Raw genomic sequence first — 54,781 nt, 5'->3', positions numbered from 1 at the left:
CGTCGATATCATGTATGCCCTCCCCTACATCCTGTTCGTCATCCTGCTGATGGTGATCTTCGGCCGTAACGTCTATCTGCTCTTCGCCGCGATCGGCGCGCTGGAGTGGCTGACCATGGCCCGCATCGTCCGCGGCCAGACGCTATCGATCAAGCAGCGCGAATTCATCGAGGCTGCACGCGCCTCGGGGCAGAGGCCTTTCAAGATCATCCTCAAGCACGTCATTCCGAACCTGATCGGCCCGGTGGTCATCTTTGCGGCACTCACCGTTCCCGAAATCATCGCCACGGAGAGTTTCCTTTCCTATCTCGGCTTCGGCGTTCAGGAGCCGCTAACCTCGCTCGGCGCGCTGATTGCCGAAGGCACCGATGCAATGGAGAGCATGCCCTGGTTGCTGGTCTTCCCGGCAGGCTTCCTCGTTGCCCTGCTGCTCAGCCTGCTCTTCATCGGCGACGGCCTGCGCGACGCGTTCGACCCGAAGGATCAGCTAACGATGACCGACAACCTTCTCGAACTCAAAGACTACTCGATCACCTTCGAAACGCCGGACGGCCAGGTGAAGGCCGTCTCCCACATGAACCTCACGATCAAGCGCGGGCGAGCGCATCGCGATCGTCGGCGAGTCCGGCTCCGGCAAAAGCCAGACCTTTCTTGGCATCATGGGATTGCTCGCCAAGAACGGTAAGACCAGCGGCCAGGCGCTGCTCGAAGGCAGGGATGTGCTGTCGCTGAAGCCACGTGAACTCGATCAGGTGCGCGGCAAGGACATGGCGATGGTCTTCCAGGATCCCATGACCGCCTTAGAATCGCGACTCTTCGAGTCTCCCGCCAACTGACGGAACAGCTTGAGGTTCATCGCGGTTTCACGGCGCGCGCTGCCTGCCGAAGCGCTCGATATGCTGAAGCGGGTCGGCATCCCCGACCCCACGCGCCGCTTCAACCTCTATCCGCACGAGCTCTCGGGCGGCATGCGCCAGCGTATCGTGATTGCCATGGCACTGCTCACCAAGCCGAAGCTGCTGATTGCCGACGAGCCCACCACCGCGCTCGATGTCACCATCCAGGCGCAGATCCTCGATCTCTTCAACGATCTGACGGCCGAGATGAATACGGCGCTCGCGATGATCACCCACGATCTTGGCGTCGTTGCCGGCCTCGCCGATCGCGTCGCGGTCATGTATGCCGGCCGCATCGTCGAGGAAGCGCCGGTCGATGAGCTCTTTGAAAATCCGGCACATCCCTATACGGCGGCGCTGCACGCAGCGATCCCGCGCCCGGACCAGGACGTCGACCAGCTCGTCGTCATTCCCGGGCGGCCGCCGAACCTGCAGCACCTGCCGAAAGGCTGCAACTTCTCGCCGCGCTGTCCCAAGGTAGAAGACGATTGCATCGATCGTCCGCCGCCGCTCGAAACGCTTTCACCACGCCATTGCGCAGCCTGCTTCCACCCCTTCCCGCGTATCGAGGAGCTTCTCAATCATGGCTGAACGATCGCTATTGAGGGTCGAGAACCTGACGACCCAGTTCGAACTGCCCTCCAAAGGCTTCTTCAAGCCGCCGGTGATGCTGACGGCCGTCAACAATGTCAGCTTCGACTTGAAGGAGGGCCGCACGCTCGGCATCGTCGGCGAATCCGGCTGCGGAAAGTCAACGCTCGGCCGCTCCATCCTGCGGCTGCTACGCTCGACAGGAGGGCCGCATCCTCTGGCAGGGCCGCAACCTGCTAAACCTGTCGGACGAAGAGATGCGCAGCCGCGCGCCGCGACATGCAGATCATCTTCCAGGATCCGATCGCATCGCTCGACCCGCGCATGACGGTCGGCGACATCATCGCCGAGCCGCTGACCGTCTTCGAGCCGAAACTTTCCAAAGCGCAGCGCCTCGAACGTGTGCGCGAGATCATGAGTGCTGTCGGCCTCGTGCCGGAAATGATCAACCGCTACCCGCATGAGTTTTCCGGCGGTCAGGCACAGCGCATCGGCATTGCCCGCGCGGTCGTGACGAGGCCGAAGCTCATCATCTGCGACGAGCCGGTATCGGCCCTCGACGTTTCGATCCAAGGGCAGGTCATCACGCTCCTGCGCAAGCTCCGGAAAGAGTTCGGCCTGACGCTGATCTTCATCAGCCACGACCTTTCCGTCGTGCGGCTGATCTCGGACGACGTGCTGGTGCTCTATCTCGGCAAGGTGGTGGAAGCCGGCGATTGCCAGACGGTCTTCGAACATCCTGCGCATCCTTATACGCAGGCACTGTTTTCGGCCGCACCCATCCCCGATCCGAAACTTGCCCGCCAGCGCACACGCATCCGCCTTCAGGGCGATCCGCCCTCGCCGCTGAACCCGCCGAAGGGCTGCGTCTTCTCGCCCCGCTGCTGGAAGGCGACGGATATCTGCCGGACGGAAATGCCGCCGACCGAGCATGTGCGCCCGGGTCAAACGGCAGCCTGTTACCATATGGACCGGTAAATCGCGTCCGCTCTGGGTCAGCTCGCGCGCAACACGCGCGTTGCCCAGCGCCTGCCCCGGAGCGGAACAATCGCGCTCCGGGGCAGTTCCCCCCTTTAGACAAGCATGCGGGTCAAAGCAGGGTTCCGAAGGAGGAGAAATTGCTCAAGCTGATATCCAATGCCGGCCTTGTGCTGGCGCTCACACTCGCAGGCGCTGTCGCGCCCGCGTCCTTTGCTCAGGCTCAGGACGTCCAGTTCCGTATCGGCCCGGACGGCGTGCGTATCTACGATCGCGATCGCGATGATCGTTATCGCGACGACTACCGCCGGGGCTGCAGCCCGCGCGAGGCACAAATCGCCGCTCGCGATTCCGGCCTCCGCCGGCCTGAGGTGGTCCGTGTGACGAGACGCAGCGTCACGGTGCAAGGCTGGACCCGTTATGGCCCGGACCGCATCGTCTTCGCCAACCGCCGCGGCTGCCCGGAGATCGGATAGGCAAACAAACGATCTGCGACATGAGCCCGCCGTCACGCCGGCGGGCTTCTTCACCTCTATTTCTGGGTCGGCACGCCCCGTTTCCAGCTCGGCAGCTATACGATCCACGAAGCAATCCGCCGTTGGTCTTCAAACCTGTTTCGTAAACAGAGCGGGGCTGGCTTTTCCGCGGGCTGGCGTCCAAACTGGTAATGCCTGCGCTTGCCTCCAAACGCCTCTGCGCGTAATCAGCAGACGCGGAGAATTTTCGGGAGGCAGTTTTGAACGGACGGTTCTTATCGATCGGTGAGTGCATGGTGGAGCTTTCGCAGGCAGGCGGCGGCCTGCTGAGAAAGGGTTTCGCCGGCGATACGTTGAACACCGCCTGGTACGCTCGCGCCTGCATGCAGCCCGCCTGGAGCGTCGATTATTTCACCGCGCTTGGCGATGACGCGATGTCGGACGAGATGATCGCCTTCTTCGAAGAAGCAGGCATCGGCACGAAGCTCATCAGGCGCATCAAGGGCAAAGCGCCCGGCCTTTACATGATCAACCTCAGGAACGGCGAACGTTCCTTCAGTTACTGGCGCGACAACTCCGCCGCCAGGCAGCTTGCCGCCGATCCTGACCGCTTGCGCGAAGCGATCGAAGGCTCGGACGTCGTCTATTTTTCGGGCATCACGCTCGCCATTCTGCCGCGCGAAGACGCCGACACGCTGCTTGCCGAAACCCGCCGCGCCAAGGCCGCGGGTAAATTCGTCGTCTTCGATCCGAACATCCGCCCGCGCCTGTGGGCGAGCTATGACGTCATGCACACGACGATCAGCGAAGGCGCCCGCTCCTCTTCCCTCGTCATGCCGAGCTTCGACGACGAGGCCCTGCATTTCGGCGACGACTCCATCGAAGCCACCATCCATCGCTACCGTGCCCTCGGCGCACCGAACGTGCTGATCAAGAACGGCGCCGACGGCGCGACGCTGAACTTCGCCGGCCAGCAGAACTTCGTGCCGGCCGAAACGGTCAACGAGGTCGTCGATACCACCAGCGCCGGCGACAGCTTCAACGGCGCGTTCCTCGCGAAATATCTCGAGACGAAGGATGCGGTCGCCAGCGCCTGTTTCGCAGTGAAGGTTGCCGCGCGTGTCGTCAGCGAGCACGGTGCACTCGTGGCAAAGGATAAGCTCGGGCTCTGAGCCTCGAAAGGCAGCCTGTAATAAATCCATCACAGAGAAGCCCCAAAATATGCGCGCGGGAATCACGTTCCTTACGCCCGCTTGGGGTTGTGCCGCTGCCGTCCGATACGGCGTGGCGTGGATGGAAAACGGGACATGCTGCAACATCCGTCGAATAACGATCGCGGCGAGAGCTGGGCCAATACCGCGCCTGGAAGCTTGCCGGAGAGGCTGGTGATCGTCACCGACGCCTGGCATCCGCAGGTCAACGGCGTTGTCCGCTCGATCGAGAATACCAACCGCGAACTCGCGAAACTGGGGGTCGAAGTGTCCATGGTGACGCCCGAGCGCTTCAGTAGCTTCCCCTGCCCGACCTATCCGGAAATTCGCCTTTCGATCGCCAATTACCGCCGGGTCGCCCGCGAAATCGAAAAGCACAAGCCGTCCTATGTGCATATCGCCACCGAAGGTCCGCTCGGGCTGACGGCGCGGCGCTGGTGCCTGAGGAACCGCATGCCGTTTTCCACCAGCTACCACACGCGCTTCCCGGAATATGTCTCGGCCCGTCTGCCCATACCGAAGCGCTGGCTCTACGCCTTCGTGAAGTGGTTCCACAATTCCGGCGCCGGCTGCATGGTGGCAACGCCGAGCCTTGCCCGCGAGCTGTCGGAAAAAGGCATCCGCAACCTGATGCCCTGGAGCCGCGGCATCGACGCCGCGCAGTTCCGCCCGATGGAACTGGAAGAAAAGCCTTTCGGCCTGCAGCGCCCCATCTACATGACGGTTGGACGGGTAGCGTTGGAAAAGAACCTGCCCGCCTTCCTCGATCTCGACCTGCCCGGCTCCAAAGTCGTGGTCGGCGACGGCCCTGCCCGCGCCGAGCTGGAAAAGCGCTATCCGGACGTGCTCTTCACCGGCCCGAAATTCGGCGAGGAGCTTGCCAGGATCTATGCACAGGCCGATGTCTTCGTCTTCCCGTCGCTGACCGATACCTTCGGCAACACGATCCTGGAAGCGCTCGCCTGCGGCGTTCCCGTTGCCGCTTTTCCCGTCACCGGCCCGCTCGACATCATCGGCGAGGATGGCGAGGTCGGCGCACTGGACGCAGACCTGCAGGCGGCCTGCCTCGGCGCATTGTCCGCCTCACGCGAGAAGGCACGGGATCTTGCCCTGCAATATTCCTGGGAAGCGGCAACGCAGCAGTTCATCAACAATATCCGCGCCGCCAACGGCGTCATTACGCCGAAATGGAAGAAGGCCTGGCAATATGCCAAGACCTTGCCCAAAAGCAGAAAGGCCGGCGATGCCGCCGGCCCGATGAAATCCGGAACCTGATTTTTTACTTGTGCAGGGCGCTGCGCAGCGTGTCGTTGGCAAGCGTGATGGCGCTGCGGACGGCCGGGGTTTCGCTGATGGCGTTCAAGAGCACGAAGTCGTGGATCGTGCCGTTGTAGCGGACCGAGGTGACCTTCACACCGGCCTGCGACAGCTTGCGGCCATAGGCCTCGCCTTCGTCGCGCAGCACGTCGTTCTCATCGGTGACGACGAGTGCCGGCGGCAGGCCGTTCAGCTGTTCCAGCGAAGCGTTGAGCGGCGTTGCCGTCGGCTCCTTGCGCTTGGCTTCGTCCGGCAGATAAGCGTTCCAGAACCACTTCATCGCTTCCTTCGTGAGCCACGGGCCGTTGGCGAATTGATTGTATGAGCGGGTCTCAAAGTTGGCGTCGGTGACCGGGTAGAACAGTACCTGTTGCTTGATGGCCGGGCCGCCGCGCGCCTTGGCAAGCAGGGTGACGGCCGCTGTCATGTTGCCGCCGACGCTGTCACCGGCAACCGCGAGGCGGCTCGCATCGACCTTGAACTCCTTGGCGTGCTCGACGACATACTTCGTTGCGGCATAGGCCTGCTCGATGGCGATCGGATATCGCGCCTCGGGTGAACGCTCGTAGTCGACGAAAACGACTGCAGCATTGGCGCCATTGGCAATCTCACGGACGAGGCGGTCGTGCGTATCGGCATCGCCCAGCACCCAGCCGCCGCCGTGGAAATACACGACGACCGGCAGCGCGCCCTTGGTATTTTCAGGGCGGACGATCCGGAGCTTGATGCTGCCCGTCGGGCCGGCCTTGATCGTCTTGTTTTCTTCATGGACTGCGGGCTTCTTCACCTCACCCTTCTGCGCGCCGGCGAGAATATTGCGGGCCTCAGCCGGAGAGAAGGTATAGATCGGCTTGCTGCCGGCAAGTGCATCGATGAATTTCTGCGTGGCCGGTTCCAGCACGGGATCGGCAGCAGCGCCAAGGGCGGAGGCGGCCAGGATCGTTGCTGCGGAAAGTGCGGTCTTGATGGTCGACATTGTCTTGTCCTCTCAGTTTGCTGTTCGATGCGAACGGTTTTATATCGCGCACGATTGTTTATTGCGCAATTCAAAAAGACACATAGCTGCCATGCGCTAAAATCGCTTGCTATTATTTATCGCGCGATTTAAATTGATGTGTTTCCGGAGAAATGCCATGCAGGCGCAACCTAAACTCGACAATTTCATCTGCTTCGCCATGTATACGGCAAGCCACGCGATGAACCGCGTCTACAAGCCGTTGCTCGACGCGCTCGGCCTCACCTATCCGCAATATCTGGTGATGGTCTCGCTCTGGCAGGAAGACGGCCAGACCGTCGGCGGCCTTGGCGAAAAGCTCTTTCTGGAATCGAGCACGCTTACCCCTTTGCTGAAGCGCCTAGAAGCCGCCGGCTATATCCGCCGCGAGCGCAGTAAGGAAGACGAACGCGTCGTCGTCATCCGCCTGAGCGGCGAAGGCATCGGACTGCAAGAAAAGGCCGCCGCGATACCCGACTGCATCGCCGGCGCTACCGGCCGGGACGCCGCTGGCCTCGCGCGCCTGCAGGCCGAGATCGTGGCGCTACGCGAGGCGTTGAACAGGAGTGTGGCGGCCTGAGAAGGGCGAATGTTGGCTTGAGTGACAGCCATCGACTTCGCCTTCCGGCTTAAACGGCATACCAAAACCGTCGACGGTTCTCTCAGGACCGGACATCAGCGACCATGCGCAACGCCATAGCAGCGGCAGAGGGTGCAATCGCAAATCGCGTGGCACCGGCATTTGTGCTCGAAACTCCGAGAGCGCAGCGCCCAATGACAGGAGCCATGTGTTACCTGAGGTGCCCTGTGTGTCGGTAGTGCCATGGTTAAACTTTCGCCTTTCTTCGTCCCAGCATGTTTTGCAGAGCAAAAGACGATGACTTTGCCGGTCGGTGGATCATCATCGCCTGCCCAGCAAATCAGGCCTGCCCGAAAACGCTGCCTATGACGCAAAAAGCCGCCTCGATGAGCATCGTGATTGGACTTCCGGGCCCGCTGGAGTCAATCTTATTTCAGGGCAAAAGTGTAAGGGGGCGGAGCAGCCATCGTCTGAATCGGAGGCTAAAATGAAACATCAAGCACTTGACCAACTGCGGACCGTCGCAAACGTCAACCTGGATCAGCCGCGCCGGCCGATGTCGCGCAGCGAGCGCCTGCAGCGCTGGGCAGAGATCCTCGAGCAGTTCCCGAACCGGCATCTCTCGACACTGCACCAGACAGAATATCAGCCGGAAGCAGGGCGCGACATCATGCGCGCCGACAATTCGCCGATCTCCGTCGCGTTCAAGGATCCTGTGCTGCGTGCAGCCGGGATGGAAAACGACACCTATGGCGAAGCAAAGCGGTTTTTCGAGTTGACCGACAGGGAGTTGCATAAGGTCATCTGCTACTGCCACTTCGGCGCTACGGTAAACGCTGCAACCGCTGCCCGGCAAATCCGCTCTTTCTACGCTGAAGGAAAGCGCGGCATGCTCCATCGGCTGCGCGCGGCGTTCCTCGACTAGGAGCGCCAAGGTTTCGCAGGGTCATTGCTGGAGCGGCCCGGTCGGCAGCTCCAGCTTTTCCGCGCGCCGTGCGGCGGCGCATTTCCCGAACAGGAGTGAAAGGCGATTATCGCTTCTTCTTCGACTCGTACGGATTGTCGGGCGAGCGGTAATGGATGCGGATCGGCACGCTCGGCATGTCAAAATCCTCGCGCAAACCATTGATGAGATAGCGCGTATAGGATTCCGGCAGCGCGTCGGAACGCGTGCACGAAATCATGAAGGCCGGCGGGCGGGCCTTTACCTGCGTCATGTATTTCAGCTTGATGCGGCGGCCGGAAACGGCGGGCGGCGGGTGCTGCACCTGCTGCTGCTCCAGCCAACGGTTGAGCCGCGCCGTCGAAATGCGCTTGTTCCACACCTTGTCGGTATCGATGATCGACTGCATGAGCTTGTCGAGCCCGCGGCCGGTCTGGCCGGAAATCGGAACGGCGCGGATGCCGCGCGCCTGCGGCAGCAGGCGATCGGTCTTTTCGCGCAGGTCGGCGAGGACGGCTTGCGGATCCTCGATCATGTCCCACTTGTTGAAGGCGAGAACGGCCGCACGACCTTCGCGCAGTACCAGGTCGACGATGTGCAGATCCTGTTTCTCGAAGGGGATCGTCGCGTCGAAGACGACGACGACGAGTTCGGCAAAACGGATCGCGCGCAGCGCATCGGCAACCGAAAGCTTCTCCAGCTTTTCGATCACCCTCGCCTTGCGGCGCATGCCGGCGGTGTCGAACATCTTGATCGTGCGGCCGCGCCAATCCCACTCGACGGAGATGGAATCGCGCGTGATGCCAGCTTCCGGCCCGGTCAGCAGCCGGTCTTCGCCGAGGAAGCGATTGATGAGCGTCGACTTGCCGGCATTCGGCCGCCCGACGATTGCAACGCGTAGCGGCTTGGTATCGTCGTAGGCGGGCTCTTCGTCCTCTTCCCCCTCCACTTCGGACCGCGCAACGTCCACGTCGGTAACGGCGACGTCTTCCTTAGGCGGATAGGCGCGCTCCTTGCCGAGCGCGGCGACGATCGCGTCGCGCAGGTCGAGCATGCCCTGCCCGTGTTCGGCCGAGATCGGCGTCGGTTCGCCGAGACCGAGCGTGTAGGCGTCGTAGAAACCGCTGTCGGAGCCCTTCGCTTCGGCCTTGTTGGCAACAAGCACCACCGGCTTGCCGCGGCGGCGCAGCATTTCGGCCAGGGCGGTATCGACCGGCGTCAGACCGGTCTTGGCATCGACGACGAACAGCGATAGATCGGCCTCGTCGATTGCCGCTTCCGTCTGGGCGCGCATGCGGCCGAGCAGGCTTTCGGCATCAGCCTCTTCGAGCCCGGCGGTATCGACGATCGTGAACTTAAGGTCGATCAGCCGCGCATCGCCCGGCCGGCGGTCGCGGGTAACGCCCGGCGTATCGTCGACGAGCGCCAGTTTCTTCCCAACCAGGCGGTTGAAAAGCGTCGACTTGCCGACATTCGGGCGACCGACGATCGCGACCGTAAAGCTCATTAGAGATCCTTAGATTCAGCCCTGCGCGGCGGGCGCCTTGCCGGATGCGGTGATATTATCAAGCATGATCTGGGCGCGGTTTGCAATGTTGCGCGGGCTTGCGGCATCGTCGGCGATCGCCTGATACCACTGGCGGGCCTGCGCCATGTTGCCGGCCTTGTATGCGGCAAGGCCCAGCGCTTCGCGGGCCGAGTGACGGAAGGCGTTCGCCGGAATGGCCATTTCCTCGACGGCGGCGGAAACCTGCTCGTAAGTGCCGCTTTCGATCAGCAGCCAGCCGGCGCGCATCCTGGCGGCATCGCGGACGGCTTCCGGAACGGACTGGTCCTTGCCGATCGCTTCGAAGGCGGCGATGGCCGCGGCATTGTCGCCCTTCTGCGCCTGAACCGAGGCTGCACGCATGCGGGCGAGAACCGGATAGGCGCCGTGGCCTTCCTTTTCGAGCGTGGCGAGCGCGGCAAGCGCCTCGTTGCTCTTGTTTTCGTCGGCAAGCTTCATCGCCGCCAGGAACTGGTCGCCGGTGCCGGACGAGCGGTTGTCGTCCCAGTAGTCAAAGGCAACTTTGCCAGCCGTACCGACCACGATCAGAACGGCGATGGCGATGACATAGCGGCCGAAACGGCGCCAGGCGCCCTTCATCTGGTCGGAACGAAGTTCCTCGTTGACTTCACGGATGAAGCTGTCGTCGTTGAATGCCATTCTCGTCTCCGGCACGGATAAGCCCATTGCATGCGTTGCCGCATATCGTGGGGCCTTCTACTCCATTTTGCGGCACTTGTAAGGGGGATCGCAAAGATTCGTCACACGGCAAGCGGCGAAACGCCGATCAGCCATTCGTGCACTCTCCAGATCAGCAGCCCCCAGGCAACAACGCCGATGACGGCGGCATAAAGATCATACTTGGCTGAAACGAAGGGCCGCAGCGTCAACTCGCCCGCCCGCTCGCGCCGCTTCAGGGAGATGCGGAGAATGACCCCCCAGGCGAGGAAGGCGGCAAACAGCAGAACGGACGAGGTCTCGCCATTGGCAAGCAGATGCGAAAGCGCCCAGATCTTCACCGAGAGCACCATCGGATGCTTGGTCCGAACCGCGATGTGCCCCGCCGGCAGCAGCGAGGCGGCAAGACAGATCGAGCGCAATCAGCATCAGCGTCACGGCGATATGCGCCATCCACACCGGCGGCATGTACAGCATGCCGGTCACCTGCCGCGCCTGGCCAAAACCGTAGATGAGCAGGATCAGCGAAAGAAGGCTTGCGATCGAATAGGCGATCTTCCAGCCGTTCTCGCCGAGGCTTGCGATCATCGATTGGCGGAAACCGGGCGCGACCACCCGCACCAGATGGATACCGAGGAAAAGTATGATGCCGACGATAAGCAAGGCCATGGCGCGCGTCTCCTATCCGTTTCCCGAGGCTTAGCCGCAGCCGCAGGAAAATGCCAGCGGCACCGCAGCTTTGCCGCAATTCTGTAACAGGAAAGCCGCAAACAAATTGTCGCGGTGCCCATGTTTCGTTTCATTTTCCCTGCCTGCCTTGCCTTTTCCTTTGTCACCTCCCTTCCCGCCCAGGCAGCCGACCAGCCGCCGAAGCAGCTGGTGATCGTGTCCTTCGATGGCGCCCATGACAACGCGCTGTGGCAGAAGAGCCGCGAGATGGCAGCAAGGAATGGCGCACACTTCACCTATTTTCTCTCCTGCACGTTCCTGATGAATCAGGCTGCGAAGAAAGCCTACCAAGCCCCTCATCAGAAACGCGGAAAGTCCAATGTCGGCTTTGCCCAAAGCGACGACGAAATCCGCGAGCGGCTCGGCAACATCTGGCATGCGCATCTCGAAGGCCACGATATTTCGAGCCACGCCTGCGGCCATTTCGACGGCCGCAATTGGAGCGAGGCCGATTGGTCCGCCGAATACGCCGACCTTCAAGGCGACGCTGAAGAACGCCTGGAAGAGCGTCGACCTCAAAGAGCCGCAAGGCTGGCGGGATCTGGTCGAGCACGGCATCAAGGGTTTTCGCGCACCTTATCTTTCCGCGACGGCGGGCGGCGACATGATCGCTGCGGAGAAGAAGGCGGGCTTTTCCTATGACGCCAGCCTCGTCACCAAGGGTCCGGCCACGCCCGTCGTCGAAGACGGCATCATCCGCTTCGGCCTGCCGCTGATCCCCGAAGGTCCGAAGGAAAAGCCGGTTATCGGCATGGACTACAACCTCTTCATCCGCCACTCCAAGGGCGAAGAAGACAAGACCGACAGCAAGGTCTTCGAAGAGCGCGCCTACGCGGCTTTCAAAGAAGCATTCGACAAGCAATATGCCGGAGACCGCATTCCCCTCCAGCTCGGGTTCCACTTCGTGGAAATGAACGGCGGCGCCTATTGGCGCGCGCTCGACCGCCTGGTGAGCGCCGTCTGCCGCCGAACGGATGTCGCTTGCGTCAGCTACGCGGAAGCGATCCCGATGATCGAGGCGCGCGGGAAATTGCGGGAACAGGAAACTTCGGGGCTTTGAGCATCGCCTCTTTGCGCCCTTTGAAACTCCTGCCGGGCCGCGCCCTCGTCCGCCCTTCGGGCACCTTCTCCCCGCTGGGGAGAAGAGCAAAGCGGCGCGCCACTCTTATTTGCTGCGCCCAGCATTCATCACCGACACCGCCGCCCTCCATCTTTCGAGTGACGCACGCGTCACCACGAGTACCGGCAGTCGGATGAGGGGGTTGCCGCAAACGGCACGCTCCAGCTTAGCGCAACCCAGGTCTTAGCCGTCCGGTTGGACGACGCCCTCACGCTCCAGATAGCGCTGCATCGATCTCCGGCAACGGCTCGTCGTCGATCGCTGCCTCGAAGGCCTTGAGACGCTTGTGGATCGACAGAAGCTCGATGATCGTCGTCCAGGAATTGACGAGATACTGGAAGGAGTTGCTGACCTGGCCGAAGGCCGTCAGGATCTGCTGATAGATACCATAGGTGATCTTTCCCGCCACGATCGTCGGCACCAGCATGAAGGTCACGAACAGCGCGTCGGCCTGCAGATAGAAGTACCGGGCAACGTTGAAATAGAGATAGTGGAAATACATCCGGAAATAGTTGCGGCGGACGTTTGCAAACAGCTCGTTGACCGTCGGCGGCTGGGCCCGGTCGGCATAGTCTTCGCCGTAAACCAGTTCCTTGCGGTAAGCAGCTTCCACGCGCTGGTTGCGGAAGTTCAATCCCGGCAGCTTGATACCGGCGACGGCGAGAAGCACCGTTCCGAACGCGGACCAGAAGAGCGCCAGCCAGAACAGCGTATGCCCAATTTCACCGACGATCGGCAGTTCGGAGACGTAACTTGAAAGGGCAAACAGGATCGGCAGGAATACGATGAGCGTCATCACCGAATTGATCAGGTTGATGCCAAGGCCTTCAAGAATGCTCGAGAAACGCATCGTATCTTCCTGAACACGCTGCGCAGCACCCTCGATATGGCGAAGCTTCTCCCACTTGGACATGTAGAAATCATTCATGGCCGTTCGCCAGCGAAACACATAATGACTGGTGAAGAAGTCGGTGATGATTGAAACGAACATGCTGAGAAACGCGATCTGCGCAAAGATCAGCATAAGGCTATAGAAGTCCCAGACGGTGACCGGGGCCGTTTTCGCCAGCGCATTCTGCAACGTATCACCAAACGGACGGCGCCAGTTGTTGATGGCAACGGAAATCTGAACCCCGAAATATGTCGCCATGATAATGAGCGCAGAACCCCATACGGACCAGACCCTCCAAGGATGGTCTTTCGCTCGCAGGTGCCAAAAACCGCAGAAGAGACCAACGCATATCAGGAAGAAAGCATAAAAAAACAGATTGTCGGGCAAGAGGAAAAAGTCGAGTCCGATTGGGGGCTCCTGCCCCTCGGGAAGCGGCCCGAAACCAAGAGAAAGTCCCGTCAATTCTCCGACGCCATACCAGACGGCGATACAGATAAGTGCCCAGATGGCTACTGACGGGAAGAAGAGTTTCGGCTGCGGGAAGAAGGAATGGAACACGAGCAGTCGCTTTCCTGAACTGGAATCTTGGGAGTATCAGCTAACTGATTGTGCCGGAAACTATGGCAGTTCGAAGAAGGCAGCAATGGGTTCGGCCCATTGTTACGCATTTGTAACGGCTTATCCCAATCTCTTGATGACGGGAAGCACGAGGGCGGCGCACAGGACGAGGGCGGCGGCAGCGATAAAGGTCGGCATGGTGAAGCTGCCTGTCTGCTCGGCAATCCAGCCGGCAACGATGGGGCCGATGATCTGGCCAAGACCGAATGCGGCGGTCATTGTCGCGAAGATTCGGCGCGCGCTTTCCGGAGCCAGCTTGCGACCAATCTGCAGCCCGTAGGCGGTGATGGCGAGGAAGGTGGCGCCGAAGAGAGCGCCGCCGATCAGCGGCGCCATCGAATGCGGCAAAAGCACGGTCGCGAGAACCCCGACCGCCTCCATCAGCAGGGCGGCGACATAGACCCAGCCGAGGCCAAGCCGATATACCAGCGGCCGCCACGCAAAAAGCGCAACGGCTGCCGTGAGTCCAGCGATGAACCAGCAGAGGAATTCGACCGTCTGCCCCGCCGCGTCCATGCGCGCGATTGTGACGAGGAAGGTCGCGGTGATCACGTAGCCGAAACCGAAGATGCCATAGGAAAGCGTGAGCAGAGCCACCGGCGGCTTCCAGACGATCGGCGGCTCCATGCCTGCATTGCCTGAGCGTACCGGCGCCGATGGCAGCAAAAGCCAGACGGCGGCGAAACTGATTGCCGAAAAGATCGCACCGCCGATCCAGTCGGCTCGCCAACCGGAGGCGCCGGCAAAGGTGAGACCGATCAGCATCACCATGACCGAAGAGAGCGCAATGCCAGCACCTGGGCCGCCGAAATGCGCTGCCTGAACGTGATCGTTGCCCGCCGCAGCGCCATGGCTCAAGACGATCGACGAGGTGAAGATCATCGCAAATGCGCTTGCCAATCCGGCCAGAAAACGGATGCTCGCGAAAACCGGAACGGAATTCGTCGCGGCCATGGCGGCAAGCAGCAGCGCGTTCGCCAGAAGTGCTGAGAGTGCGACCTTGCGTTCACGGCCGGCGGCCCAGCTGTAAGTAGCAAGCACGGCGCCCGCGAGATAGCCTGCGAAATTGGCCGAAGCGATGAAGCCTGCATCGGCCGCCGAAAGCGGCACGCCGCTCATCATGCCGGGCAGGATCGGCGTATAGGAAAACCGCCCGAAACCCATGGCCGCCGACATCGCAATCATGCCGGCAAGCGCCGTCCGGAAGAGGTTCACTGGTTCGGTATCGCTACGTACCAACATGCTTGGCTTTATCGCGCTGCACAATGGCAGGGACAAACGAGAAAATCTGATCGATCGATCAATTCCACAAATCCTCGGCGCCTCTTGAAATGACATATCTTACGATATATGTTTTACGATATAGTGAACGATACATCGAATGACATTGGAGCGAACCATGAGAGGTTTCAGAGGTAGCGGCATGTTCGGTGAAGCGATGCGGATGGGAATGGGCCGCAAGTTTTCGGCTGGTGATCTTCAACTGGTGCTGCTGGCGCTGCTCGACGAGCGGCCACGTCACGGCTACGAGCTGATCAAAACCCTGGAGGAGCGCTCGGGCGGCTTCTATGTTCCAAGCCCGGGCGTCATCTATCCGGCACTGACCTATCTCGAAGAGACGGAACTGGCGGAAATCCAGATCGAAGGCACCAAGAAGCTCTACAAGATCACCGAACGCGGCAAGCAAAAGGTCGAGGAGAATCGCGCCATGATCCAGCACACGCTGAACAAGCTCGAGCGCATCGGCGAGAAGATGGCTTTCGTCAACCGCATGTTCGATCCGGACCACCACGGCCGCCACCGCGACGCCGAGGACGAGGAGGATTTGATGCGCGACAATGGCGACATTCGCGCCGCCCGCACATTGCTGCGCGCCGCACTGAGGATGCGTTACCCCTGGTCGAAAGCCGAAGCCGCCCGCATCGCCGGCATCCTGGAACGCGCCGCCACGGAAATTCTGCAGGGTGGCAAGCCGGAGACGAAGGGGTAAGGCAGGCTTCCTCTCCACAGGCGAGAGGACACGAAATCTTGTGCTTGGCCACTGGCCAAGGTTTAGAATTCGTTGGTGAAGGTGACACTACCTCGCGAGAAATCGCCGCTAAACCCCGCCATCCGGCAGCGTCAAAATCAGCGGTCCGTTCCGGGTCGCCACCACCGTGTGCTCGAACTGCACGGTTGGGGCCTGCGGGTCGGCGTAGAGCGTCCAGGCATCGTCGCCGCCTTCGGCCCATGTCGCGCCGAGCGACAGGAAAGGCTCGACGGTAAAAACGAGGCCTTCGGTCATCATCCGCTTTTCGGAAGGATCGGGCCAGGTGGAAAGCTCGGCCGGCTCCTCGTGCAACGAGCGCCCGACACCGTGGCTTGCGAGGTTGGCGACCAGTGTATAGCGGTTCTTTGCCGCAAAGGCGCCGACGGCCTTGCCGATCTTCGCCAGCGGCTCGCCGGCCTTTACCTGGTTGAGGCCGACCCAGAGCGCCCGCTTGCCGTCGCGGCAGAGCCTCTCGATCTTCGGCTTGACCGGCGGCACGGTGAAGGAGGCGCCGGTATCGGCGAAGAAACCGTCCTTTTCGGCCGAGACGTCGATATTGATGAGATCGCCCGGGCGGACCATGCGCGGTCCCGGAATGCCGTGGGCGATTTCCTCGTTGACGCTGATGCAGGTCGCACCTGGAAACTGATAGCAGAACTCCGGCGCCGAACGCGCGCCCGCATCTTCCAGCACCTTGCGGCCGATCTGGTCGAGTTCCAGCGTCGTCATGCCGGGCTCGACTGCTGCTGCCATCACCTGAATGGCATTGGCGCAGATGCGGCCGATCTCCTTGAGCTTTACCAGTTCGTCGTCGTTTTCGATTACCATCGCTTTTCCCGGCCTGCCGCAAGGCGCAGGCCATTGCGGGTTCAGGCCGTGGCTTTCGCCCCTTCGCCCGTGTCAGTCAATGCCTTTCTGACAAGCGGGGCCACTTTCGTCCCGTAGAGCTCGATGCCCCGCATCACCTGATCATGCGGCATGAGGCCGATCGCCATCTGCAGCAGGAAGCGGTCGTTCCTAAAGAGTTTGTGATGTGCGACGATCTTTTCGGCCACGACCTCCGGGTCTCCGACGAAGAGCGCGCCGGAAGGGCCGCGCGACATATCGAAATGCGCCCGGCTCGTCGGTCCCCAGCCCCGCTCGCGGCCGATGCGGTTCATGACCTCCGCTTGCGGTCCGTAGAATTGATCGGCGGCCGCATCCGTCGTGTCGGCGATGAAACCGTGGACGTTGATACTGGTCTTCAGCTTCGCCTGGTCCTGCCCCGCCCGGCGCGCAGCCTCGCGATAGAGATCGAAGAGCGGCGCAAAGCGGCGCGGCTCGCCGCCGATGATCGCAAGCGCCACCGGCAAGCCGAGCGCACCGGCGCGCGCCACCGATTGCGGCGTGCCGCCGACAGCGATCCAAAGTGGCAACGGGTCCTGCAGCGGGCGCGGATAGACACCGCGGCCGTTGACCGGCGCCCGCAGCTCGCCCTGCCATTGGACGGTCTCGCGTTCGCGAAGCGTCATCAGCAGATCAAGCTTCTCTTCAAAAAGCTGGTCGTAGTCTTCGAGGTTGTAGCCGAAGAGCGGAAAGGATTCGATGAACGAGCCGCGCCCTGCCATGATCTCGGCACGACCGTTGGAAATCAGATCAAGCGTCGCAAACTGCTGGAACACGCGAACCGGATCGTCCGAGGAGAGCACGGTCACGGCGCTGGTCAGCCGGATATTCTTCGTCTTGACCGCAGCCGCGGCAAGCGCAACGGCGGGCGCGGAGACGGCATAGTCGGGCCGATGATGTTCGCCGAGCCCGAAGACGTCGAGCCCCACCTGATCGGCAAGCTCGATCTCCTCGATCAGATGCTTGAGCCGATCGGCTCCCTCCGCACCCTTGCTGCGCTCAGGGTTCGGATTGACGTCGGCAAAGGTATAAAGGCCCAATTCCATAATCGGCATCCCGTTGAATGTGCCCATGGAGATAAGAAGACAAGCAGCTAAGGGCAACCGGAAATTCTGGAACGGACCGTTCGATGAAGTTGATGGGGCATTGCCCTGTTCTTGAATGGGAAGCTGCAAGTCCGCTGGCAGGCTGCATAGTTTTTCGGCTTGCGGACGCAAGCTGGCTGGATTCCTGTGCTCGTCACAGGAACAGCCGCAGCACGTCGGCGGCCGAAAAACTCGCATTTCTACTGGAAAATAAACCACTTCGCAGCTTCATCGGAATCACTTTCCGAACAGCTTCACAATGATAATGGCCGGTCCAGGGAGAGCGGCGTTCAGCACCGATCTCCTGCTCCATTGCGGAAAGTCAGATGCGGGCCAGAAGCTCGGCGAGCTGATCGGCAGCCTTGCCCCAGCCTTCGTGGAAGCCCATCTTTTCGTGCTCTTCCTTGTCTTCGGCCCGCCAATGCAGTGCCTTGGCGGTGTACTTGGTCCGGCCGTTACCGAGGTCTTCGAGAAGCACCACGGCGGTCATGAAGGGTTTTTCGGATGGAACCCAGGCGCTGGTATAGGCGTCAGTCAGGACGATCTTCTCGTTTTCGACGACTTCCAGATAGACGCCGTGGTTTGGAAATTCCTGGCCTTCCGGGCTGCGCATGACGACAAGGCTCGAACCGCCCGGGCGAACGTCGCTTTCGACCTTGGACACGGTCCAGGGGCGCGGGACGAACCATTCCTTCATAAGTTCCGGATCGGTCCAGGCCTTGTATATCTTTTCGCGCGGGGCATCGAATTCGCGAACGAGAACGAGTTCGTGTTTTGCATCGGCAATCATTTCAGCATTCCTCCTGTTGAGCGAAACCTGTTTTCCATCAGGTTGTTACAAAGACGTGTCGCCATTTGCCGTTCCGACATCGCCCACGATTATTTCTTGAAGTTTATCTCGCAACCGGGTGTGCCGGCTCGCTCTGCAGCTTGTCGATCTGCAGGCGGATGTGAGCCGCTTCGGCAGCGGAATTTGCAAGCGCGATCGCGCGGTCGAAGGCTTCGCGCGCCTCCCTCGCCCGGCCCATCTGCTTCAGAAGGCCGCCGCGCAGGCCATGATAGTAGAAATAGCCGTCGAGCTTTTCACCGAGCGTTTCGACAAGCCGCAAGGCCGCCTCCGGTCCCTTGAGTTTCGAAATCGCAACCGCCCGGTTGAGCGTGACGACCGGGGACGGCTGAAGGCGCTCGAGCACGCGGTAGAGCAGATCGATCTCTTCCCAGTCCGTGTCTTCGGCTCGCTTCGCCCGAGAATGGATAGCCGCAATTGCCGCCTGCAACTGATAGGGTCCGGGCCGGCGGTGGCGGATCGCCTTGTCGAGCAGATTCAGGGCTTCGTCGATCAAAGCACGATTCCAGCGCGAGCGGTCCTGATCTTCGAGCAGTACCAGTTCGCCATTTGCGTCGAAGCGCGCGTCGCGCCGCGAGATCTGCAGCAGCATCAGCGCCAAGAGTTCCATGATCTCCGGCTCGCCCGGAAAGATGCGAAGCAGGAGACGGCCGAGCCGGGTCGCCTCGTCGCTGAAGGCGGCGGCCTCGCGTTTCGGATCGCCCTGCGAATAGCCCTCGTTGAAGATCAGGTAGATCATCGTCGAGACGATCGACAGACGCTCCGCCCGCTCCTCGGGACCCGGCGTCTCGAACGGCACGCCGGCTTTCGCGACGCGTGCCTTGGCGCGGGTAATGCGCTGCTCCATGGCACTTTCGCCGACGAGAAAGGCGCGCGCGATCTGCTGCACGGAGAGCCCGGAAACGATGCGCAATGCCAGCGCGATCTGCTGGGTGGCCGGCAGGTCCGGATGACAGCAGATGAAGAGCAGCCGCAGGATATCGTCGCGATAGTTGAATTCGTCCAGCCGGTCGGCGATATCGCTTTCGGCATCCTCCTTGTCGGAAATCAGGTCTTCGTCCGGCAGCGCCTGGGTCTTTGCCTGCTTGCGCACGGCGTCGATACCGCTGTTGCGGCCGACGAAGATCAGCCAGGCCGTCGGATCGCGCGGCGGGCCTTTGTCCGGCCAAGTGCGGATCGCCCGCAGACACGCTTCCTGAAACGCTTCTTCCGCAATGTCGAGATTGCGGAAGTAACGCAGCAGCGCGCCCAGCGCCTTCGGCCGGGCAGCAGTCAGCGCAACGTCGATCCAGGCGATATCCGTCATGTCGAGGCTTCTCCGGGCCGGAAAACGTAAAACGGCCGAATTTCATAGGACGTCGAGCCTGGATTGACGGCCGACAGCTCCTTCGAAAAAGCGATCGCCTCGTCCAGGGTCTCAAAATCAACGACGTAAAAACCGAGAAGCGCCTCCTTGGTTTCCGCGAAAGGACCGTCGAGCACGAGCGGTTCTTCCTTGCCCTTGCGCACGGTGGTCGCCGCTGTCGTCGGCATCAGCCGGCCGGTCGGACCGAGTCTTCCGGCCTGAGCGACGGGGGCCTGCACGGCATAAAGCTTCGCCATGACGGCGTCTTCCTCTTCCTTGGACCAGGAGAAAACCGTCTCTTCATTGGCATAGCAAAGGATTGCGTAAAGCATCTCTCACTCCTCTTCCTCAATGACGAAGAAGTAACCCGGCATCCGACAGGGCGCAGCAAAAATTTATCGTTGAGAAGATCGGCAAGCCGTAATGGTGAAAGACCCGCGAGCGCCGGCAGCAGCGTTGCCGCACCGGCCATGTTCAAGACGTGATTAACCGCTTCGCCATCTGATCCAGCGCCCGCTTGAACAAGGCCTTGTCATCGAGCGCACGCGACAGCACAAGAGCCCCCTGTATTCCGAGCACGGCGTTCTCCGCCGTCGCCCTCGCCTCGCTGGCCGGGCGGCCGCTGCGGACAAGGGCACCGGCGAGCGCATCGATCCACCGCTGGAAATAGCCGTTGATGGTGGCCGCAAATCGTTCACGGGTTTCATCCAGCGCGAAGGCGCCGACCAGGCAGATACGGCCGCCGGAGCGGAAATAGGCGTCGGCGTTCTTCCACATTGCCGCGATCGCTTCGGCAGGATCGTCGCGGCGCAGCGGCTCGTAAACGAATTGTTCGAACCAGGTGTCGACATCGGCGAGTACGGCTGCTGCCATCTCTTCCTTTCCACCGGGAAAGAAGTGATAGAGGCTGCCCTTGCCGATGCCAGTCCGCTCGGTGATCCGGCTGAGCGTGGCCCCTTCGAAGCCCAGCTCGCGGAAGATTTCCGCAAGCAGCGGCACGACGTCAGCGCGTTCGTAGAGCGTTCTCAGAGCTGCCACCTTCCTTCAGAGACCAAGGTCGGAGAAGCCGGGATGATCATCCGGCCGCCGGCCGAGCGGCCAGTGGAATTTGCGGTCCGATTCCTTGATCGGCAGATCGTTGATGCAGGCGAAGCGCCGCTGCATCAAGCCCGCTGCATCGAATTCCCAGTTCTCGTTGCCGTAGGAGCGAAACCAGTTGCTGCTGTCGTCATGCCACTCATAGGCGAAGCGCACGGCAATGCGGTTCTCGCCGAAGGTCCAGAGCTCCTTGATCAGGCGATAATCCAGCTCCTTTGCCCATTTGCGCGTCAGGAAAGCAACGATCTCGGCGCGGCCGTTTATGAATTCCGCCCGGTTCCGCCAGCTGCTATCCGGCGTATAGACGAGCGATACCCTTTCCGGATTGCGGCTGTTCCAGCCGTCTTCTGCCATGCGGACTTTCTGCGTTGCGGTTTCCAGTGTGAAAGGCGGGACGAGTGCACTCATGATCAACTCCTGTACTGATTAGAATGTATTGTACCTATCAGTACAGAATTGGCAAGCGGCACTGCTGCGGCATTCCATCCCGTGAAGAGATCGGCGATACGCCCACGCTTTTGACGCATTTCATCTATTTGTTTCCTGCTGCTGTGCACGGTCGAGAGAGAGGGAACCATGCGGCAGGAAAAGACCCGCATCGATTGGCTCGACATCGCCAAGGGAATGTCGATCATCCTCGTGGTCATCTACCACACGCTCCTCTACCACGACTTCCACGAGATTGCGCCGGACCTTTATGCCCGCATCAGCGGCATCATGACGCCGATCCGGATGCCGCTGTTTTTCACCGTCTCCGGCTTTCTTGCGGCATCGGCCGTACAGGCGCCCTGGCGCGACTTCCTGAGCCGGAAGATCTGGCTGCTCATCTATCTCTTCGCCGTCTGGAGCACCGCGCGCTGGCTGTTCTTCCACTATATCCAGACCAATGCCCTGGTACCGGCCGAAGGCAGCGATCCCTACCAGCTGATCGAGATGTGGTGGGCGCCCAATACAGGCATCTGGTTCATCTGGGCTCTGGCGATCTTCATGGTCGCCACGAAGCTTCTTTCTTCCGCCCATCATGCGACGACGATCGCGATCGCCGCCATGGTCTCGATCCTGACTTTCGGCGAGCATCTGCAGATCGATCTCTTTACCCATCGCAATGTGCTGCAGTATTTTGTCTTCTTCCTCTTCGGTTGCTGGTACGGAAGATCCGTGGTCGGCACGATCACGCAGCGCCCGCTTCTGATGGCATTCGGCGGCTTCCTGCTGTTTGCGGCACTCTATCTGTTGCGCTGGCGGCTACAGGCCATCGAGAAAGGCAGTTGGGCGCTGCTCTCTTCGATCGCCGGTCTGGCATGGCTTTGCGGAACCGCCGTACTGATGTCGCGGCTGCAGCCAGTTCGGCACGCTTTCGCCTATTTCGGGCGTAACACGCTTCCAGTCTATGTGACGCACGTCATGATTGTTTCGCTGCTGGTGGCGGCGATCGCAACGCTGGTGAAGGCGCACGCGGCAAGCGGCTATGTGACCGCGCCTCTTGTCGTGATCGTCGCGATCGGCCTGTCGCTCGCCATCAAGGCCGTTGCCGATCGCAGCGGCGCCGGCTGGCTCTACGTTCCCCCCGCAAGGCGCAAGCGGCAAGCAATTGCCGCTTGAAGCGGCGATAGCCTGCGCCAAAACAAACGCTAAAGTTCGCTCAACGTCCGCTTCACAGCATTGCGCCATCCCTTGACCTTGGCGGCCCGCGTCTTTTCATCCATGTCCGGCTCGAAGCGCCGGTCGCGTTTCCACGTGGCGGAGAAGGTCTTGCGGTCGGGCCACACACCCGCCCTGCTCCCGGCAAGCCAGGCAGCACCGAGGGCGGTGGTTTCGAGGATGACCGGGCGATCGACGGGAGCTTCGAGCAAGTCTGCCAGCCGCTGCATCGTCCAGTCGGAGGCGACCATGCCACCGTCGACGCGCAGCACCGTGTCGTCCTTGCCGTTCTTCCAGTCCTTTTGCATGGCTTCAAGCAGGTCGCGGGTCTGGTAGCAGACGGCTTCGAGCGCCGCGCGGGCGAATTCGGCTGGACCGCTGTTGCGGGTGAGGCCGAAGATCGCGCCGCGCGCCTCCGGGTCCCAATGCGGCGCGCCGAGTCCGGTGAAGGCGGGGACGAGATAGACCTCTTGTGTCGGATCGGCCCGTTCCGCAAGCTCGCCGGTCTTCGAAGCGCGATCGATGATCCCGAGGCCGTCGCGCAGCCACTGCACGGCCGCGCCCGCAATGAAGATCGAGCCTTCGAGCGCATAGGTCGTTTCGCCGTTTAGGCGGTAAGCGATCGTGGTAAGCAGCCGGTTCTTGGAGCGCACCAAGTCGGCGCCGGTGTTCAAGAGCGCGAAGCAGCCTGTGCCGTAGGTCGATTTCATCATGCCAGGCTCGAAGCAGGCCTGACCGATGGTCGCGGCCTGCTGATCGCCGGCTACGCCGAGAATGGGGATCGCGGCGCCGAAGATCGAGGCATCGGCAACGCCGAACTCATCCGCACAGTCCTTCACCTGCGGCAGCATGGCGGCCGGCACGCGCAGGATTTCGAGCAGGTCTTCGTCCCAATTGTTCTCGGCGATATTGTACATCAGCGTGCGCGAGGCATTCGTGGCGTCGGTGACGAAGCTCTTGCCGCCGGTCAGACGCCAGATCAGGAAGGTGTCGATGGTGCCAAAGCAAAGCTCGCCCTTGGCGGCACGCGCCCGTGCTCCCTTCACATTTGCCAGCAGCCAGGAAAGCTTGGTGCCGGAGAAATAGGGATCGAGGATCAGCCCGGTCTTCTTCGTGAACGTCTTTTCGAGGCCCTGGCGCTTGAGATTGTCGCAGTAGCTCGCCGTGCGGCGGTCCTGCCAAACGACGGCGTTGTGGATCGGCTTGCCCGTCTCGCGTTCCCAGACGACAACAGTTTCGCGCTGGTTGGTGATGCCAAGTGCCGCGATGTCCTTGGCTTCGATCTTCGCCTCGCGTAGCGCCATTTGGATGGTGGAAACCACCGAATCCCAGATCTCCTCCGGATCGTGTTCGACCCAGCCGGAACGCGGATAGATCTGCGTGAACTCCTTTTGGCCCGCGCCGGCGATCCTCATCTCGCTGTCGAAAACGATCGCCCGCGTCGATGTCGTGCCCTGATCGATCGCCAAAACATATCCGCTCACGCCTGTCCCTCCCATGCGCATTGCTTTGTTGCAGAAATCAATAAGGCACCAAAGCGAACCTGAAAAGAAAATAAAACGAAAAAGAAGCAGCCCCCCGTCCCGCGCTCGGCTGCTCTCTTTCCAGCTTGCAAATCGTCTCTTCGGCGCGATTGCCAGAAGCGCCGCTTTGGGCATAACCTTCGCGATATTGCGTCGCGAAAACAAGCCATATGGAGAACAGCATGAAGAGAACCGTTGTTGTCACCGGATCCACCAGCGGCATCGGGCTTGCGATCGCCACCGCCTTTGCCCGAAAGGGTGACAACGTCGTCATCAACGGCTTCGGAAAGGCGGACGAAATCAAGGCGATAGTGGAGCGGCTTGAATCGCTTTCCGAGGGAAGTGCCCTCTACCACCCAGCGGATATGACGAAACCCGCGGAGATCGCAGACCTGATCGCCACGGCGGCGAAGACTTTCGGCACCGTCGACGTGCTGGTCAACAATGCCGGCATCCAGCATGTCGAGAAGATCGAGGATTTCCCGATCGAGAAATGGGACCAGATCATCGCCATCAACCTGTCGAGCTCGTTTCATACGATGCGCGCCGCCATCCCGCAGATGAAGGCGAAGAAGCATGGCCGCATCATCAATATCGCCTCGGCGCACGGCCTCGTCGCCTCGCCTTTCAAATCCGCCTATGTGGCCGCAAAACATGGTATATTAGGCCTGACGAAGACAGCGGCGCTCGAACTTGCCGAATTCGGCGTGACGGTAAATGCCATCTGCCCCGGCTATGTGCTGACGCCGCTCGTCGAAAAGCAGATACCGGATACCGCCAAGGCCCGCGGGATGACGGAGGAACAGGTGAAGACCGAGGTCATCCTCAAGGCCCAGCCGACGCGCGAATTCGTCAAGGCCGAGGAGATCGGCGCCATGGCGCTCTACCTCGCCAGCGACGACGCCCGGCAGGTGACCGGAACCCACATCTCGATTGACGGGGGCTGGACCGCGGCATAACCATTTCGAAAACAAGAACAAGGAACAACATGAAAGACAGCATCCGCTTCATCCTCAACGGCGAGGACATCACGCTCAGCGATGTCCACCCCTCCGAGACGCTTCTCGATTTTCTGCGGTTGAGGCGCCGGCTGACCGGCACGAAGGAAGGATGCGCCGAGGGTGATTGCGGCGCCTGCACGGTGCTTGTCGGCCGGTTGCTCGACGGCAAACTCTTCTATGAGACAGTCAATGCCTGTATTCGCTTCTTAGGATCGCTGAACGGCACGCATGTCGTCACCGTCGAGCATCTGGCCGCCAGGAACGGCACGCTGCATCCGGTACAGCAGGCGATGGTGGACTACCACGGTTCGCAATGCGGTTTCTGCACGCCGGGCTTCGTGATGTCGCTCTATGGCCTCTGGCTTTCCAACGAGAAACCCGCACGGCCCGAGATCGAAAAGGCGCTTCAGGGCAATCTCTGTCGCTGCACCGGTTACGAGCCGATCGTCAAGGCGGCCGAAGCCGTCAGCCGTGCACGTCCAAGCACACTCTTTGATCCGCTCGAAAAGACCCGCTCCGAAATCGTCTCCAGGCTCTGGGCGATGCAGACACGCGAAACGATCACCATTGTTTCCGGCGAGGACCGGCTGATCGTTCCCGGCTCGGTCGAGGCGTTGGCGCGCGTTCTGGCCGATGAACCGCAGGCAACCATCATCGCCGGTTCCACCGATGTCGGACTCTGGGTGACGAAGCAGATGCGCGCCTTGAGCCCCGCCATCTTCATCAATCACCTGAACGAACTGCAGGCGATCAAGACCACCGATGGTGGCGTGACGATCGGTGCGGGCGTCACCTATACCAAGGCTTTCGAAATCCTTGCGCCGAAGGTACCGACGCTCGGCAATCTCATCAACCGCATCGGCGGCGAGCAGGTGCGCAACATGGGTACGATCGGCGGCAATATCGCCAACGGCTCGCCGATCGGCGACTGCCCGCCGCCTTTGATCGCGCTTGGCGCCACGCTGAAGCTGCGCTCGGCAACGGGCACGCGCATGCTTCGGCTCGAGGATTATTTTATCGAATACGGCAGCCAGGACCGCAAGCCTGGCGAATTCGTCGAGAGCGTCTTCATGCCCTACCCGGCCGAAGGCAGCCAGTTCGCGGTCTACAAGATCACCAAACGCCGCGACGAGGACATCACTGCCGTGCTCGGCGCCTTCTATCTAACACTCGATGAGGCAGGCGACGTCAACGACATCCGCATCGCCTTCGGCGGCATGGCCGGAACGCCGAAGCGCGCCCGCACCGTCGAATCCGATCTCATCGGCAAGCCGTGGAACGAGGAAACCGTCGAGGGGGCACGCGACGCCTTCGACGCCGATTTCCAGCCGCTGACCGACTGGCGCGCCACCGCCGAATACCGGCAACTGACGGCAAAGAACCTGCTGAGGCGCTTTTACCTGGAAACGGTTGGAACGCCAGTGGAATTGAAGCGGTTCGAGGGGGTGGTGTGATGACGATTATCAACTTCGCCGCAAGCAGGCCCCCTCATCCGGCTGCCGCCACCTTCTCCCCGTCGGGTCCGTCATGCTTGAGCCGAGCATCCACGCCTGAGCGGCTAGAGCGGACACCAAACGCCAGTGCAGGCAACTCGGAGGAGCCATCTTATGGATAAATCCACCTTCGACACCGCCAAGGTCATCATCAGCGGTCCCATGCACAGCGCACTGAAACATGATTCAGCGCATAAGCATGTCACCGGAACTGCCGATTATATCGACGATATTCCGGAACCCGCGGGCCTGCTGCACGGCGCGCTCGGAATGTCCGAGCGCGCCCATGCCGAGATCCTCACCATGGACCTTTCCGAAGTCCGCCGGCACCCCGGCGTCGTTTGGGTCTTCACCGGCAAGGACGTGCCGGGCGTCAACGACGTCAGTTCAAATGGCAGCCATGACGAGCCGCTGCTTGCCGAAACCGAGGTCGAGTTCCACGGCCAGCCGGTCTTTGCGGTGATCGCCGAGACCCGCGATGCAGCACGCAAGGCCGCACAGAAGGCGAAGATCGAGTATCGCGATCTGCCGCACTGGAGCGATATCGACGGCGCGCTCGAAAACGGCAGCCCCGCTCGTCATCGCGCCGATGACGCTGCAGCGCGGCGACGCCAAGGCCGAGATGGACAATGCCCCGCACCGGCTGAAAGGCCAAATACGCATCGGCGGGCAGGAGCATTTTTACCTCGAAGGCCACGTCGCCATGGCGATCCCCGGCGAGGACGACGAGGTGACCGTCTGGTCCTCCACGCAGCACCCGAGCGAAATCCAGCACATCGTCGGCCACGTGCTGAACATTCCGTCGAATGCCGTTACGGTGAATGTGCGCCGCATGGGCGGCGGCTTCGGCGGCAAGGAAACGCAGGGCAACCAGTTTGCAGCGCTTGCCGCCATCGCCGCCAAAAAGCTGAAACGTGCCGTTAAATTCCGCCCCGACCGCGACGAGGACATGAGCGCCACGGGCAAGCGCCACGACTTCCTGGTGGATTACGAGCTCGCCTTCGACAACGAAGGCCGCATCCACGCCGTCGACGCAACCTACGCGGCGCGCTGCGGCTTCTCGTCGGACCTGTCCGGCCCGGTGACGGACCGCGCCCTCTTCCATGCCGATTCCAGCTATTTCTATCCGCATGTGCATCTGACCTCGATGCCGCTGAAGACGCATACCCCCTCGAATACTGCCTTCCGCGGTTTCGGGGGGCCGCAGGGCATGTTGGGAGCCGAGCGCTTCATCGAAGAGATCGCTTATGCAATTGGCAAGGACCCGCTCGAAATCCGCAAACTGAACTTCTACGGTCAGCCCGGTTCCGGCCGCACGACGACTCCCTATCACCAGGAAGTTGAAGACAACATCATCCTACGCATCGTCGAGGAATTGGAGGAGAGCGCCAATTACCAGGCCCGCCGCAATGCCATCATCGGCTTCAACCGCGACAGCCGCTACATCCGCAAGGGCATTGCGCTGACGCCGGTGAAATTCGGCATCTCCTTCACGATGACCGCCTTCAACCAGGCGGGTGCGCTGGTGCATATCTATCAGGACGGCTCGATCCACCTGAACCATGGCGGCACGGAGATGGGCCAGGGCCTTTATACCAAGGTGGCGCAGGTGCTGTCCGACAGCTTCCAGGTCGATATCGACCGCGTGAAGATCACCGCGACGACAACCGGCAAGGTTGCCGAACACGTCTGCGACCGCCGCCTCCTCCGGTTCCGACCTGAATGGCATGGCCGCCTATGACGCTGCGCGGCAGATCAAGGAGCGGCTCGTTGCCTTCGCCGCAGACAAATGGAGCGTCGATCCGGCAGAAATCGTCTTTTTGCCGAACCGGGTGCGCGTCGGCGAGAAGGAAGTCCCCTTCCCCGATTTCATCAAGCAGGCCTATTTCGCCCGCGTGCAGCTCTCGGCAGCGGGCTTCTACAAGACGCCGAAAATCCACTGGGATCGGGCAGCAGGGCGCGGCACACCGTTCTATTATTTCGCCTATGGCGCGGCCTGCAGCGAAGTCTCGATCGACACACTGACCGGCGAATACCTGATCGACCGCACCGACATCCTGCACGACGTCGGCCGCTCGCTGAATCCGGCGATCGACATCGGCCAGGTGGAAGGCGGCTTCGTGCAGGGCATGGGCTGGCTGACGACGGAAGAACTCTGGTGGGACGACAAGGGCCGGCTGCGCACGCATGCGCCCTCGACCTACAAGATCCCGCTTGCCTCCGACCGTCCGAAGATCTTCAACGTCCGTCTCGCCGAATGGTCGGAGAATGCCGAACCCACCATCGGCCGCTCGAAGGCCGTCGGCGAACCGCCGCTCATGCTGGCGATCTCCGTGCTCGAAGCACTCTCGATGGCGGTGGCAAGCGTCGCCGACTACACGGTCTGCCCACGGCTCGACGCCCCGGCAACGCCGGAGCGGGTACTGATGGCGGTGGAGCGGATGAAGCGGGTGTGAGAGTGGCAGGCTTACTGATGCCTCAAGCCAAGGTGAATGAGCGGGGGACCAAGACTTTTCCGGCTAGAGGCGATGGCTCCGTGCAATCAGCAGGCTGCGGTAATTCGCCCATCGTTAGGCGGCAAGCGCGCATCATATCAATCTTCCCGGTTGTGAGGGAGATGTCACCCAGGACGGAGGGGGGTGCTTTCGCGCCATGACGTCCTCTTTCCTCGCCTTCACGTCCGCTCACCCCGCCATCATCCTCATCGACATTGTCGAAACCCAAGGCTCCACGCCGCGCGAAGCCGGCACCTTCATGCTCGTCGCCGAAAATGCCACCTGGGGCACGATCGGCGGGGGGCAGTTGGAGTTCATGGTGATCCGCAACGCACGAGACCTGCTTATAGGCAGCGGCAAGGCGACCATGGATATTCCGCTTGGGCCGGAGATCGGGCAATGCTGCGGCGGGCGTGCCAAGTTGCGGTTCCGGCGGGTGACGGATGATCTGATGACAGAGCTGAAAGCACGGCAGGCCGAAGAAACGTCACGCTTTCCGGAGGTCTATCTTTTCGGCGCAGGCCATGTCGGGCATGCGCTCGCGGCCGCACTTGCGCCGCTGCCGCTCTTCGTGACAGTGGTCGAGACACGTAAGGAAGAGCTTGCGAACCTGCCATCGGAAGCGAAGACGCAGCTTACGCCGATGCCGGAAGCGCTGGTGAAGGAGATGCCCGCGGGCTCCGCCGTCGTCGTCCTGACGCACGACCATGCGCTGGACTTTCTGATCGCCCGCGAGGCGCTGGCGAGAACCGATCTTGCCTATATCGGCATGATCGGCTCGGCCACGAAACGGGCAACCTTTGCAAACTGGCTTTCGCGCGAAGGCGGCGAGCGGAACTGGCTCGACCGCCTCACCCTGCCGATCGGCGGCTCGGTTGTCAGGGACAAGCGGCCCGAAGTGATCGCCGCCATGACCGCTGCCGAAATACTGACGGCACTTTCAGCCTATCGGCAGAGATCGCTCTCGTAACGGGGATCGCGCCCGTCCAGGAAGCCAAGATCGCGCTTTACGCGATCGGGAATGCGGTCGAGATCGAGCCGCGACGGGTGGAAAATCTTGCCATAAGCCCAGCCTGTCACGCCTGAAACAAGTGACAAGAGCGAAAGATTGACGAGATTTGTGTTCTCTTCGATAGCATGGCAATCCATGACGTCACCCTTGTTCAACTGATGCTAAGGCTTGCAGATTGCCGCTAAAAATGCTGCAATTCCAATCGAACAACCGTCTATGTGCATAAAGAGAGCTTATCCATGAAGCTGTCGAAACAGTTTCCACTGAATGCGCTGCGCGTCTTCGAAGCCGTAGCACGGCTCGGCAGCTTCACGAAGGCGGGCGAAGAACTCGGCATGACGCAGACGGCTGTGAGTTATCAGGTGAAACTGCTGGAGGAGAGTATCGGCGAACCGCTGTTCCTGCGTCGCCCGCGCCAGATCAGCCTGACGGATACCGGCGAACGGCTGGCGCCGAGGGTGACGGAAGGTTTTGCCATCCTGAGCGAAGCAGTCGCCTCCGTCAGCGCCGCAGCAGAAGAAATGCTGCTTATCCACTCGACACCGACCTTTGCGGCGCAGTGGCTGGCGAGACATATCGGCTCATTTCACCTGAAATATCCGAGCACTGCCGTAAGATTGAAAACCTCAGACACGCTGATCGATTTTTCACGCAAATCCGCGGACCTTGCACTCCGCAGCGGCAAAGGCAACTGGCCGGGCCTGCGTTCCCATATGCTGATGAAGGTGACGTTTACGCCGATGCTGGCGCCCGCATTGGCCGAGTTCGATCGGCGGCATCCATTCACCGGCCGACCTGCTGAAGCTGCGGCTGATCGATGCCGGAGACCCCTGGTGGCTCCAGTGGTTCACCGAGGCCGGCGTACCAAACCCCGATCTTGCCGGTCGTCCCCGCTCAAGGCTCGGCGCCCAGTCCTTTGAAGCAGGTGCCGCAATTGCCGGCCAGGGCGTTGCGATCCTGACGCCGGAATTTTATTCGGACGATCTCGCCGCTGGCAGGCTCTGCCAGCCCTTCGACCTCGTCTGCTACGACGGCGCCGACTACTGGCTCGCCTATCCGGAAAGCCGAAGGAATGTGCCGAAGATCAGGGCCTTCCGGAACTGGATCATCGGCGAGATGGACGCTCACGCTCTCTGAGCGGCGCTCAATAGCCCATTTCCGGCGCGTAGAAGCAGCGCGGCGTGTCCTCGTTCGGGAACAGGCAGAGGTGATATTCGCCATCGCCGGATTGCATCGCCTTCGTCATCGGCAGCATGAAGACATGCGCCCGCGTCACCAGCCGATGGTCGCCGGGCAACAGCGTCACCCGATATCCTCTGGGCGTCACCTTAACGCTTTTCGAAGGGATCATCTGGCAATCACCAGTATGGTTGTCGCCATTGCAACAGAAGGGTTCGTAAGACCAACCCGCTGGCGCGTCGTGGGCACTTACACTCGACGCGAACGCAATCATCACACCTGCCAGAATGCTGCGCATGGGCATCTTCTCCGTCGATGAATGCGCCGCCTCAATGCGGTTTCCACGCTCATCCTGGCGGCCCATAATGGTTAATTGTAACCGATTCGTGACATTTCAAGGATCACTAAATATTGCAGTGCAACATACCCAAACCAGACGCGCTGCCTTAAACCGTCCGCAACTTTCAATGACCTCACGGTCACATAATCCATGCTGACGGAGACCGAATTGAGGCTTATCGTGCGAAAATGCGTGACGGCAATGCTCTCGGGGCAGCCTCAATCGCGGCCACGTCGAAAGATCGGTGTTATCCATTTGAGACGCTCGGCAGAGCTCGACTTTTTGGAAGCCCTGCTTCGATCAAGCCACCCCTGACGATTAAACTGCCAGGAAATTTCACAGAAACGAATTGCGCGAACGGCAAATCCGCTGCCGTCACAATAATCGAGGGAAACAATTGCCGATACGTGCTCCTCGGCAAGGCAAGCGGTTGGCAGTCTTTCCCCTTCCCTCCCGAAGCAACTTTCTGCAATGTGGCGAGTGGAGGAAGACAGGGGAACTGAATGTATGAATATGCCATAGCGTGGGAATGGCTGGCTTTTGCCGGCACGCTGGTTTCACGTCATCACCGCGATCGCCTGGATCGGCTCGTCTTTCTATTTCATCGCGCTTGATCTCGGGCTGGTGAAGCGCCCGCATCTTCCGCCGGGCGCCTATGGCGAGGAGTGGCAGGTGCATGGCGGCGGCTTCTACCACATCCAGAAGTATCTGGTGGCGCCGGCGCAGATGCCGGAGCATCTGACCTGGTTCAAATACGAAAGCTACTTCACTTGGCTCTCCGGCTTCCTGATGCTCTGCATCGTCTATTATGGCGGAGCCGACCTTTTCCTCATCGACCGCCATGTGCTGGACATCAGCGCGCCTGTCGCGATCCTGATCTCGCTCGCCTCGCTGGCCATCGGCTGGATCGTTTACGACCTGCTCTGCAAGTCGCCGCTCGGCAAAAACACCTGGGGCCTGATGGCGGTGCTCTATGGCGTGATCGTCTTCATGGCCTGGGGCTATACGCAGCTCTTCACCGGCCGCGCCGCCTTCCTGCATCTCGGCGCCTTCACGGCGACGATCATGTCGGCCAACGTCTTTATGATCATCATCCCGAACCAGAAGATCGTCGTCGCCGACCTTATCGCCGGACGCACGCCGGATCCGAAATACGGCGCGGTCGCCAAGCAGCGCTCACTACACAACAACTACCTGACGCTGCCAGTCATCTTCTTCATGCTGTCGAACCACTATCCGCTGGCCTTCGGCACCGCCTTCAACTGGGTGATTGCAGCCCTCGTCTTCCTGATGGGCGTCACCATCCGCCACTGGTTCAACACGACGCACTCACGCAAGGGGCGCCCGACCTGGACCTGGATCGCGACAGTCATCCTCTTCATCCTCATCATGTGGCTTTCAACGGTGCCAAAGGTGCTGACCGGTGCAAGCGAAACTGCTGGCCGTCGCACCGGCTTTCCAGAGAGTTTACGGGTGATCCCCACTTCGCTGCGGTCAAGGAGGTGATCGGCACGCGCTGTTCGATGTGCCATGCCGCCGAGCCAGTCTATGAGGGCCTTGCCCGGCCGCCGAACGCCGTCATCTTCGAAAACGACGCGGAAATCGCCGCCCATGCGCGTGAAATCTATATACAGGCAGGCCGCAGCCATGCCATGCCGCCCGGCAACGTGACGGAGATCACGTCGGACGAGCGGAAACTGCTCGTCGCCTGGTTCGAAAGCGCAGTCGAAGGCAAACAGCAATGATGACGAATACGTCCTGCGCGGGCGCCTGCTCTCGTTCAAGCGCGCGCCCCTCAGCGTCACTGATACGGACAGCTACCGCTACGAGAGCGACGGCGGCCTGCTGATCGAGGCAGGCAAGATCGCGGCGATCGGCGCCTATTCCGACATCAGGAAGAAGGCTCCGGCAGATGCGGTCGAGATCGACCACCGCCCATACCTCATTATGCCGGGCTTCATCGACACGCATCTGCACTTTCCGCAGATGCAGGTGATCGCCTCCTACGCAGCCAACCTGCTCGAATGGCTGAACACCTACACCTTCCCGGAAGAATGCCGCTTCGTCGAAACCGCGCATGCCGAAAAGATCGCGGCGCATTTCTACGATGAACTGGCCCGCCACGGCACAACGACGGCTGCCGCCTATTGCTCCGTCCATAAGACCTCCGCCGACGCCTACTTCTCGGAGGCCATGCGCCGCAACATGTGCATGGTCGGCGGCAAGGTGATGATGGACCGCAATGCCCCGCAGGGCCTGCTCGACACGCCTGAGATGGGCTATGACGAAACGCGGCAGGTGATTGCCGACTGGCACGGCAAGGGCCGAAACCACGTCGCCATCACCCCGCGCTTCGCCATCACTTCGACGCCGCAGCAGATGGCGGCGGCCCAGGCTCTCGCCCAGGAATTTCCGGACCTGCACATCCAGACGCATCTGTCGGAAAACCACGATGAGATCAGGTTCACCTGCGAGCTTTATCCGGACGCGATCGACTACACCGATATCTACGCCCGCTACGGCCTGCTAGGCCCGAAGAGCCTCTTCGGCCACTGCATTCACCTCTCCGAGCGCGAGGCAGATGCCATGAGCGAAGCCGGTTCGGTTGCAGTCCATTGCCCGCACCTCGAACCTCTTCCTCGGCTCCGGCCTCTTCCCGCTGAAGGCACTGGCGCGCCGCGAAAAACCCGTCAGGATCGGCGTTGCCACCGACATCGGCGGCGGCTCCAGCTATTCGATGCTGCGCACCATGGACGAAGCCTACAAGATCCAGCAGCTCCTCGGCGAGCGCCTCAACCCGCTCGAAAGCTATTATTACATGACGCTCGGCAATGCCGAGGCGCTCTCGCTCGCCGATAGCATCGGCACCCTGGATGTAGGCACGGACGCCGATCTCGTCGTCCTGAACGCCACGGCAACGCCTGCCATGGCGTTGAAGATGGACGTGGTGAAGACGCTGCCGGAAGAACTTTTCCTGCTCCAGACGATGGGCGACGACCGGGCGGTCGCGGAGACTTATGTGGCGGGCGAGGCAGCAAAGAGCAACCTCACTCTCTGAAGCAGACAAACTGGACATTCTCGCGACGCTGATCGATGCTTATAAGACGTCACTCCAATCCATTTGCCCGACCCAGTCGCCGCCATTCTATTCCGCATGCATCAACAGGGCGTGAGCCGCAAGGACCTTCAACCGATGCTCTGAGCCTTGGACGCGAGGCGGAAAGTCTCAATCGCAGGCGATCCCTCTCGCTTGGAATGATCCGCCGCCTGCATGAGCTTCTCGAGATTCCGACCGACATTTTGATCCAGCCGATCCGTACCAACAACGCGGCACAGGATATCAATACGACCAGCTTTTCTTCAAAGCCTCCACCACTGCGCGGATGATCGGGACATTCCTGATGTCGGAGTGAACGACAAGCCAGACTTCGCGCGTCAGCGGCTTGGGCTCCCGAACGGCCTTCACGAGGCCATCCAAGCCGGCGAGGAGGAAATTCGGCAGGAGGGCGACACCGCCGCCGGCTCTCGCGGCGGAAAGCTGGAACTCGAGGGTCGTGGCCTTGATGGACAGTTTTCGCCCATTCGCCACCTCGAGCAGGCGAGTTGACTGAGGCGAGCTCGACATGGTTTCGTCATAGGCGATGAAGTTCCAGTCCTCTTCCGGCACAGAAGCCAGATAAGTTGGCGCCGCATAGAAGCCAAAAGCCACGTCGCCAAGCTTGGTGATGGTAAAGTCGCCCTGTTCCGGCTTCGTCATGCGGACCGCGATGTCCGCGCGGCCCGCCGGTCGAGCCAGGCGTATCGCGTCTCGCCGACCACGGTGATGGCGATGTCCGGATGGTTGCGCCGGAGCTCGACGAGCGGCCCGGCAAGCAGCGCGGCCGCAAGCGTCGGCCGTGCGCTCACCTTGACATCGCCGGCAAGCCTGCCGCCGGCAGCAAGGCTCACACGTTCGATCGCCCGCGCCTCCTCGCCCATGCGCTCGGCCATCGCCGCGACCCGTTGCCCCTCAGCCGTCAGCGATATGCGCCGCCCGCGCCGGTCGACGAGCTTCACGCCCATCTGCGCCTCCAGGCCGGCGACGCGGCGGGCGACCGTCGCATGCTCCACGGCGAGCGAGCGGGCAGCGCCGAGCAAAGTGCCAGTCTGCGCTAGGGCCGCGAAATAGCGAAGATTTTCCCAATCGAACATTGATCATTTTTTCCCATTAATTGGCAGACAATAGGGAATTTCCGATCAACAGGCCATCGACCATGATTGCTGCGACAGCAAATCGGAGCACAGTCATGGACAAGATCGTTACACTTCAGGCGCCGGGCGGTATCGAGCAATTGCAGGTCCTGGAGCACACACCGCAGCAGCCTGGCCCCAATGAGATCCGCATACGGCATGAAGCGATCGGCATGAATTTCGTCGACATATACCATCGGAAGGGCATCTATCCCTTGCCAGCCTATCCGGCAGTTCTTGGCGTCGAGGGCGCGGGCATCGTAGAGGCTGTTGGTACCGGCGCCGTCGAGGTGAAACCGGGTGACCGCGTTGCCTATGCCGGCGTGGTCGGCGCCTATGCCGCAACGCGCCTGCTCCCCGCCGCGCGCGCCATCCGACTTCCTGACGAAATTCCATCACGCCTCGCCGCAAGCTCGATGCTGAAGGGCATGACTGCCTACATGCTGCTGACGCAGACCTACAAGGTCGCCCCCGGCACGATCGTCCTCGTGCATGCGGCAGCCGGCGGGCTCGGCGCCATTCTGGTTCAATGGGCAAAGGATCTCGGAGCAACAGTTATCGGGACCGTCAGTTCAGCGCAAAAGGCAGCGCTCGCCCGCAACCACGGCGCCGACCACCTAATCGTCGGGCGCGATGCGGATGTCGTCGGCGAAGTGAAGCGGCTGACTGGCGGCCGCGGCGTTGATGCCGCCTATGACGGCATCGGCGGCAGCATGCTGTCCAAGACCATCCAATGCCTGCGGCCATTCGGCGTCGCCGCAACGATCGGCCAGGCGGGCGGCCCGATACCGCCTGTCGCTGTCGAGGAGCTGCGCCCCGGAAAATCTCTCGCCCATCCGAGCATCATCGCCTATGTCGCCGACCTCGATAACTATACAGGGGCGGCCAAAGCCGTGGTCGAATTCTCCGTTCCGGCATCACCGCAACGATTGCCGGAGAATACGCTTTGCCCGACGCCGCCAAGGCGCAGCAACTCCTCGAAGAAGGACGTGCTGCGGGTAGTCTGCATTCTTGTTCCATAGGCGACGAAAGAGATACCCACCAGCTTTCAAATCATGTTAAGGGCCACGGCACTATCCAGATGCGAAAGTCTCGTCCATGGCCACTCCTCTCACCATCGCTGACCTCAAGCAACTCGCCCAGCGCCGCGTGCCGAAAATGTTCTTCGACTATGCGGATTCCGGTGCCTGGACGGAATCGACCTATCAGGCGAATGAGAGCGATTACGCCAAGATCAAGCTGCGCCAGCGCGTACTCGTCGACATGACGAACCGCACGCTGGAAACGACGATGATCGGCCAGAAAGTCTCGATGCCGGTGGCGCTCGCGCCAACCGGCTTGACGGGCATGCAGCATGCCGACGGCGAGATGCTGGCTGCCCGCGCGGCCGAGGAATTCGGCGTTCCCTTCACGCTCTCGACCATGAGCATCTGCTCGATCGAGGATGTCGCCTCGGTGACGACGCGGCCGTTCTGGTTCCAGCTCTATGTGATGAAGGACAAGGACTTCGTCATGGACCTCATCAATCGCGCCAAGGCGGCCAGGTGCTCGGCGCTGATGCTGACGGCTGACCTGCAGATCCTCGGCCAGCGGCATAAGGACCTGCGCAACGGCCTCTCCGCCCCGCCGAAATTCACGCCGAAGCATATCTGGCAAATGGCGACGCGCCCCTTCTGGTGCCTCGACATGCTGAAGACGAAGCACCGCACCTTCGGCAACATCGTCGGCCACGCCAAGAATGTTTCCGACCTCTCCTCGCTGTCTTCCTGGACGGCCGAGCAGTTCGATCCGCAGCTCTCCTGGGCCGACGTCGCCTGGATTAAGGAAAAGTGGGGCGGCCCGTTGATCATCAAGGGCATTCTCGATGTCGAGGACGCAAAAGCCGCAGCCGAGACGGGAGCCGACGCAATCGTCGTCTCCAACCATGGCGGCCGTCAACTCGACGGCGCCCCTTCCTCGATCAGCATGCTCCCGCAGATCGTCGATGCCGTCGGACATAAGATCGAAATCCATCTCGACGGCGGCATCCGCTCCGGCCAGGACGTGCTGAAGGCCGTGGCGCTCGGCGCCAAGGGCACTTATATCGGCCGTCCCTTCCTCTACGGCCTCGGTGCCATGGGCAAAGAAGGCGTGACACTGGCGCTCGGCATCCTCCGCAAGGAGATGGACATCACCATGGCGCTTTGCGGCAAACGCGACATCAACGACGTCAACTCCTCAATCATCGCGGGGCGGCAGTAGCGCTCGCAAGCTGCGGAACCGTGCCATTTCAAGTCATCGCGCAATGCAACATAAAGACGCATTTACGCAGTCTACTATTTTTTCGAGAAAACCTTGAAAGCACTAAATGCGTGCTTTAGGTTTTGCTGCGCTACACGCTGGCGCCGGACCTGGAAGCACGCCAGGCCATCGACGAGATGTTTGCGATCTCTGTTGCCAACAAAAGCCGCGAGGAGTCCGAGGCGAAGGCCAAAGCCGAAGCCGCGCGTGCACTTGCGATTGCCGCCGAGGAAAAGGTGGGTACCGCCAAGGCCGTAGAGATCGCCGAACGTGAAAAGCAGATCGCTGTGATTGACGCGCGCAAGAACGCAGAAACGGAAGCGACGGCTGTAACGGTCGGCGCCGAAGCCGAGAAACAGGCAGCCGCCGACCAGGCCGAAGCGATCAAGTCGCTGGCGACCGCCGAGGCGGACGCCGCCATCATTAAGGCCAAGGGCATTCTCGAGACGGGCAAAGCAGAGGCTGAAAGCGAAGCGCTTCTGAACGAAGCTCGGAACAAGCTGAGTGCAGCGATCATCGAATTCGAGGTAACCCGCGAGCGCATCCGGATCATCCCTTCTGCGCTCGCCAAAGCGGTCAAACCGATCGAGAAGATTTCCGACATCAAGATCTTCGACACCGGCGGCATACTGGGACGCGGCAATGGGAATGGCAATGGCAATGGCAGCGCCAACGCATCGGCATGGGCGAAGGCCTGCAGCGCAACTGCTATCTTACCAGGCCAACAAACCCATCTTGGACCGGCTCATGAAGGAAGCAGGCTTCGATGGCGACAATGCCGTTTCGTCTCTGCTGGACGATCTGGATGCCGCCAAGGCGAAGCCTGGCGCACCGAAGGCGCTTCACGAAGACGACTAAACAACTATCGAATCCAGCCCGTTGCCAGAGCGGCCGCCCAGGTCGGGGCGGCCGTTTGCTTTTGCAAGTCTCGACATCGCCATGTGATCGTAGGCGACGTTGCGGAAATAGGGTGTCCAGCCGGACGCGGTTTTCTCCAGGATGGCGTAGCTTGCCATCGGATGGCCAGTCTCCACCTTGTGCGGATAGGGTTTGGCATCGTCATAAGCCGGGCCGCCGACGCTGCCGGGATTGACGATGCGGCGGCCGTCGCGAAGCTGGACAAGGCGCGAAATATGGCTGTGGCCGCACAGGATCAGCGGCAAATCGATCCCGTCCGCGAGCGCCTCGATTTCTTTCAACGGCTTCAGAAACACATGGCCTTCCGGAGCGACGGATTCCAGCCAGTAGAGATTGTCATCCCTAGGCGTCGCGTGGCAGAGATAGGCTTCACCTTTGTAGATGAGGTCGCTCGGCAGAGATCGCAGCCAATCGAGATGACGCGGCAGAAGCTGCTGATAGGCAGCTTTGTCGGAAGACATGCATGGATTCCGGCTTCTGCTCGATCAGGTAGCGGTCGTGGTTGCCGCGGACTGTCGGAAGGGCGAGCGAGAGAAGCAGATCGGCGGTCTTTCCCGCTTCCAGGGGGCTACTGAAGCAATCGCCGAGATCGACGATATCCGAAATGCCCTGCGCGCGGATATCGGCAAGCACGGCCTCCAGAGCCAGATGGTTGCCGTGGATATCGGCGATCGCCGCAAACCGCATCGGCTAGCTCCCGCGATAGGTGGAATAGCCGTACGGCGAGATCAAAAGCGGCACGTGATAATGGGCACCGGTGTCGGCGATGCCGAAGCGGATCGGTACGAGATCGAGAAAGGCCGGATGCGGCAGCGGCATGCGCTAACGCACGCAGGTAATCGCCGGCATGGAACAGCAGTTCGTAGGTTCCCGCCTGGAAATTCGCGCCTGAGAGGATCGCGCCGCCGTCGACACGGCCGTCCGAATTGGTCTCGACCGTCTTGATGTGGTGGCGGATATCCCCCTCCAGACGAAAAAGGTCGATCCTCAGCCTTTCAGCAGGCTTACCGGAGGCGGTGTCGAGAACATGGGTCGTCAGTCCGGTCATAGAGCTGGCTCGCTGATCGTGTATGAGGTTTCGAAGAAATGCTCTTGCAGATTGTTGCCGGGACCGTCCCTGTCGACAACGAGAAAGTCGCTTGATTGGCCGAGCACGAGCAGCGGGTGATGCCAGACGTTGCGGCGATAGTTCACGCCCTGGTCGCCGTGTGCTAGAAACACCTGGGGCCTGCCGGGCTTTCCGTCCTGATCTTCCGAAACCACGATCAGAAATGGCCGCCCGGAAAGCGGCGAGAAGCTCTGGCTGCCGAAAGGATGCCGCTCCATCATGCCGATCTCATAGGGAAAGGCGCGCGGCTGGCCGCGGAAGAGATTGATGATGACGCGTGCACCCTCGCCTGTCGCCTCGGCCGTAGCCAGCGCATGAAAGCGTTCCGTCGTGCCGCCGTTGATATACCGCATTGTTGCCGGATCGGCCTCGATAACGTCGCCGAACGGCGCAAAAGCAGTTTTGGTGAGAGGCTGGATGTCGAGAAGGTCTGTCAAATGTCATTCACCCTGGGCGTGCCAGTGACGCAATCCATGCAGTTGATCGAGAAGATCGGGGATGGCTGTTTGCGCAGTATCCCAAACGGTGTCTAGGTTCATGCTCATATAGCCGTGAGCGATCCGGCTTCTCATTCCGCGCATCTTTTGCCAGGGCACGTTGGAGAATTCCGCTGCAAACTCGGGATATTCCTCCATGATGCGCGATGTTGCCGCGCCGATCATCAGCAGGTTCATTCCAACTGCGCGCTGTCTCACAAGGTCCCTCAGAAATTCATCCTTGCTCATGCCCTTGACGAAATCGATGGTTTCGAATGCGACCTGCTGCATCTCGTCGAGATAGGTTCGAAGCCGATCGATACTCATACAGGCTTGGCTTCCTGCAGGACCCGGCTGCGGACACGTTCGGGAAAATCGCCTGGCGTCAGAACGTGGATTTCCGTCCCCGACATCAGCGCCTGCAACTCCTCCAGCAACCCGCCGAGATCGAAAAGCGTCGTCCCCGGCAGCGCATCGACGAGAATATCCAGATCGCTGTCCGGCCTGTCCTCGCCGCGGGCGACGGAACCGAAGATGCGCGGGTTCGCCGTGTTGAAACGCGTCGTGGCGTCGCGGATCGCCTGCCCGTCCTTTTCCAGCACTTCCGATGGCTTCATCGAGGCATCACTCCTGATGCCTCGAATATAGGGGAGCGGCAATAAAGAAGAAAGAACTCACCCCTTCACCCCGAAGAGCCGCAGCCGCATGATGCCGCCATCCGGATGCATCGCGATGCGGACATGCGTCACCGGCCCGATATCGGCGATGGCGTCCGCGCCATATTCGTGGATGTGGTCCATCTGCAGCTTGGTGCGTGCCAGGATCGGCTTCCAGCTTTCCGAAGCCGCTGTGTCCACTTCGCTCAGCATATCGCCAAGATCGGGCAGATAAGCGCCGAGAAGCTCGCAGGTGTCCGGGAAATTGCCCTTGAAGAAGGCGGTATCGACTATGACGCGCTTGATAGTGCCGGGGTGGCCGAGGCGGATCACAGCCCAGTCGTGACCCGGGCCGCGGCGGCGCTTGGTTTCCCAGCCATCGCCCATATTGATGCCGCGACCCGGGCCGAGCATCTTGTCCGGGCGGCCCGGAACGGGCGTCCGACCAGGCAAGCGACTTCGCGCCATTGAAGATATAGCCGAGGTCAACTTCCTCGCTCGCACCGACCTTCGACCAGTCGAAATAGGCCGAGCCGTAGACGCGCAGGCGCGCGACGCCGCCATCGGGATAGATATGAAGGCGCAGATGCGTCCAGATCTTCGCCTTGCCGGCATTCTCGAAGAAGTGATGCGCGCTTGGCCCCAGAGGCGACTTCGCGAGGATTTCGGTCCACACCGTTGCATCGGTCGGATCGCCGTCTTCGACGAAAGCGGCCTCGATCGAGCAATGCGGCGGATAGTTGCCGGTAAAATAGCTGGTATCGACGTCGAAGCCGAAGATGCGGCCGGGCATGGCAAGCTTGACGATCGCCCAATCATGGCCGGGCACGCGCTTGCGGCGGCTTTCCCAGCCGTCCATGTACTTGCCGTTGTCGTCGTAAAGGTCCGGGTCGAAGCTCGCCGGCACATCCTGCAGCATTCGCTCCAGCGGCGCAAAGAACTCGTCCGTCGCATAGAGGCCCCTGGGCGCCGAGGCGCGCGGACGCAAGGTTGATCGCGCCGTTCGCGAAGGACGGCAGGCTGGCACTGGTATTCTCGGTCATTCACTTCTCCGGAAGCATGGATGTCAGGCGCAAAAGCGCAATCTTTTCGACCTCAGCACAGGCAGTCGCAAATTCCTCGTCGCGGCTGTTGCCGATGCGTTTTTCGAAAGCCGCAAGAATATCGTCCTTGTTCAGTCCCTTCACGGCGACAATGAAGGGAAAGCCGAATTTCTTGACATAGGTGGCGTTGAGTTCGGTGAAGCGGGCATGCTCTTCGCGGCTCAGCCGGTCAAGTCCGGCACTTGTTTGCTCCTTCTTGCTGTCTTCCGTCAGTTCGCCGGCGACTGCCAGGCGTCCGGCAAGATCGGGATGGGCGCGAAGGACGCCAAGACGCTCTTCCTCGCTTGCCGCGCGGAAGATCGCGACGAGCGGAATGTGCACCTTGTCCACAGTCAACTCATCGCCAATGAAACCGTCGTCATAGGCGCGCTCGGCAATGAAGGGCGAATGTTCGAAGACACCGCCGAAACGCGACACGAATTCATCCCGCCGGATCATCAGGTCATGTCCTGCTTGTGGTTCTTGTGCCAATGCTCGGCAATCTCGATGCGGCGAGGGATCCACACGTTGTCGTGCTTCAGCACATATTCGATGAAACGCTTCAGGGCTGCAGCGCGGCCGGGCCGACCGACCAGACGGCAATGCAGGCCGACCGACATCATCTTCGGGTTGCCGGCCTTGCCTTCTTCGTAGAGCGTATCGAAGGCATCCTTGAGATAAGTGAAAAATTGATCGCCGGAATTGAAGCCCTGCGGCGTTGCAAAGCGCATGTCGTTCGTTTCAAGCGTATAAGGAATGATGAGGAACGGTTTGTCATCAACCCCCTTCACCCAGTAGGGCAGGTCATCGGCATAAGAGTCTTGACGAATAGAGGAACACCGCCCTCCTCCATGAACGAGCCGCAGCGTATTGTCGGAGGGCTTTCCCTGGTACATGCCGTAGGGGCGCTGGCCGGTGAGCTCGGTGTGGAGACGCACCGCTTCGACGAATGTGCTTGCGCTCGAGGTCTTCCGGAAAAATCCTTGTACTCCAGCCAGCGGTAGCCATGGCTGGCGATTTCCCAGCCGGCTTCCTTCATCGCCGCGACGGCCTCCGGATTGCGGGCCATTGCAAGCCGTCACGCCATAGACGGTCGCCGTGACACCTTGAGACTCGGTGAACATGCGCCAGAGCCGCCAGAACCCGGCGCGCGAACCGTATTCGTAGATCGATTCCATGTTCAAGTTGCGCTGGCCCGGCCAGGGCTGCCGCTCCCACGATTTCCGACAGCAGCGATTCTCGGACGACGTGATCACCATCGAGGATCGCAGCTCTCACCGCCCTCTTCGTAATTGATGACGAACTGCACGGCGAGGCGGGCACTCGTCCGGCCATTTCGGATCGGGGGTATTGCGACCATAGCCGACGAGATTGCGCGGATAGGTATCGGAAGCCATCAAATCACCTTTTGAAAGTCAGGCGAAACGGTAGCACCCGGAGACGGAATGTCGAGACGGAAATGCGGAAACTGACTTTCGCCGCTACGGCACAAGTCGCCGCCTCTGCGGCTGGATCATATGCCTGCGGCCCGCAATAGCGCGACGCAGAAGACGCCGAGCGCCACGGAAACGAGCATCGGCAGACGGAGTGCGGCAATGGCAGTGAGTGCGCAGGCGATCGTTTCCGCAATGCCGGTGGCAAAGGCGGTCGGCGCGACGACCGCCATCAGAACGGCAGGCGGAATGGATTCCGATCGCCTTTCGGCGGCTTCCCTCCAAGGACACATGCCACACGAGCACAAGACCGCTCAGGCGCGTGAGCACCGTCACGGCTGCCATGGCGATGATCGCGACAAGGGTGGAGAAATCGACTGTCATTGCGTCACCTCCACGCGCCGACTGCCGCTGGCGACTGCCGCAAGCAGACCGGCGACGGCGCCGGCTGCGATATACCAGACGCCTGGTACGAAATGTTGGGTGGCTACCGCGGCCGCACCGCTTGCGATAAGCACAGCGCCGGTTTCCGGTCCCTTCCAGAAGCCAATGACGAGCACGATGAAAACGGCCGGAAAGGCGAAATCCAGTCCAAGCGCCACGGGATCACCGAGGAAAGCGCCGAGCGTCGCGCCCGCAAGACCCGAAAGCACCCAGGCGAGATAGAAGGGCGCGGCAAGCCCAGCGAACCAGGCGGGCGTGAGCCGCGCAAGACCGGCGCGAAATTCCGCCATCGCCCAGATCTCGTCTGCAAGAAACAGGCATGCGAAATAGCGCCTGCGTCCGCCAAAAGCCTGCATCTTGGTGCCGAGCGAAGCACTCATCAGCACATGGCGGATATTGACGAGCAGGGCCGCAAAGCCGACGCTCGTCCACGAGGCCGGATGCGTCCAGATATCCATTGCCACGAACTGCGAACCGCCGGCAAAGACCAGCGCGCTCATCAGTGCCGTCTCGACCGGGGAAAGCCCTTTCGTGACTGCGACCGCGCCGAAGACAAGGCCGATCGGTATGACGGCAGCGATGAGTGGCGAAATGGCTCTCATGCCGCCAAGGAACTCCGCCCATTTTCCATTCTCATTCACGACAGATCTCCGATTTGATGCGGAGGTTTTAAGAATGGAGATGAATGGTCGTCTTGAACGAAAGTGACTACCGCGCGCGGTATTGGCCGGGCGTCACGCCGGTGCGTGCCTTGAAATGCCGGCTGAAATGCGCCCTGGTCGGCGAAACCGCATTCGAGCGCAATCTCCGCCGGCTGTCCGCCAGCCTGCAGCTTGCGCCGGGCAACGCGAATGCGGATATCAGTGAGGAAGGCGTGCGGCGTGATGTGGAATTCCTTGCGGAAGGCGCGTATCAGATGCGCACGGCTGAGGCCCGCCACGGCGGCGAGTTCTTCAAGTCCGACATCGAAGGCGTAGTTTTCCATCAGGTAGTCACGGGCGCGCTGCACGGCCGACCGCTCCTGCGTGTCGATCGGCACGATGATTGAACTGCCGTGATGCCGAAACATGGCCTCGAGCACAAGGAACATGCCCTGACTGGTCTCCAGCGCACCGGCCCCTGTTTCCAGCGCGCGGTGCGCATCCTGAAAAGCCTCGGCAAGCCGGGGATCGTGAAGGATCTGCTTGCCGAAGGCCGGCATGCCGCTGAAGGTGCGGCCGGTGACATCTTCCAGGATTTCCCGGAAGAGTGACGTGTCCGGGTAGATCATCCGGTAGCGATAGCCGCCCTCGACAGGCACGCCGTCATGGATTTCGCCCGGATTGATCAGATAGAGATCGCCCGGCCCCGAACTTTCGCGCGCGCCCCGGATCGTCGCGATCTGGCTGCCGCTTTCGATAGCGCCGATGCTGAAGGTCTCGTGGGCATGCGGCGCGAACTCATGCGTCAGGAACGTCGCGCTCAGGCATTCCATGCCGCCAAAACGGCTGTCACGCCAGAACCGCGTCGTCTCCGCCCCAGACAGCGGCATGGCTTCGGTTGCCTGTTCCTGGGAGATGTTGTCCATCGGCCGGATATAGCATCTTTGGGCCGCCCATTCTTGAACAAAAGTGATCAGGCGATCTTGCGCGCGCTGACCTTGCCCATCGGATGCAGCGAATGGACGCGGAACGGCCCGCCTGTGCCTTCCTCGAACATCAGCGCGATGTTGGCGACGGTGACCGGCTCAGCGAGAACAGGCTCGAAGACGCTACGCAGCGCCTGCTCTATGCGCGGCATATCGACAAGATTGACAGGACCCGTCACAGGCATGTGGAAGCGGAACTCGTCCATCACATAGGGATTGCCCCAGCGATGCAGGTTGGCAAACTGCGCGGCCGAAAGCCCATCCGGATCGATGCGCTCGATCTCGGCTTCGGAAAGCGGTGCACGGAAGCGGTCGAAATCCTGCACGACCGCAGAAGCGAGATAGTGCATGTGTTCGCAAGGGACCGACGGCACGAGGCTGAAGTAATTGCGCAGGCGGGCAACCTCGATCCTTGGAATCCGGAACGGCTGGAAGCTGCCGGAAAAGCGCATCATATCGCGTAGAAGTTGCGTCTCCGAAACATCGGGTGCAAGATGAAACGGCGCCTTCAGCACACCATGGAAACCGTAGCGGCGCGGCACGGCAGTATGGAACGCTATATCGTGGATGCCGATGCCGCCATTGGCTGGAGGTTCGACCATCTCGCCGGAAAAGACGTTGCGGCCGAGCCAATTGGCCGCCACCTGGCTGAGCGGATCGCTCGGCGTAGGCGTGAAGCAAATGGCGTAGCGCATGCAATCTCCTCCATCAAAGGAAGGGCGCGCAGACAATTCCGGCGCCGTCGATGCGCAAGCAGATAGGTGATTTGCATGACAGAATAACGAAAAGCACCAGCTTCTAATTCACGTTTAACGTGAAGCAGCCGTGATATGGCTCGAAAACGCGAAACGTTTCCGGCAGGGCGAAAGCTGCGGAACGGCCGTCGGCCAGGTATGCACGGCAGCTTCGGCAAGACGGTGGGCAAGGCCGAAGCTGACCTTGAAGCCGCCGGTCAAGCGCGATGAGCTTCGGATAGCATCGGATGCGCGACCGATCATCGGATCGCGGTCGATCGCCTTCGGACGAAGGCCGGCCCAGCGCTCGACGCACCGGCGCGCTCGCCAAGCGACGGGGGCCATCTCGCAGACGCAGCTTCGATCAGAGCAGTTTTTCGAGCTTGAGCATCGGTCGTATTAAGGGATTATCAAAACGGTCCTCGCTGGTGCTGCCGATCGCAGCATGTGCCGCCCTCATGCGGCAATGATATAGAGGCCGTTCACGGAAGACGGTGGGAAAGGCCGGGATCGATCTCGGCGCTTCAAGCAGCGCCGCCTGCCCCTTGACCGGTTGGCCGAGCGTGCCTTTCCACCTCCGGGCCGTGAACCGCTGCAGATCAGCGGAAATGACTGGTGACCTGCCGCGACGATGACAGCGGCCGAAAGGCGATTGTTCGTCCCACCGGCGTCGGCGATCGCCGCGTTCCGGCTTCGAGACCGCCAAGCTGATAGCATTCTCGATAATGCTGCACCAGCCGCTTATGCCGTGCCTTGCCAAGAAAGGCCGACAAGAGCGGCGACCAGCGTGCGGGGTGCGACGCGGGCAGCGAGCGTGTCGTGCACGAAGCCCGCTCGCACCAGCGGCAGGCGTCGATCCAGCCTGTAACCGGCGGAGCTATCTGCCGACATGCCAATGGAAGCTGCGGCTCGCGCCGATGCCAATGTGTTTCCAGCGCATCGGCGGACATGGCGCTAAGCGCGATCGCTGCGCAGATGCGGCTTCGGCAGCGGGATGATGCGGCCGGAGCGGCGGTAGCCGGTGGAAAGGCCGGTGGCAGCTTCGATCGCAGCGATCTCGGTTTCGAGCGCAAACCAGCGCATCGAACTGGAACTGCTTCTTGGCATTCCATTTGATCCGGCAAATGCGGCATCAGCGCGCCCGAGCAGCCCGCCGCTCGCACCGCTGCCCCAATGTCACCGGCATCGACGAGGAGCGTGTCGATGCCAAGCCGTTCGGCCATGAACCGCCGCCCACAGTCCCATGATGCCGCCGCCGGCAATCAGCAGCGGCATGGAAGCCGGCAATCTTGGCGATTGACCCGGAGGAGATCGGCCGCACTATCGGCTTTAGGCATGAAACATTCCGACGACACTTGATCCCAGAGACTGGCCCAGAAATTGGCGCAGCGACCGGAGAAACCCCCACCGTCGCTCGAATGGCGCGACGGCGATATGCCCTATTCGCAGGCCTTTGGCGACCATTTTTATTGCCGAACGGACGGGCAGGCTCGAATGCGGCCACGTCTTTCTGGCGGGCAATGGCGTGCCGGAACGGTGGACTCGGACAGAGGACATTTTCCGCATTGGAGAGTTGGGGTTCGGCACCGGGCTGAACTTCTGCGGAAACATGGCGGCAATGGAAAGCGCATCGCCAAAGGGCGCTAAACATGCTGCAGTTTCATTTCCTTCGAGCTTTACCCGATGCAGCCCGCACGAGATCGGTCGCGCACTTTCGCACTGGCCGGAAATCGATGCCGAGCGGCAAGGCGCTGACGGCGCTGTGGCCCGGCCGAGCCGAAAGGCACCGGTCGACGTCTGGCATTGGACGAGCAGACGCACCTTGACGCGTTGTCTGCGGCCCGGCGATCGATGGCGTTGCCGGCCGCGCGAACCGGGCTTCGACGCCTGGTATCTCGATGGTTTCGCGCCCGTCGCGCAACGCCGGACATGTGGTCGCTGAAGAGCTGATGCAGGCTCATCTGCGAGAAGACCCTCTCCGGAGGAAGCATTCGCGACCTATGCCGCCGCAGGCTTCGTTCAGGCGCAATCTGGTGGCGGCGGGATTTGCGGTCGAGCGGCGCAAGGGTTTCGCCGGCAAGCGCGAGATGCTCTGCGGCGTAAAACCCTTCAGCTGACGCCAGGCAGAACCGTGTTCCAGTTGGCAACTCAAACGCCCGGCGCGTCGCGGCGCGGCATGTTTTCGCCCAGCCATTGCGCAATTTTCTCTTCCAGCAGTTTCGGGGCTGATCGGCTTCGACATGATAATCGTCCATGCCGGCGTTCAGGCAGAGCTCGCGGTCCGCTTTCAAGCGCATGCGCCGTTACGCCGATGATCGGCACGCGGCTGGCCCTCGTCCGCGCATCCGTTCGGCAGCACGGATCGCGCGGCGTCGCGTCGATGGCCGTTCATCACCGGCATCGAGACGTCCATCATGATGATCCGCGGCGCATGGCTTTCCTGCCAGGCGTTGTACCGCCTCCTGGCCGTTGTTGACGATCGAGGAAACTCAGGCCGGTGCCCTGCAGGATCTGCGTGAAGACGATCTGGTTCACCTCGTTGTCCTCGGCGACGAGCACATCGATGAAGGCTAGGCTGGCGCTGTGTCGGCAGGGCCGGCGGCGCAGAAGGCTCCGCTGTTCCCTTTCGATTTCGCCGTTTTCCGGCTGCATGAAGCCCTCGCCGTGGCCTGCCTCACGCGGGGACGGAGTCTGCCGGGCGCGTTCAGCCGCACATCTCGCACCGCATCGAATAGTGTGCGAACGCAAGAGTTGCGCGCGGGCCGGCTTCATCAGATGCGCATGGCACGTTGAGGGCTGCGAACTCCTTCTCCGTCGCCGGACGATATCCATTGAGGTCAGGAAGATGATCGGCGAGGTCTTCGAAGCGGGCGTCGTGCCTGGATGCGCTGCCGGCCACTTCCAGCACCGTTCATTTCCGGCATGTGATAGTCGAGCACGAGGGCATCGACCTGAAGACGCCGATCTGAGTGCTGCGGCCTGCAAGGATGGCAATGCCGGTCCTGCCCGTCTTCGGCAGCGCACGGCCGTCAAAACCCCAAAGCGACTCAGCTGCTCGGAGAGTATGCGGCGGTTCACCTCGTTGTCGTCGATGACGAGCACGCGTGCGCCGCGTACGATTGCCACGGGCAGCGGCTTGGGATCGAGCGCGCGCGGTCACGCGATGGCCTGAAGCGGCAGGTTGACGGTCGAAGACCGAGCCCTTGCCGGCGTTCGCTCTCGGCGTTGATCGTAGCCGCCAAAGAGATCGACCAGACCGGCAGTGATGGCAAGACCAAGGCCGGTCCCCTCGTGGCGCCGCGTCGAAGAGGAATCGACCTGGCGAGAATTTGTCGAAGACCGGTTGCGAGCTTGTCGGCCGGGATGCCGATGCCGCTGTCCTCGATCGCTGATCAGCGACAGCATGGCCTCGCACGCTTCCGCCGACCGCGCCGAAACCGACATCGACGCAGCACATGCCCCGTTCTCGGTGAACTTGACGGCGTTGCCGACGAGATTTGTCGACGATCTGGCGAAACCGCCCGGCGTCGCCGATGACCTGGCCGGCAGGCCGAGGTATCGGATACGGCGCGCATCAGAAGCTCGATGATCCTTCTCCAGCCGCCGCCGAGGACAGGCAGCGACGCCACATCCTCGACCGCCTCCAGCCGGATCGAAGGACACGCCTTGCGCAGCCTCATCTGCCCGGCCTCGATCTTCGAGAAGTCCAGAATGTCGTTGATGATCGTCAGAAGCGCGTTGCCGGACTTGACGATGATGTCGGTGAAGGTCTTCTGCCGCGCGTCGAGATTGGACTTGGCCAGCAGCTCCGCCATGCCGAGCACGCCATTCATCGGCGTGCGGATTTCATGGCTCATATTGGCCAGGAATTCCGACTTGGCCCGATCCGCCGCCTCCGCGCGCGACAGCAGCCGCTGCAAGCTCCTCCTCGCGCAGCTTTCATCTCGGTCACGTCGGTGAAGAGCGCGACCCAATGGCCGCGCTCGCTGATCGTCGCCTCCATGTTCACCCAGCGCTCGCCGGCCACATGAAAGACAGTGGCGATCGGCTGCTTCGCAGCGATGTTTGAACGCCAATAGTGCAACACCTCGGCGGCGGGACCCTTGAAGTCGCCGCGATCGGCGCAGAAATTGAAGAGGTCGATCCAGCCGCGGCCCGCAACAAGGTATTCCGGCGGAATACGCAGCACTTCCGAAAGCGCATCGTTGGAGAGCTTGATGATGCCGTCCTGGACGATCGTCAGGCCTTGCGGCATGGCCCGCGTCGCATCCCGCATCAGTTCGCCGAGATGCTCCAGGGCAGCGCGCGCTTCATGGATTTCCTTCTCGCTCGCGCGAATGGCGCTCATATCGGAATAGGAGAGAAGAATGCGGTCGTTCGAGATGCGGCGGCTATCGAAGATGATCGATTTGCCGCCCGACCAGCTGAGTTCGATCGGCTCCTGCTCCCCATCCGAACCGAAATGGCGCTGGCGCTGCGCCAGGATCTCTTCCGGGCTGTGCTCGTGGCCATAGCGCCCGAGTTCACAATTGCGGCGGATGACATCGATGAACGGCCGGCCGTCAAAACGATCGTCAGGCGGCAGATCACAGATCGTGTAGAATTCGTCGTTTATGTAGAGGATATCGAGATTGTTATCGAGGATCAGCACGCCGACCGGCAGCGAACGTAGGATGTTTTCAATGTCGCGATGCAGGATTTCGGCGTGCTTCTGGGCCTCGATCAGCTTGGCTTCACGCTCCTTGAGCGGTGAGATATCCGAAAAAGAGCCGACGACATAGACCTTGCTGTCCGGCGTCTGCACGCGATTGACGCGCGTCAAGATCGGATAGACTGTTCCGTCCGTGCTTGGAAGCTTACCTTCCACCTCCGTGAGCGAGCCGCCCTTGAGCGCCAGAGCGTTTTCCTCATAGATGCTGGCGCCACTCTCCTCGCCGAACATCTCAAATTCTGTGAGGCCAAGCACCTTCGATCGGACATGGCCCGTGAAGGTTTCGTAATACTGGTTGGCATAGACGAGGCGGTGCTGTTCATCGCGCGCGAAGGCGGCGACCGGCAGGTCTTCCATGATGGTCCGGAGGAGATCGAGCTCGTTCACGCTCTCGTGCCACCCGGTTTCAGCGGGCGATGCTTTGCCTCCGTTTCGATAGGCCGAATTGACGATCAGCGGGCGGCCGTCGTCAGCGAAAATGCCGACCGGATGATCGAGTTTTTCCAGCGTGGCACGGACGCGCTCGAAATCGGCGAGCAAAGCCTGATCCGGCCCCGAGAGAACCGCCCGGCGGGGCTGCGCGCGCGCCTCGAAGATACCGAGAACATAGGCCCGGTCTTGCGACGGCATGAAGCTCTCGATTTGGATCCGCTCATGCTCGGTTGCGGCGGCATCGAAGCAGATGGCGGTTTCTTCGGTGCCGAAGACGAGCGCGCGGCGCTCCTTGTCTTCACGCTCCTCCTCTTCCGGACGATCGAGAATTTCGCGGGTCCGGCGGCCGATGAAATCGGAAATTTGCCTGCCGAAGAAGCGGGCATAGGCTTCGTTGACGGCAACGTAGCGAAGCTCGCTGTTCTTGACATAGGCAGGCGTATCCAGATCTGCGATCCGGCTGCATGCCAGTTCGAGAAGGTTCCCGCTCGATGTCAAAAGATGTCGCCTCGCTCGCAGAAGGAGTTTTGTTCTGGCATCCACTATAGGTGTAAGCCGTTTAACAAGGTTTTAACCATGACAAGTTCCGGAAATCTGAAGCCGGGACAACGAAGTTCGGCCCAAGAGTATCAGGAACTATGCTATAATCTCCCACGTTGTAAGACTGAACTCGATCAGTTGGCCGCGTTTCGCCACGGTTTCTCCTGACGGCTTCAAGAAACAAGTTCGTCTATGAAAGGAGACGATCATGTCCGTACTTCACAAAAGCATGGCGGCGGGCTTGATGGCGTTGACTTTGACTGGCACCTCCCTCATTTCGGCAACTCCGGCGGACGCCGGTTCGCGCGATGACTTTTGGGGCGGTGTTGCGGCCGGAGCAATCGGCGGCATCCTGCTCTCGCAGGCTGCGCGTCCCTACCCTGGCTACGGCTATTATTATCCCGGATCTTACTATGGAGCGGACTCCGGACCTTATTACGGAGCCTACTATAGACCGTACTACAGGCCCTACTACAGGCCTTATCCGGTCTATCGGAGCTACTACCGGCCCTACCGGCCTTACTATCGCTCCTACTATCGGCCTTACCCCTCCTATTACCGCAATTATGGATATTGCGGTGTGGAACGCCGCTACGATCACCGAGCGGACGTATGGGTGAGAGTTCAGGTCTGCCCCGGCTATTAAGGAATATGTGTGCGGCACGCCGCCGCTCGTTCAGGCGGCGGCGCATCACCTTTCTCTAGCACGTCTCTTGACTTTCAACCTGAACTAGACCAAATGCAGGCCAGCTTTCACCTTCCGGCCGCCGCGTGAGCTGCCCCTGCGAAAAAAGACAAACGCAAGAAGAAGGATAAAAGCGCATTTCATAGGATGCCGCGATCCCAAGTGCGGCCAGAAGCGCTGGAAAGTTTTTCCAACACACAAGTTCCCACTTCACGCGGGGTTCTTGACGCCAGAATGATCACCGGACCGCATGGTGTGATCCGGCACGAGTCTGTTTCGGCGCCCCGAAAGGCATTATGACTTGACTAATTTTAAATCGAACTTGGTGTCTCCGAAGCCGATCGTCGCCACGCGTTTTTCAGCTCGGCTATATGAAACGCCAACGCCCATTCAGGCGCAGGCAATCCCTCTTCTCCTCGAAGGTCGCGATCTGATCGGCCTCGCCCAGACCGGCACTGGCAAGACGGCTGCCTTCGGCCTGCCGCATCATTGAAAAACTGCTCGCCGATGACAGGCGGATCGCCCGACAAATCGCACGACTGCCGTACGCTCATCCTCGCTCCGACCCGCGAGCTGGTGAACCAGATCGCCGAGAACCTGCAAGAACCTTCGTGCCGCAAGTCGCCGCTGCGCATCAATCAGTCGTTGTCGGCGGCGTGTCCATCAACAAGCAGCAGCTGCAGCTCGAACAGCGGCACCGACATTCTGGTGGCGACACCCGGCCGCCTCCTCGACCTCGTCAACCGCCGCGCCATCACGCTAACGACGGTGCGCCTATCTCGTGCTCGACGAAGCCGACCAGATGCTCGATCTCGGCTTCGTGCATGATCTGCGCAAGATCGCCAAGCTCGTTCCGACAGCGCCGCCAGACGCATGCTCTTCTCGGCAACCATGCCGAAGGCGATCGCCGATCTTGTCGGGCGTAACTACCTGACCGATCCGATCAAGGTGGAAGTGACGCCTCCCGGCAAGGCTGCGGACAAGGTCGAACAGTACGTCCACTTTCGTCGGCCGGCAAGAATGACAAGACGGAACTGCTGAAGAAGTCGCTCAACGAGAACCCGGATGGCCGCGCCATCGTGTTCCTGCGCACCAAGCACGGCGCCGAGAAGCTCGACGAAGCATCTCGAACACGTCGGCTATTCAAGGTCGCCTCCATCCACGGCAACAAGAGCCAGGGCCAGCGCGAGCGCGCCCTGAAGGGCATTCAAGCGACGGAGAGCATCAAGGCTACTGGTCGCAACCGACGTCGCCGCCCGCGGCATCGACATTCCGGCCGTCAGCGCATGTCTTCAACTATGACCTGCCGGAAGTGCCGGACGCCTATGTGCACCGCATCGGCCGCACCGCCCGCGCCGGCCGCGACGGCATCGCCATCGCCTTCTGCGCGCCGGACGAGGCCCGCCTGCTGCGCGACATCGAAAAGCTGATGGGCATCGAGATCATCGTTGCCAGCGGCGAGGCGCCGGCAGACATGCGCGCGGCTCCGCGCCGCGGCAACGGCAACGGCAACGGCAACAACCGCAATCGCGGTGGCCAGGGCCGTGGTGGCGAAGGTCGCGGCGATGGCCATCGGTAGCCGGGTGAACAAGCGCTCCGGCAATCGCCAGGACCGCCGTCCGCGCCGCGAAGGCGAAGCTGGCGAGGTCCGCGCGAACAACGAGGAACGCCGCGAGCGCCGTCCGCGTCCCGAGCGCCAGACTGCCCGCAACGAGGACTTCCGCGGCCAGCGCCGCGGCGAAGCGACACCCCAGGGGCCGGACAACGACCTCGTATCGACTTCCGATTTCCGACCGGCCAAGAAGCCGCAACAGCGCCCGCACGGCAGCGCCGATGCGAACCGCCATCATCCCGGCGGCGCCCGTAATGCGCACGGCCGCCTG

At 61.2% G+C, this 54,781-nt stretch carries 55 protein-coding genes and 21 pseudogenes (1 of these 76 cut by a window edge); 34 read left to right on the top strand and 42 right to left on the bottom strand.

All coding sequences use genetic code 11. The features are described 5' to 3' along the window. The 7 genes and pseudogenes from ACW4PC_RS04710 to ACW4PC_RS04680 all read left to right on the top strand — a co-directional run. Positions 1–487, top strand: a pseudogene (locus ACW4PC_RS04710) (ABC transporter permease subunit); its annotated part reaches 428 nt to the left of the window's first position; the annotation flags it as partial. Between the two features lie 118 nt (positions 488–605). Further along, positions 606–983: pseudogene (locus ACW4PC_RS04705) on the top strand (ATP-binding cassette domain-containing protein); the annotation flags it as partial. After that, on the top strand, positions 969–1,487 hold the full coding sequence (locus ACW4PC_RS04700) for an ABC transporter ATP-binding protein (protein ID WP_455873007.1): 519 nt from the start codon (positions 969–971) through the stop codon (positions 1,485–1,487). The pseudogene ACW4PC_RS04705 and the gene ACW4PC_RS04700, both read left to right, overlap by 15 nt. Continuing rightward, a pseudogene (locus ACW4PC_RS04695) lies at positions 1,480–2,465 on the top strand (ABC transporter ATP-binding protein). Before ACW4PC_RS04700 ends, ACW4PC_RS04695 begins: the two are co-directional and overlap by 8 nt. 140 nt (positions 2,466–2,605) lie before the next feature. Further along, on the top strand, positions 2,606–2,941 hold the full coding sequence (locus tag ACW4PC_RS04690; RefSeq protein ID WP_022714142.1) for a hypothetical protein: 336 nt from the start codon (positions 2,606–2,608) through the stop codon (positions 2,939–2,941). A 260-nt stretch (positions 2,942–3,201) separates the two neighbouring features. Next, complete coding sequence (locus tag ACW4PC_RS04685; protein ID WP_239597991.1) at positions 3,202–4,113, top strand: sugar kinase; 912 nt, start codon at positions 3,202–3,204, stop codon at positions 4,111–4,113. A gap of 135 nt (positions 4,114–4,248) precedes the next feature. Next, positions 4,249–5,427, top strand: coding sequence for a glycosyltransferase family 4 protein (locus tag ACW4PC_RS04680; protein WP_455873002.1), 1,179 nt, complete (start codon positions 4,249–4,251; stop codon positions 5,425–5,427). Between the two features lie 4 nt (positions 5,428–5,431). On the opposite strand, the gene ACW4PC_RS04675 is transcribed toward ACW4PC_RS04680, so the two are convergent. Then, positions 5,432–6,445, bottom strand: a complete 1,014-nt coding sequence (locus ACW4PC_RS04675) for an alpha/beta hydrolase (protein ID WP_455873001.1) — start codon at positions 6,443–6,445, stop codon at positions 5,432–5,434. A 157-nt stretch (positions 6,446–6,602) separates the two neighbouring features. Here ACW4PC_RS04675 and ACW4PC_RS04670 point away from each other — a divergent pair, with 157 nt between their 5' ends. Then, a complete protein-coding gene (locus ACW4PC_RS04670; protein WP_455873000.1) occupies positions 6,603–7,043 on the top strand; it encodes a MarR family winged helix-turn-helix transcriptional regulator in 441 nt (146 codons plus the stop codon). A gap of 487 nt (positions 7,044–7,530) precedes the next feature. Then, positions 7,531–7,968 (top strand): hypothetical protein, encoded by a 438-nt coding sequence (locus ACW4PC_RS04665; RefSeq protein WP_039845537.1) that lies wholly within the window; start codon positions 7,531–7,533, stop codon positions 7,966–7,968. Between the two features lie 106 nt (positions 7,969–8,074). On the opposite strand, the gene der is transcribed toward ACW4PC_RS04665, so the two are convergent. The 3 genes and pseudogenes from der to ACW4PC_RS04650 all read right to left on the bottom strand — a co-directional run bounded on the left by der (position 8,075) and on the right by ACW4PC_RS04650 (position 10,879). Next, complete coding sequence (gene der, locus ACW4PC_RS04660; protein WP_039845538.1) at positions 8,075–9,493, bottom strand: ribosome biogenesis GTPase Der; 1,419 nt, start codon at positions 9,491–9,493, stop codon at positions 8,075–8,077. A 15-nt stretch (positions 9,494–9,508) separates the two neighbouring features. Beyond that, positions 9,509–10,192, bottom strand: a complete 684-nt coding sequence (locus tag ACW4PC_RS04655; RefSeq protein ID WP_039845539.1) for a tetratricopeptide repeat protein — start codon at positions 10,190–10,192, stop codon at positions 9,509–9,511. Positions 10,193–10,293: 101 nt separating this feature from the next. Further along, positions 10,294–10,879 (bottom strand): annotated as a pseudogene (locus tag ACW4PC_RS04650) (NnrU family protein). Positions 10,880–10,999: 120 nt separating this feature from the next. On the opposite strand from ACW4PC_RS04650, the pseudogene ACW4PC_RS04645 reads away from it, so the two are divergent. After that, positions 11,000–11,999: pseudogene (locus ACW4PC_RS04645) on the top strand (polysaccharide deacetylase). Positions 12,000–12,242: 243 nt separating this feature from the next. On the opposite strand, the pseudogene sbmA reads toward ACW4PC_RS04645, so the two are convergent. Together sbmA and ACW4PC_RS04635 are read right to left on the bottom strand one after the other, a co-directional pair. Then, positions 12,243–13,509 (bottom strand): annotated as a pseudogene (sbmA, locus tag ACW4PC_RS04640) (peptide antibiotic transporter SbmA). 120 nt (positions 13,510–13,629) lie between these two features. Continuing rightward, positions 13,630–14,811, bottom strand: coding sequence for a YbfB/YjiJ family MFS transporter (locus ACW4PC_RS04635; RefSeq protein WP_455872999.1), 1,182 nt, complete (start codon positions 14,809–14,811; stop codon positions 13,630–13,632). Between the two features lie 157 nt (positions 14,812–14,968). On the opposite strand from ACW4PC_RS04635, the gene ACW4PC_RS04630 reads away from it, so the two are divergent. Continuing rightward, positions 14,969–15,559, top strand: coding sequence for a PadR family transcriptional regulator (locus tag ACW4PC_RS04630; RefSeq protein WP_455872998.1), 591 nt, complete (start codon positions 14,969–14,971; stop codon positions 15,557–15,559). A 108-nt stretch (positions 15,560–15,667) separates the two neighbouring features. Here ACW4PC_RS04630 and map read toward each other — a convergent pair whose 3' ends face one another. The 8 genes from map to ACW4PC_RS04590 form a co-directional block, all read right to left on the bottom strand. Continuing rightward, positions 15,668–16,426 (bottom strand): type I methionyl aminopeptidase, encoded by a 759-nt coding sequence (gene map, locus ACW4PC_RS04625; RefSeq protein WP_455872997.1) that lies wholly within the window; start codon positions 16,424–16,426, stop codon positions 15,668–15,670. Positions 16,427–16,467: 41 nt separating this feature from the next. After that, entirely contained in the window at positions 16,468–17,529 is a 1,062-nt protein-coding gene (locus ACW4PC_RS04620) for an LLM class flavin-dependent oxidoreductase (protein WP_455872996.1), read from the bottom strand. 193 nt (positions 17,530–17,722) lie between these two features. Then, the gene (locus ACW4PC_RS04615; RefSeq protein ID WP_455872995.1) at positions 17,723–17,881 is read right to left on the bottom strand and encodes a hypothetical protein; all 159 of its coding nucleotides are present in this window, start codon (positions 17,879–17,881) and stop codon (positions 17,723–17,725) included. 9 nt (positions 17,882–17,890) lie between these two features. After that, a complete protein-coding gene (locus ACW4PC_RS04610) occupies positions 17,891–18,358 on the bottom strand; it encodes an SRPBCC family protein (RefSeq protein WP_455872994.1) in 468 nt (155 codons plus the stop codon). Positions 18,359–18,461: 103 nt separating this feature from the next. Beyond that, entirely contained in the window at positions 18,462–19,721 is a 1,260-nt protein-coding gene (locus ACW4PC_RS04605) for an RNA polymerase sigma factor (protein ID WP_455872993.1), read from the bottom strand. Next, positions 19,718–20,092, bottom strand: a complete 375-nt coding sequence (locus ACW4PC_RS04600; RefSeq protein ID WP_455872992.1) for a YciI family protein — start codon at positions 20,090–20,092, stop codon at positions 19,718–19,720. The genes ACW4PC_RS04605 and ACW4PC_RS04600 overlap by 4 nt, the downstream gene beginning before the upstream one ends. A gap of 142 nt (positions 20,093–20,234) precedes the next feature. Continuing rightward, entirely contained in the window at positions 20,235–20,789 is a 555-nt protein-coding gene (locus ACW4PC_RS04595) for a TetR/AcrR family transcriptional regulator (RefSeq protein WP_074070341.1), read from the bottom strand. Between the two features lie 15 nt (positions 20,790–20,804). Continuing rightward, positions 20,805–21,266, bottom strand: a complete 462-nt coding sequence (locus ACW4PC_RS04590; RefSeq protein WP_455872991.1) for a nuclear transport factor 2 family protein — start codon at positions 21,264–21,266, stop codon at positions 20,805–20,807. Positions 21,267–21,434: 168 nt separating this feature from the next. On the opposite strand from ACW4PC_RS04590, the gene ACW4PC_RS04585 reads away from it, so the two are divergent. Further along, positions 21,435–22,460, top strand: coding sequence for an acyltransferase family protein (locus ACW4PC_RS04585; protein ID WP_455872990.1), 1,026 nt, complete (start codon positions 21,435–21,437; stop codon positions 22,458–22,460). Between the two features lie 29 nt (positions 22,461–22,489). Here ACW4PC_RS04585 and glpK read toward each other — a convergent pair whose 3' ends face one another. Then, positions 22,490–23,983 (bottom strand): glycerol kinase GlpK, encoded by a 1,494-nt coding sequence (gene glpK / locus ACW4PC_RS04580; RefSeq protein ID WP_455872989.1) that lies wholly within the window; start codon positions 23,981–23,983, stop codon positions 22,490–22,492. Positions 23,984–24,020: 37 nt separating this feature from the next. Next, on the bottom strand, positions 24,021–24,206 hold the full coding sequence (locus ACW4PC_RS04575) for a hypothetical protein (protein ID WP_455872988.1): 186 nt from the start codon (positions 24,204–24,206) through the stop codon (positions 24,021–24,023). Here ACW4PC_RS04575 and ACW4PC_RS04570 point away from each other — a divergent pair. From ACW4PC_RS04570 to xdhC, 4 genes and pseudogenes are all read left to right on the top strand, one after another. After that, the gene (locus ACW4PC_RS04570) at positions 24,205–24,981 is read left to right on the top strand and encodes a 3-hydroxybutyrate dehydrogenase (protein ID WP_455872987.1); all 777 of its coding nucleotides are present in this window, start codon (positions 24,205–24,207) and stop codon (positions 24,979–24,981) included. The genes ACW4PC_RS04575 and ACW4PC_RS04570 overlap by 2 nt on opposite strands. 29 nt (positions 24,982–25,010) lie before the next feature. Then, on the top strand, positions 25,011–26,477 hold the full coding sequence (gene xdhA, locus ACW4PC_RS04565; protein ID WP_455872986.1) for a xanthine dehydrogenase small subunit: 1,467 nt from the start codon (positions 25,011–25,013) through the stop codon (positions 26,475–26,477). A 153-nt stretch (positions 26,478–26,630) separates the two neighbouring features. Further along, positions 26,631–28,972, top strand: a pseudogene (xdhB, locus tag ACW4PC_RS04560) (xanthine dehydrogenase molybdopterin binding subunit). A gap of 196 nt (positions 28,973–29,168) precedes the next feature. After that, positions 29,169–29,981 (top strand): xanthine dehydrogenase accessory protein XdhC, encoded by an 813-nt coding sequence (gene xdhC / locus ACW4PC_RS04555; protein ID WP_455872985.1) that lies wholly within the window; start codon positions 29,169–29,171, stop codon positions 29,979–29,981. Here the strand turns inward: xdhC and ACW4PC_RS04550 are convergent. After that, complete coding sequence (locus ACW4PC_RS04550) at positions 29,957–30,160, bottom strand: hypothetical protein (RefSeq protein ID WP_455872984.1); 204 nt, start codon at positions 30,158–30,160, stop codon at positions 29,957–29,959. The genes xdhC and ACW4PC_RS04550 overlap by 25 nt on opposite strands. Before the next feature lie 102 nt (positions 30,161–30,262). Here ACW4PC_RS04550 and ACW4PC_RS04545 point away from each other — a divergent pair. Both ACW4PC_RS04545 and ACW4PC_RS04540 read left to right on the top strand, forming a co-directional pair. Next, positions 30,263–30,406, top strand: a pseudogene (locus ACW4PC_RS04545) (LysR family transcriptional regulator); the annotation flags it as partial. A gap of 138 nt (positions 30,407–30,544) precedes the next feature. Further along, positions 30,545–31,160: pseudogene (locus ACW4PC_RS04540) on the top strand (LysR substrate-binding domain-containing protein). A 7-nt stretch (positions 31,161–31,167) separates the two neighbouring features. On the opposite strand, the gene ACW4PC_RS04535 reads toward ACW4PC_RS04540, so the two are convergent. Then, positions 31,168–31,500 (bottom strand): hypothetical protein, encoded by a 333-nt coding sequence (locus tag ACW4PC_RS04535; protein ID WP_022714113.1) that lies wholly within the window; start codon positions 31,498–31,500, stop codon positions 31,168–31,170. 545 nt (positions 31,501–32,045) lie between these two features. On the opposite strand from ACW4PC_RS04535, the pseudogene puuD reads away from it, so the two are divergent. The 3 genes and pseudogenes from puuD to guaD all read left to right on the top strand — a co-directional run. Continuing rightward, positions 32,046–32,976: pseudogene (gene puuD / locus ACW4PC_RS04530) on the top strand (urate hydroxylase PuuD); the annotation flags it as partial. 68 nt (positions 32,977–33,044) lie between these two features. After that, positions 33,045–33,287, top strand: coding sequence for a hypothetical protein (locus ACW4PC_RS04525; RefSeq protein WP_455872983.1), 243 nt, complete (start codon positions 33,045–33,047; stop codon positions 33,285–33,287). Between the two features lie 13 nt (positions 33,288–33,300). Further along, positions 33,301–34,600 (top strand): annotated as a pseudogene (gene guaD / locus ACW4PC_RS04520) (guanine deaminase). Between the two features lie 282 nt (positions 34,601–34,882). Here guaD and ACW4PC_RS04515 read toward each other — a convergent pair. Both ACW4PC_RS04515 and ACW4PC_RS04510 read right to left on the bottom strand, forming a co-directional pair. Continuing rightward, positions 34,883–35,299, bottom strand: coding sequence for a LysR substrate-binding domain-containing protein (locus ACW4PC_RS04515; RefSeq protein WP_455872982.1), 417 nt, complete (start codon positions 35,297–35,299; stop codon positions 34,883–34,885). Then, entirely contained in the window at positions 35,296–35,733 is a 438-nt protein-coding gene (locus ACW4PC_RS04510; RefSeq protein ID WP_455872981.1) for a LysR family transcriptional regulator, read from the bottom strand. Before ACW4PC_RS04510 ends, ACW4PC_RS04515 begins: the two co-directional genes overlap by 4 nt. 95 nt (positions 35,734–35,828) lie before the next feature. Here ACW4PC_RS04510 and ACW4PC_RS04505 point away from each other — a divergent pair, with 95 nt between their 5' ends. The 3 genes and pseudogenes from ACW4PC_RS04505 to ACW4PC_RS04495 form a co-directional block, all read left to right on the top strand. Beyond that, on the top strand, positions 35,829–36,794 hold the full coding sequence (locus ACW4PC_RS04505; RefSeq protein WP_455872980.1) for a quinone oxidoreductase family protein: 966 nt from the start codon (positions 35,829–35,831) through the stop codon (positions 36,792–36,794). A gap of 76 nt (positions 36,795–36,870) precedes the next feature. After that, complete coding sequence (locus ACW4PC_RS04500) at positions 36,871–38,013, top strand: alpha-hydroxy acid oxidase (protein WP_455872979.1); 1,143 nt, start codon at positions 36,871–36,873, stop codon at positions 38,011–38,013. A gap of 182 nt (positions 38,014–38,195) precedes the next feature. Beyond that, positions 38,196–38,910: pseudogene (locus tag ACW4PC_RS04495) on the top strand (flotillin domain-containing protein); the annotation flags it as partial. Positions 38,911–38,914: 4 nt separating this feature from the next. Here the strand turns inward: ACW4PC_RS04495 and ACW4PC_RS04490 are convergent. From ACW4PC_RS04490 to ACW4PC_RS04415, 16 genes and pseudogenes are all read right to left on the bottom strand, one after another. Beyond that, a pseudogene (locus ACW4PC_RS04490) lies at positions 38,915–39,657 on the bottom strand (metallophosphoesterase family protein). A gap of 3 nt (positions 39,658–39,660) precedes the next feature. Further along, positions 39,661–40,018: pseudogene (uraH, locus tag ACW4PC_RS04485) on the bottom strand (hydroxyisourate hydrolase). Further along, on the bottom strand, positions 40,015–40,515 hold the full coding sequence (locus ACW4PC_RS04480; RefSeq protein ID WP_455872978.1) for an ureidoglycolate lyase: 501 nt from the start codon (positions 40,513–40,515) through the stop codon (positions 40,015–40,017). Before ACW4PC_RS04480 ends, uraH begins: the two are co-directional and overlap by 4 nt. 3 nt (positions 40,516–40,518) lie before the next feature. Then, positions 40,519–40,881: a HepT-like ribonuclease domain-containing protein gene (locus tag ACW4PC_RS04475; protein WP_455872977.1), complete on the bottom strand. Its 363-nt coding sequence runs from the start codon at positions 40,879–40,881 to the stop codon at positions 40,519–40,521. Beyond that, a complete protein-coding gene (locus tag ACW4PC_RS04470; protein WP_455872976.1) occupies positions 40,878–41,171 on the bottom strand; it encodes a nucleotidyltransferase family protein in 294 nt (97 codons plus the stop codon). The genes ACW4PC_RS04475 and ACW4PC_RS04470 overlap by 4 nt, the downstream gene beginning before the upstream one ends. Before the next feature lie 57 nt (positions 41,172–41,228). Continuing rightward, positions 41,229–42,253 (bottom strand): annotated as a pseudogene (gene alc, locus ACW4PC_RS04465) (allantoicase). Continuing rightward, on the bottom strand, positions 42,254–42,751 hold the full coding sequence (uraD, locus tag ACW4PC_RS04460) for a 2-oxo-4-hydroxy-4-carboxy-5-ureidoimidazoline decarboxylase (protein ID WP_455872975.1): 498 nt from the start codon (positions 42,749–42,751) through the stop codon (positions 42,254–42,256). Continuing rightward, positions 42,751–43,689, bottom strand: a pseudogene (puuE, locus tag ACW4PC_RS04455) (allantoinase PuuE). Before puuE ends, uraD begins: the two are co-directional and overlap by 1 nt. 116 nt (positions 43,690–43,805) lie before the next feature. Continuing rightward, positions 43,806–44,109 (bottom strand): annotated as a pseudogene (locus ACW4PC_RS04450) (AzlD family protein). Next, on the bottom strand, positions 44,106–44,771 hold the full coding sequence (locus ACW4PC_RS04445) for an AzlC family ABC transporter permease (RefSeq protein WP_455873006.1): 666 nt from the start codon (positions 44,769–44,771) through the stop codon (positions 44,106–44,108). The pseudogene ACW4PC_RS04450 and the gene ACW4PC_RS04445 overlap by 4 nt, the downstream one beginning before the upstream one ends. A 106-nt stretch (positions 44,772–44,877) precedes the next feature. After that, a pseudogene (locus ACW4PC_RS04440) lies at positions 44,878–45,736 on the bottom strand (AraC family ligand binding domain-containing protein). Between the two features lie 47 nt (positions 45,737–45,783). After that, positions 45,784–46,491 carry a DUF1045 domain-containing protein gene (locus tag ACW4PC_RS04435; RefSeq protein WP_455872974.1) on the bottom strand — a complete coding sequence of 236 codons (708 nt, stop codon included), beginning with the start codon at positions 46,489–46,491 and terminating at the stop codon, positions 45,784–45,786. 114 nt (positions 46,492–46,605) lie between these two features. Then, positions 46,606–46,875, bottom strand: a complete 270-nt coding sequence (locus ACW4PC_RS04430) for a hypothetical protein (RefSeq protein WP_455872973.1) — start codon at positions 46,873–46,875, stop codon at positions 46,606–46,608. Positions 46,876–46,894: 19 nt separating this feature from the next. After that, on the bottom strand, positions 46,895–47,236 hold the full coding sequence (locus ACW4PC_RS04425) for a hypothetical protein (protein ID WP_455872972.1): 342 nt from the start codon (positions 47,234–47,236) through the stop codon (positions 46,895–46,897). 35 nt (positions 47,237–47,271) lie between these two features. Further along, positions 47,272–47,454: a hypothetical protein gene (locus tag ACW4PC_RS04420; protein WP_455872971.1), complete on the bottom strand. Its 183-nt coding sequence runs from the start codon at positions 47,452–47,454 to the stop codon at positions 47,272–47,274. A 30-nt stretch (positions 47,455–47,484) separates the two neighbouring features. Next, a complete protein-coding gene (locus ACW4PC_RS04415) occupies positions 47,485–47,637 on the bottom strand; it encodes a hypothetical protein (RefSeq protein WP_455872970.1) in 153 nt (50 codons plus the stop codon). On the opposite strand from ACW4PC_RS04415, the gene ACW4PC_RS04410 reads away from it, so the two are divergent. Next, positions 47,631–47,777, top strand: a complete 147-nt coding sequence (locus tag ACW4PC_RS04410; protein WP_455872969.1) for a hypothetical protein — start codon at positions 47,631–47,633, stop codon at positions 47,775–47,777. The genes ACW4PC_RS04415 and ACW4PC_RS04410 overlap by 7 nt on opposite strands. Before the next feature lie 187 nt (positions 47,778–47,964). Further along, a pseudogene (gene mnmD / locus ACW4PC_RS04405) lies at positions 47,965–48,647 on the top strand (tRNA (5-methylaminomethyl-2-thiouridine)(34)-methyltransferase MnmD). A gap of 170 nt (positions 48,648–48,817) precedes the next feature. Here mnmD and ACW4PC_RS04400 read toward each other — a convergent pair. From ACW4PC_RS04400 to ACW4PC_RS04375, 6 genes are all read right to left on the bottom strand, one after another. Beyond that, on the bottom strand, positions 48,818–48,946 hold the full coding sequence (locus ACW4PC_RS04400) for a hypothetical protein (RefSeq protein ID WP_455872968.1): 129 nt from the start codon (positions 48,944–48,946) through the stop codon (positions 48,818–48,820). Beyond that, complete coding sequence (locus ACW4PC_RS04395) at positions 48,943–49,182, bottom strand: hypothetical protein (protein WP_455872967.1); 240 nt, start codon at positions 49,180–49,182, stop codon at positions 48,943–48,945. Before ACW4PC_RS04395 ends, ACW4PC_RS04400 begins: the two co-directional genes overlap by 4 nt. Positions 49,183–49,234: 52 nt before the next feature. Then, positions 49,235–49,438 (bottom strand): hypothetical protein, encoded by a 204-nt coding sequence (locus ACW4PC_RS04390; RefSeq protein ID WP_455872966.1) that lies wholly within the window; start codon positions 49,436–49,438, stop codon positions 49,235–49,237. A gap of 248 nt (positions 49,439–49,686) precedes the next feature. Further along, a complete protein-coding gene (locus ACW4PC_RS04385) occupies positions 49,687–49,974 on the bottom strand; it encodes a hypothetical protein (protein ID WP_455872965.1) in 288 nt (95 codons plus the stop codon). Then, positions 49,923–50,387, bottom strand: a complete 465-nt coding sequence (locus ACW4PC_RS04380) for a histidine kinase dimerization/phospho-acceptor domain-containing protein (protein ID WP_455872964.1) — start codon at positions 50,385–50,387, stop codon at positions 49,923–49,925. The genes ACW4PC_RS04385 and ACW4PC_RS04380 overlap by 52 nt, the downstream gene beginning before the upstream one ends. Beyond that, positions 50,384–52,171, bottom strand: coding sequence for a PAS-domain containing protein (locus tag ACW4PC_RS04375; RefSeq protein ID WP_455872963.1), 1,788 nt, complete (start codon positions 52,169–52,171; stop codon positions 50,384–50,386). Before ACW4PC_RS04375 ends, ACW4PC_RS04380 begins: the two co-directional genes overlap by 4 nt. A 250-nt stretch (positions 52,172–52,421) precedes the next feature. Between ACW4PC_RS04375 and ACW4PC_RS04370 the strand changes: the two genes are divergently transcribed. From ACW4PC_RS04370 to ACW4PC_RS04335, 8 genes and pseudogenes are all read left to right on the top strand, one after another. Continuing rightward, positions 52,422–52,859 (top strand): hypothetical protein, encoded by a 438-nt coding sequence (locus ACW4PC_RS04370; protein WP_455872962.1) that lies wholly within the window; start codon positions 52,422–52,424, stop codon positions 52,857–52,859. Between the two features lie 364 nt (positions 52,860–53,223). Beyond that, positions 53,224–53,391: a DEAD/DEAH box helicase gene (locus ACW4PC_RS04365; RefSeq protein WP_455872961.1), complete on the top strand. Its 168-nt coding sequence runs from the start codon at positions 53,224–53,226 to the stop codon at positions 53,389–53,391. Between the two features lie 14 nt (positions 53,392–53,405). Further along, positions 53,406–53,726, top strand: coding sequence for a DEAD/DEAH box helicase (locus ACW4PC_RS04360; RefSeq protein ID WP_455872960.1), 321 nt, complete (start codon positions 53,406–53,408; stop codon positions 53,724–53,726). Positions 53,727–53,771: 45 nt separating this feature from the next. Further along, on the top strand, positions 53,772–53,939 hold the full coding sequence (locus ACW4PC_RS04355; protein ID WP_455872959.1) for a hypothetical protein: 168 nt from the start codon (positions 53,772–53,774) through the stop codon (positions 53,937–53,939). Positions 53,940–53,977: 38 nt separating this feature from the next. Beyond that, positions 53,978–54,049: pseudogene (locus ACW4PC_RS04350) on the top strand (hypothetical protein); the annotation flags it as partial. Between the two features lie 82 nt (positions 54,050–54,131). Beyond that, complete coding sequence (locus ACW4PC_RS04345) at positions 54,132–54,200, top strand: hypothetical protein (RefSeq protein WP_455873005.1); 69 nt, start codon at positions 54,132–54,134, stop codon at positions 54,198–54,200. A gap of 10 nt (positions 54,201–54,210) precedes the next feature. Then, positions 54,211–54,477 (top strand): hypothetical protein, encoded by a 267-nt coding sequence (locus ACW4PC_RS04340; protein WP_455872958.1) that lies wholly within the window; start codon positions 54,211–54,213, stop codon positions 54,475–54,477. Beyond that, positions 54,464–54,781: pseudogene (locus tag ACW4PC_RS04335) on the top strand (DEAD/DEAH box helicase); the annotation flags it as partial. The gene ACW4PC_RS04340 and the pseudogene ACW4PC_RS04335, both read left to right, overlap by 14 nt.

The sequence above is a fragment of the Rhizobium yanglingense genome, assembly GCF_977109285.1.
Note: the sequence above shows the minus strand (reverse complement) of the source record. Positions and strands in the feature narration are given on the sequence as shown.

Coding starts and splice junctions, on each gene's coding strand:
- ACW4PC_RS04700 (WP_455873007.1), top strand. CDS start 969: ATGCGCCAGCGTATCGTGATTGCCATGGCACTGCTCACCAAGCCGAAG.
- ACW4PC_RS04680 (WP_455873002.1), top strand. CDS start 4,249: ATGCTGCAACATCCGTCGAATAACGATCGCGGCGAGAGCTGGGCCAAT.
- ACW4PC_RS04675 (WP_455873001.1), bottom strand. CDS start 6,445: ATGTCGACCATCAAGACCGCACTTTCCGCAGCAACGATCCTGGCCGCC.
- ACW4PC_RS04670 (WP_455873000.1), top strand. CDS start 6,603: ATGCAGGCGCAACCTAAACTCGACAATTTCATCTGCTTCGCCATGTAT.
- ACW4PC_RS04665 (WP_039845537.1), top strand. CDS start 7,531: ATGAAACATCAAGCACTTGACCAACTGCGGACCGTCGCAAACGTCAAC.
- der (WP_039845538.1), bottom strand. CDS start 9,493: ATGAGCTTTACGGTCGCGATCGTCGGTCGCCCGAATGTCGGCAAGTCG.
- ACW4PC_RS04655 (WP_039845539.1), bottom strand. CDS start 10,192: ATGGCATTCAACGACGACAGCTTCATCCGTGAAGTCAACGAGGAACTT.
- ACW4PC_RS04635 (WP_455872999.1), bottom strand. CDS start 14,811: ATGTTGGTACGTAGCGATACCGAACCAGTGAACCTCTTCCGGACGGCG.
- ACW4PC_RS04630 (WP_455872998.1), top strand. CDS start 14,969: ATGAGAGGTTTCAGAGGTAGCGGCATGTTCGGTGAAGCGATGCGGATG.
- map (WP_455872997.1), bottom strand. CDS start 16,426: ATGGTAATCGAAAACGACGACGAACTGGTAAAGCTCAAGGAGATCGGC.
- ACW4PC_RS04620 (WP_455872996.1), bottom strand. CDS start 17,529: ATGGAATTGGGCCTTTATACCTTTGCCGACGTCAATCCGAACCCTGAG.
- ACW4PC_RS04615 (WP_455872995.1), bottom strand. CDS start 17,881: ATGGAGCAGGAGATCGGTGCTGAACGCCGCTCTCCCTGGACCGGCCAT.
- ACW4PC_RS04610 (WP_455872994.1), bottom strand. CDS start 18,358: ATGATTGCCGATGCAAAACACGAACTCGTTCTCGTTCGCGAATTCGAT.
- ACW4PC_RS04605 (WP_455872993.1), bottom strand. CDS start 19,721: ATGACGGATATCGCCTGGATCGACGTTGCGCTGACTGCTGCCCGGCCG.
- ACW4PC_RS04600 (WP_455872992.1), bottom strand. CDS start 20,092: ATGCTTTACGCAATCCTTTGCTATGCCAATGAAGAGACGGTTTTCTCC.
- ACW4PC_RS04590 (WP_455872991.1), bottom strand. CDS start 21,266: ATGAGTGCACTCGTCCCGCCTTTCACACTGGAAACCGCAACGCAGAAA.
- ACW4PC_RS04585 (WP_455872990.1), top strand. CDS start 21,435: ATGCGGCAGGAAAAGACCCGCATCGATTGGCTCGACATCGCCAAGGGA.
- ACW4PC_RS04570 (WP_455872987.1), top strand. CDS start 24,205: ATGAAGAGAACCGTTGTTGTCACCGGATCCACCAGCGGCATCGGGCTT.
- ACW4PC_RS04575 (WP_455872988.1), bottom strand. CDS start 24,206: ATGCTGTTCTCCATATGGCTTGTTTTCGCGACGCAATATCGCGAAGGT.
- xdhA (WP_455872986.1), top strand. CDS start 25,011: ATGAAAGACAGCATCCGCTTCATCCTCAACGGCGAGGACATCACGCTC.
- xdhC (WP_455872985.1), top strand. CDS start 29,169: ATGACGTCCTCTTTCCTCGCCTTCACGTCCGCTCACCCCGCCATCATC.
- ACW4PC_RS04550 (WP_455872984.1), bottom strand. CDS start 30,160: ATGGATTGCCATGCTATCGAAGAGAACACAAATCTCGTCAATCTTTCG.
- ACW4PC_RS04535 (WP_022714113.1), bottom strand. CDS start 31,500: ATGCGCAGCATTCTGGCAGGTGTGATGATTGCGTTCGCGTCGAGTGTA.
- ACW4PC_RS04515 (WP_455872982.1), bottom strand. CDS start 35,299: ATGACGAAGCCGGAACAGGGCGACTTTACCATCACCAAGCTTGGCGAC.
- ACW4PC_RS04510 (WP_455872981.1), bottom strand. CDS start 35,733: ATGTTCGATTGGGAAAATCTTCGCTATTTCGCGGCCCTAGCGCAGACT.
- ACW4PC_RS04505 (WP_455872980.1), top strand. CDS start 35,829: ATGGACAAGATCGTTACACTTCAGGCGCCGGGCGGTATCGAGCAATTG.
- ACW4PC_RS04500 (WP_455872979.1), top strand. CDS start 36,871: ATGGCCACTCCTCTCACCATCGCTGACCTCAAGCAACTCGCCCAGCGC.
- ACW4PC_RS04475 (WP_455872977.1), bottom strand. CDS start 40,881: ATGAGTATCGATCGGCTTCGAACCTATCTCGACGAGATGCAGCAGGTC.
- ACW4PC_RS04470 (WP_455872976.1), bottom strand. CDS start 41,171: ATGAAGCCATCGGAAGTGCTGGAAAAGGACGGGCAGGCGATCCGCGAC.
- uraD (WP_455872975.1), bottom strand. CDS start 42,751: ATGATCCGGCGGGATGAATTCGTGTCGCGTTTCGGCGGTGTCTTCGAA.
- ACW4PC_RS04445 (WP_455873006.1), bottom strand. CDS start 44,771: ATGAGAGCCATTTCGCCACTCATCGCTGCCGTCATACCGATCGGCCTT.
- ACW4PC_RS04435 (WP_455872974.1), bottom strand. CDS start 46,491: ATGCGCTACGCCATTTGCTTCACGCCTACGCCGAGCGATCCGCTCAGC.
- ACW4PC_RS04430 (WP_455872973.1), bottom strand. CDS start 46,875: ATGGCCCCCGTCGCTTGGCGAGCGCGCCGGTGCGTCGAGCGCTGGGCC.
- ACW4PC_RS04415 (WP_455872970.1), bottom strand. CDS start 47,637: ATGCCAAGAAGCAGTTCCAGTTCGATGCGCTGGTTTGCGCTCGAAACC.
- ACW4PC_RS04400 (WP_455872968.1), bottom strand. CDS start 48,946: ATGATGGACGTCTCGATGCCGGTGATGAACGGCCATCGACGCGACGCC.
- ACW4PC_RS04395 (WP_455872967.1), bottom strand. CDS start 49,182: ATGCAGCCGGAAAACGGCGAAATCGAAAGGGAACAGCGGAGCCTTCTG.
- ACW4PC_RS04385 (WP_455872965.1), bottom strand. CDS start 49,974: ATGTCGGTTTCGGCGCGGTCGGCGGAAGCGTGCGAGGCCATGCTGTCG.
- ACW4PC_RS04380 (WP_455872964.1), bottom strand. CDS start 50,387: ATGAGCCATGAAATCCGCACGCCGATGAATGGCGTGCTCGGCATGGCG.
- ACW4PC_RS04370 (WP_455872962.1), top strand. CDS start 52,422: ATGTCCGTACTTCACAAAAGCATGGCGGCGGGCTTGATGGCGTTGACT.
- ACW4PC_RS04360 (WP_455872960.1), top strand. CDS start 53,406: ATGACAGGCGGATCGCCCGACAAATCGCACGACTGCCGTACGCTCATC.
- ACW4PC_RS04355 (WP_455872959.1), top strand. CDS start 53,772: ATGCTCTTCTCGGCAACCATGCCGAAGGCGATCGCCGATCTTGTCGGG.